We start from the raw sequence: 49,316 nt of genomic DNA on the forward strand, positions 1-49,316 counted from the left end.
TGCGAGTGCGGGCGGCAGCTTCGAGAAGAAGTGCGGCGACACCACCGGCACGAGGCCCATGCCGACGCTCACGGCGACGATGAACAGGTTGTGCGAGTTGTTCACGAAGTCGACCTTCGACAGCACCTTGATGCCGTTTGCCGCGACCATCCCGAACATCACGATGCCCGCGCCGCCGAGCACGAACGGCGGCACCGAAGCGACGACCTGCGCCATCTTCGGGAACAGGCCGAGCAGCACCAGGATCACGCCGCCCGTCGCGCAGACGAACCGGCTCTTCACGCCCGTCACGCCGATCAGGCCGACGTTCTGCGAGAACGACGTATGCGGGAACGAGTTGAAGATGCCGCCGATCAGCGTGCCGAGGCCGTCGACGCGCAGGCCGCGCACGAGGCGATCCTGGTTGACCGGACGATCGACCATGTCGCCGACCGCGAGGAACATGCCGGTCGATTCGATGAACGTGACGAACATCACCGTGACCATCGTCGCGATCGACAGCGGGTCGAAGTGCGGCAGGCCGAAGTGGAACGGCATCACGAAGCCGACCCACGGTGCGTGCGCGACGCCGTCGGTGTTCACGCGGCCGATCGCAAACGCGATCACGAAGCCGGCGACGATGCCGAGCAGCACCGAAATGTTCGCGACGAAGCCGCGGCCGTACTTGTTGATCAGCAGGATCAGCGTGAGCACGAGCAGCGACAGGCCGAGGTAGACGGGGCTGCCGTATTCGGGGTTGCCGACGCCGCCGGCCGCCCAGTTGATGCCGACTTCCATCAGCGACAGCCCGATCACCGCGATCACCGTGCCGACGACGACGGGCGGGAAGAACCGCAACAGCTTGCCGATCGTCGGCGCGAGCACGATGCCGATGATGCCGGCCGCTATCGTCGAGCCGAAGATGTCGAGAATGCCGAGGCCGGGGTTGGTGCCGATCGCGATCATCGGGCCGACTGCCGCGAACGTGCAGCCCATGATGACGGGCAGGCGGATCCCGAAGATCCACAGGCCGAGCGTCTGGATCAGCGTGGCGATGCCGCACGAAAACAGATCGGCGCTGATCAGGAACGCGATCTGGTCTTTCGGCAGCTTCAGCGCGCCGCCAACGATGAGCGGCACGGCGACGGCGCCGGCGTACATGACGAGGACGTGTTGCAGACCAAGCGTTACAAGCTTGCCGGTCGGCAGCACCTCATCGCACGGATGGACCGTGTTCGATTGCATCTGTCTCACTCCATGATCTTGTTTTCGGGGTGATACGAAGTTATGCGGAATGCACCATCGCAACAAGAGCGCTGGGTTCTATTCCGTTCTTCGCTGGTTCGATATGCCATTTCGGCATGAATCAGGGGGTCGATCATCGGGAAACACCGCTGGAGTGAGGTTCCCGGGTTTTATAGCCGTCCAAAATAGCGCGGGCCCCCGTGCCAAATATCGCCGGCTTTATGGTGTGTATCGCGACCGCGGCATAGTGGCAAAAACGACCGTCGAAAAATCGTGCCGGGTTAACCCGCGAGCGGCCGGTTTGGCCGGCAAGGTGCGGCCGGTGGTACCGCCCGCGCGCGGCCGCGTTTTCGCGTCGCCGCGGCGGCAAAAGCGCCGCCCGAATCGGGGCGCATGTCGCGATCCCGCTATCATCGGTATCCGCTTACTCGAATACACCATCCCGCCATGCGCCTGCTCGGAATCGACCTCGGCACCGGCTCCGTCAAACTCGTCACGCTAGATGCCGACGGCATCGAACGTGCGGTCGCGAGCGAACCCTATGCGTTGTCGTCGCCGCAGCCCGGCTGGGCGGAAATCGCGCCCGATGTATGGTGGCACGCGCTCGTGCGCGCCGCTGCGCGGCTGCCGGCCGGCGAGCGCGAACAGGTCGCCGCGATCGGCTTCTCCGGCCAGATGCACGGCGTCGTGCTGATCGACGCGGCCGGGCAGCCGGTGCGGCCCGCGATGCTGTGGCCCGATGCGCGCGCGGTGCGCGAAGCGGACGCGGAGAATTGGCCGGATAATGGTTCGTCCATCGCCGGTTCGCCCGTCGCCGGATTGCCCGTCGCCGGATTGCCCGTCGCCCCGAATCCCGTCGCGCCGGGAATGGCCGGGCCGCTGTTGCGCTGGCTGGCCGCACATGAACCGCACGCGCTGCAGGCCGCGCGCTGGGCCGTCCAGCCGAAGGACTGGCTGCGCGTCGCGCTCGGCGGCGAGATCGCGGCCGATCCGAGCGATGCGTGCGCGACCGCGCTCGCGACGCCGGACGGCACGTGGGACACGGCGTTGATCGACACACTGGGTTTGCCGGTCGACCGGTTCGCGCCTGTGCATGCGTCGAGCGCGCGCTGCGGCGTGCTCGATGCGAAGGCCGCGGCGGCGCTCGGGCTGCCGGCCGGCGTGCCGCTTGCGACCGGCGCGGCCGATACCGCATGCGCGGCACTCGGCAGCGGGCTCGTCGCCGCCGGCGACGCGTTGCTGACCACCGGCAGCGGCGGCCAGATCGTCGTGCTCGCGGACGTGTTGCCGCCCGCGCTGCGCGGGCTGCATCGCTATCGCACCGCGGCGGGCGGCGGCTATTACACGATGGCCGCGATGCAGAACGTCGGGCTCGCGCTCGAAGCCGTGCGCGGCTGGCTCGGCTATCCGCGGTGGGCGGACGCGTACGACGACGCGTTCGCGCAGCCGGCGTCCGAGCGACTGTGCTTCCTGCCGTACCTGACGGGCGAGCGCTCGCCATGGATGAACCCCGATGCGCGCGGCGGCTGGCTCGGCCTCGGGCTCGGCGACACGCGCGGCGCGATGATGCGCGCCGCGTTCGAAGGCGTCGCGTTCGCGTTGCGCGCGGGGCTCGATGCGATCCGCGACGCGAATCGCGCCGATCCGGTGACGGCACTGCGCCTGGCCGGCGGCGGCTCGGTCGATCCGCGCTGGCGGCAGTTGCTCGCGGATGCACTCGGCGCGTCGCTCGATGCCGTCGATTGCCCGAACGCCGCGACGCGCGGCGCCGCGCTGCTCGCGGGCGTCGCGATCGGACACTGGCGCGAGGACGCGCTACGTACGCTGGCGCCCGCTGCATCGCCGGTCGCCGCACCGCGCGACGATCGCGCGCTGGCCGCGCGCCATGCGCGTTTCATCGATCTGTATGCGCGAACGGATGCGTGGTTCACGACCGGCGTTTAAACTCGGGCACGTGTCGTTGGGCGTGCGTCAGCGGTGACGCGTCGCGGCAAGCCGGCGACCGTTTCACGCGCGCGATGCGCGGCGCGATCGGCGATCATGGTGAGCAGGGTACGGTGTCGCCGTGTCGCGGGGGCGCGCGCGGCACGGTTTGACCCGATCACGCGCGCATGTCGTCCGCGACGCTCGACGGCGGCATCCACCGGATGAAGAAGGGCGAATCGCTTCGCCCGCTCGTGCTGTATTGAACGGAAGGGAATCCCATGCTCGAACTCGTTTCTTCGCATGCTTGCCACGGTGGCGAGCAACGCTTCTATCGCCACGATTCGACGGCCATCGGCCTGCCGATGAAATTCTCCGTGTACCTGCCGCCGCAGGCCGCACACGGCCGCGTGCCGGCGCTGTTCTACCTCGCGGGGCTCACGTGCACCGACGAGACCTTCGCGATCAAGGGCGGCGCGCAGCAGTACGCGGCGCAGCACGGCGTCGCGCTCGTGATGCCCGATACGAGCCCGCGCGGCGCGAGCGTGCCGGGCGAGAACGATGCGTGGGATTTCGGCGTCGGCGCGGGTTTCTACGTCGACGCGACGCAAGCGCCGTGGTCGACGCATTACCGGATGGAGTCGTACGTGACGGAGGAATTGCGCCAGCTCGTCACGACCGAGCTGCCGATCGACGGCGCGCGGCTCGGCATCTTCGGGCACTCGATGGGCGGGCACGGCGCGCTGACGCTCGCGCTGCGCCATCCGGACCTGTACCGGTCGGTGTCGGCGTTCGCGCCGATCGCCGCGCCGACGCGCTGCCCGTGGGGCGAGAAGGCGTTCTCGGGCTACCTCGGTTCGGATCGCGACGCATGGAAGCAGCACGACGCGAGCGAACTCGTCGCGCGCGCGGATGCGCCGAAGTTCGCGGACGGCATCCTCGTCGATCAGGGCCTCGCCGATCAGTTCCTGTCGAACCAACTGCACCCCGACGTGTTCGAAGCCGCGTGCGCGAAGGCAGGCCAGCCGCTGACGCTGCGCCGGCATGAAGGCTACGACCACGGCTACTACTTCATCTCGACGTTCATCGCCGATCACATCGCGCATCATGCGCGGGTGTTGGCGCGGTGAGCGGAACACGCAACGCGTAACGCGCCGCGCGCACTGCACGCCGTGCGCGCATCAAAGCATCAAGCGTCAAGCATGAAAAAGCGCCGGCTGCCCTTCGGGCATGCCGGCGCTTTCATTTGTCGTCGTTCGACGCGATCAGCGGCGCCGCAACAGGCTCGCCCCATACACAATCGCAGACAACGCCGTGATCCAGAAGCTCGTCGGCCAGTCGGTGTGATACGCGAGCGCGATCCCGGCCCATGCTTCGAACAGCGCGAACAGCGCGGCCAGCAGCACGCCGGTCGTCAGCCGCGTCGACACGTTCTGCGCGGCGGCGGCCGGCCCGACCAGCAGCGTGAATACCAGCAGCACGCCGACGATCTGCGTGGCCGCGGCCACCGCGAGCGCGCACACCGCGAGGAACAGCATCGACACCGTGCGCAGCGACACGCCCTTGGCTTCGGCCAGTTCGGGCTGCAGCGACGCGAACAGCAATGGCCGCGCGATCAGCGCGAGCGCGACGAGACTCACCGCGCCGATGCCGGCCAGCACCGCGAGCGTGTCGTGGCTGACCGCGAGCACGTTGCCGAACAGCAGCGCGGTGACCTGCGTCGCGAACGACGTGTAGAAGTGCAGGAACAGCAGCCCGAAGCCGAGCGCGCCGGACAGGATCACGCCGATCGCGACATCGCGGCCCGCGAGCCGTTCGCCGAGCGCACCCATGCCGATGCCGGCCGCGAGCGTGAAGCCGACCATCCCCCAGATCGGCGAGATGCCGAGCAGCACCGCGCCGGTCGCGCCGGTGAAGCCGACGTGCGACAGCGCATGGCCGGCGAAGGTCTGTCCGCGCAGCACCAGGAAGTAGCCGACGATGCCCGCGAGCACCGCGACGATCCCCGACGCGGCGAACGCGTTGATCATGAAGTCGTATTCAAACATCGTGCGATTGCCCGGGATGAGCGTGTCCGTGATGGTGATGGCCGTGGCCGCCACCGCCGCCGTGCGAGTGGCCGTCGTCGTCCTCGTGTTCGTGATCGTGCTTCTCGATCTCGACGTCGCCGGACATCACGAAGATCTTGCCGTTCACGCGCATCACGTCGATCGGCGACCCGTACAGCCGCGACAGCACCGGCTTGGTGATCACCTCGTCGACGGTGCCGAGCGCCGCGACGCCGTTGCCGAGATACAGCACGCGATCGAGTGCGTTCAGCAGCGGATTCAGTTCGTGCGCGGAAAACAGCACGGTGATGCCCAACTCGCGCTGCACGTTGCGCACGAGTTCGACGACGCCGCGCTGATGATTCGGGTCGAGGCTGATCAGCGGTTCGTCGAGGAGCAGCAGCTTCGGGCTGCCGAGCAGGCACTGCGCGAGCAGCAGCCGCTGCCGCTCGCCGCCCGACAGTTCCGACAACGGCCGGCGCGCGAGCATCGGGCCGCCGACGAGATCGAGCACGCGATCGACGTCGCGCCGCGTCGCGGCGTTGGTGTGCGGCAGCCCCCAGCGGTGGCCGTCGGCGGCCATCGCGACGAAGTCGTAGCCGCGCATCCGGCGATTCGCGAGGCCGCTCCTGATCTGCGGCATATAGCCGATCGACGCGTTGCCGCGCTCGACCGGCACGCCGCCGACCGACAGCGTGCCGCCCGTGACGGGCACGAGGCCGAGCACGGCGCGCATCAGCGTCGTCTTGCCCGCGCCGTTCGGCCCGAGCACGCCGACGAATTCGCCGGGTTCGATCGAGAAGCTGACGTCGCGCAGGATCGTGCGGCCGCCCAGTTCGAGCGTGACGCGATCGAGTGCGAGTGCGTGGGGAGTGGCGTTCATTTCGTTACAGTGATCATTTCTTGCTGGCAGCCAGCGCGGCCGCGAGCGCGTCGAGCTGGCCGGCCATCCATTGCTGGAAGGTCTTGCCGGCCGGCTGCGTCTCGGTGACGCTCACGCTTGGCACGCCGCCGTCGCGCGCGACCTTCAGCAGGCGCTTGGTCATCGGCGCTTCGGCCTGGCTGTTGTAGATCAGCGCGCGCACCTGCTTCTTGCGCAGGTCGTTCTCGAACGCAGCGACGTCCTGCGCGCTCGCCTCCGTATCGTTCATCGTCGCGAGCTGGAAGCGCTGGTTGCGCATGTCGAGGCCGATCGCGTCGGACATGTAGCCGAACACCGGTTCGGTCGCCGTCACCGGCACGCCCTTGTACTGGGCGCGCAGCGCGGCGATCTTGTCGTCGATCGGCTTCAGCGATGCAACGAACTTCTGCAGGTTCGCGTCGTAGTCGGCCTTGTTCGCCGGGTCCGCACGGCCGAGCTCGGCCGCGATCGCACGCGCGGCGGCCGGCATCGTCGCCGGGTCGTACCACAGGTGCGGGTTGTCGCCGGCCTTCTTGCCGACCAGATCGGCGACGACGATCGTCGCGCGCTTGGCCTGCTTCGATGCGGACAGCAGCTTGCCCATCCACGGATCGTAGTTCGCGCCGTTGTAGATCACGACCTGCGCGTGTTGCAGCGCGCGGGCCGTCTTCGGGCTCGCTTCGAACAGGTGCGGGTCCTGGTCGGGATTGCTCAGGATGCTCGTCACCGCGACATGGCTGCCGCCGATCTGCGACGCGACGTCGCCATAGAAATTCTCGGCGGCGACGACGTTGACGGTCGCGGCGTGCGCGACACCGGTTGCGGCGATCGACAGCACGGCGGATGCGGCGGCAGCGGCCAGCAGGCGGGCAAGCGGCAGGGCGCGCCGCGGCGCGCGCTTCAGGGCATTGGACATGGAACTCCTCGTTGGAAAGGGCGGCGCCGTGCGCCGCACGTGTGCGGTGTCAGCGTTGCGCGGGCTTGCCCTTGCAGTGCGCGCACAGGCCGTTCAGCTCGACGACCTGGTGATGGACTTCGAACCCGTGCGCGGGCGCGCTCGCCGACAACTGCTTCGCGAGGTCGCTGCCGGGGATCTCGACGGTCTCGCCGCACGAATCGCAGATCAGGAACTGGCCTTCGTGCGGCACGCCGATTTCGCAGCACGCGAAGAACGCGTTCTTCGACTCGATCCGGTGGATGAAGCCGTGCTCGACGAGGAAATCCAGCGCGCGATAGACGGTCGTGGGCGGCACGCGGCCGCGCTGCGGCTCGAGTTCGGCGAGCAGGTCGTACGCGCCGATCGGGCGCTGCGCGGCCAGCACGCGTTCGTAGACCTGACGGCGCAGCGGCGTCCACGCGAGCCCGTGCTCGGCGGCGAATGCGTCGGCCCGGGACAGCCGGGCTTCGATGGGCGATGAGGTAGCCATGGCGTGAAGCAGGCAATGAAACGAAGTATCGCGATGATATAACGTATCTCCTCGTCCTGCAGCGCGAATTCCCGCCGCCCGCGCATTCCGCCCCCTTCATCGGCGCTTCAGCCGCGCCGCACCCAGCTCGCCGTCCCTTATTGGGCTTGGCGCGCCGTTTCCCACGCGGTCCGGCCATGCGGCAGCGCATCATCGAAAGCCGCCGTGTCGCCTTGACAGCGTCAATCGCGTATCCGATCATTCGATCAACAATAGAGCAATTGATCGGTCAGCGAGCGTTCGCTCACCTCGCGACCTTCGTGCAGCAGAACGAACCGGAGACAACCAGTGAGACTGGCAGACAAGGTCGCGATCCTGACGGGCGCGGCAAGCGGTATCGGCGAAGCCGTGGCGCAACGCTATCTGGACGAAGGCGCGCGCTGCGTGCTGGTGGACCTGAAGCCCGCGAGCGGGTCGCTCGCACGGCTGATCGAGGCCAACCCCGGCCGCGCGGTGGCCGTCACCGCGGACGTCACCCGCCGCGACGACATCGAGCGCATCGTCGCGACCGCCGTCGAGCGTTTCGGCGGCGTCGACATCCTGTTCAACAACGCGGCGCTGTTCGACATGCGCCCGCTCCTCGATGAATCCTGGGACGTGTTCGACCGGCTGTTCTCGGTCAACGTGAAAGGGCTGTTCTTCCTGATGCAGGCGGTCGCGCAGCGAATGGTCGAGCAGGGCCGCGGCGGCAAGATCGTCAACATGTCGTCGCAGGCCGGGCGTCGCGGCGAGGCGCTCGTTTCGCACTACTGCGCGACCAAGGCCGCGGTGATCAGCTACACGCAGTCGGCCGCGCTCGCGCTCGCGCCGCACCGGATCAACGTGAACGGCATCGCGCCGGGCGTGGTCGACACGCCGATGTGGGAGCAGGTCGATGCGTTGTTCGCGCGCTACGAGAACCGGCCGCTCGGCGAGAAGAAGCGGCTCGTCGGTGAAGCGGTGCCGCTCGGGCGGATGGGCGTGCCGGGCGACCTCACGGGCGCCGCGCTGTTCCTCGCGTCGGCCGACGCCGACTACATCACCGCCCAGACGCTGAACGTCGACGGCGGCAACTGGATGAGCTGAGATGCCGCCGCTCGCACGCTCAACCCTGGCGTCCGCGCCGCGCGCGGCCGCCGCCGCACGAGGGCACGCATGATGGCCGAGATCGTGGTCGCCGGCGAACTGCTGGCCGAATTCGTCGCCGCCGAGCGCGGCCAGGGGTTCGACACGCCGGGCCTGTTCGCGGGCCCGTTTCCGAGCGGCGCGCCGGCGATCTTCGCCGACCAGGCCGCGCGGCTCGGCGCGCGCGTCGCGTATGCGGGCTGCGTCGGCCGCGATGCGTTCGGCGACGCGATCGTCGCGCGGCTCCAGCACGACGGCGTCGACGTCGCGCGCATCCGTCGCGTCGCCCGCCCGACCGGCACCGCGTTCGTCGCGTATCGCGACGACGGCTCGCGCAGCTTCGTCTTCACGCTGTCCACCAGCGCCGCTGCGTGCGTCGACGCATCCGACGTCGACACCGCGATGTTCGATGGCTGCCGCTACTTCCACGTGATGGGCTCATCGCTGACGAGCGAATCGGCGATCGCGGCCGTGCAGCGCGGCGTGATCGAAGCGGCGCGCGCCGGCGCGAAGGTGTCGTTCGACCCGAACGTGCGGCCCGAGATGCTGAGCTTTCGCCCGATGCGCGCGGCGCTCGACGAGATGCTCGCCGCGTGCCACCTGTTCCTGCCGAGCGAAGCCGACCTGCCGTTCTTCTGCGGGCCGCAGCCGGCCGAGCGCGCGATCGCGGGGCTGCTCGCGACCCATCCGCTGCTCGAGCGCGTGGTGCTCAAGCGCGGCGCGGCCGGCAGTGTCGCGTTCGATCGTGCGAGCCGCGTCGACGCGCAGGCTTATCGTGTCGACGAACTCGATCCGACGGGCGCCGGCGACTGCTTCGGCGGCACGCTGGTGGCAAGCTTGGTCGCGGGCCTGCCGATCGATGTCGCGCTGCGCCGCGCGAACGCGGCCGGCGCGATCGCGGTCACGCGGCGCGGCCCGATGGAGGGCAACAGCAGCGCGGCCGAGATCGACCGCTTCCTGACCGAACGAGGTGTCGCATGTCCGGCATGACGACCATCGCAGAGCATCCGCGCGCCGCGCACGCGCAAACCGTGCTGCGGATGATCTTCGACGCGAACCGCGCGGATGCGCAGCGCGGCATCTATTCGATCTGCAGCGCACATCGGCTCGTGCTGGAGGCCGCGTGCGAAGCCGCGCGCGCGGACGGCTCGCCGCTCTTGATCGAGGCGACCTGCAACCAGGTGAATCATCTCGGCGGCTATACGGGCATGACGCCGGCCGACTTTCGGCGCGACGTCGCTGCGATCGCGCAGCGCTGCGGGCTTGCGCCGTCGGCGCTCGTGCTCGGCGGCGACCATCTCGGCCCGAACCCGTGGCGACACCGCCGCGCGGCCGACGCGATGCGCGAAGCGGCCGCGATGGTCGCGGCTTATGTCGAAGCCGGGTTCGAGAAGATCCACCTCGATGCGAGCATGGCGTGTGCGGACGATCCGCCGCGGCTCGACGATCGAACGATCGCCGCGCGCGCGGCCGAGCTGTGCCGTGCCGCCGAAGACGCAGCGGCGCGCGCCGGCGTCGCGCCCGTCTACGTGATCGGCACCGAGGTGCCGACGCCGGGCGGCGAAGTGGCCGGCGATGCCGACGGCGACGGCGCCGCGATCGAGCGGATCGCGGTCACGCGCGGCGACAGCATCGCCGCGACGCTCGACGCGCACCGTAGTGCATTCGCGGCGGCCGGGCTCGACGACGCATGGACTCGCGTGGTCGCGATCGTCGCGCAGCCGGGCGTCGACTTCGACGATCGCCACGTGCTCGATTACGACAGCGCGAAGGCCGCGTCGCTGGGTGCGAGCATCCTGCGCACGCCGCGCCTCGTGTTCGAAGCGCACTCGACCGACTACCAGACCGAAGCCGCGCTCGCCGCGCTCGTGCGCGACCATTTCGCGGTGCTGAAGGTCGGTCCCGCGCTGACCTTCGCGCTGCGCGAGGCGCTCTTCGCGCTCAGCTTCATCGAGGACGCGCTGATCGACGACGCCGCGCAGCGCTCGCGCCTGCGCGACGTGGTGGACGCCGCGATGCGCGCCCAGCCCGAACACTGGGCGCCGTACTACCGCGGCGACGAGACCGAGCAGCGGCTCGCGCGCCAGTTCAGCTACAGCGACCGGATCCGTTATTACTGGCTGCAGCCGGCCGTCGCGGCAGCGGTCGAGCAGCTGTTCGACAACCTCGCGCGGCAGCCGGTGCCGGAAACGCTCGTCGCGCAGTGGCTGCCGGACGTGTACGCGGCGTGCCGCGCGGGCGGTCTGGCGAAAGAGCCGCGCGCGTGGGTGCGCCACCGGATACGCGACGTGATCGCGCACTATGCGCGCGCGTGCGGGATGCAGCGGCCGGCGTGACCGGCCACCTGGGAAACGCAGCAACACGACATACGCACTACGCATTACGCATTACGCAACACCGAAGACAGTTCGAACAATCACAGGAGACATGCCATGCAACGAAAGATGCTCGATGCCGCCGTACGCTGCTTCGCCGGAGCCGCGCTCGCGACGGCCGCGTGCGCGGCGTCCGCCGGCACGCTGACGATCGCGACGCTGAACAACCCGGACATGATCGAGTTGAAGAAGCTGTCGCCGGCGTTCGAGAAGGCGAACCCGGACATCAAGCTGAACTGGGTGATTCTCGAGGAAAACGTGCTGCGCCAGCGCGCGACCACCGACATCACGACCGGTAGCGGCCAGTTCGACGTGATGGCGATCGGCACCTACGAGACGCCGCAGTGGGGCAAGCGCGGCTGGCTCGCGCCGATGACGGGCCTGCCTGCCGACTACGACCTGAACGACATCGTGAAGACCGCGCGCGACAGCCTGTCGTACAACGGACAGCTGTATGCGCTGCCGTTCTACGTCGAAAGCTCGATGACGTTCTACCGCAAGGACCTGTTCGCGGCGAAGGGGCTCAAGATGCCCGACCAGCCGACCTACGACCAGATCGCCGAGTTCGCGGACAAGCTCACCGACAAGGCGAACGGCACCTACGGGATCTGCCTGCGCGGCAAGGCCGGGTGGGGCGAGAACATGGCGTACGTGTCGACGGTCGTGAACACGTTCGGCGGGCGCTGGTTCGACGAGAAATGGAACGCGCAGCTGACGTCGCCGGAATGGAAGAAGGCGATCAACTTCTACGTGAACCTGCTGAAGAAGAACGGCCCGCCGGGAGCGAGTTCGAACGGCTTCAACGAGAACCTGACGCTGACCGCGTCGGGCAAGTGCGCGATGTGGATCGACGCGACGGTCGCGGCCGGCATGCTCTATAACAAACAACAGTCGCAGGTCGCCGACAAGATCGGCTTCGCGGCCGCGCCGGTCGCCGCCACGCCGAAGGGCTCGCACTGGCTGTGGGCGTGGGCGCTGGCCGTACCGAAGACGTCGAAGCAGCAGGACGCCGCGCGCAAGTTCATCGCGTGGGCGACGTCGAAGCAGTACATCGACATGGTCGGCAAGGATGAAGGCTGGGCGTCGGTGCCGCCGGGCACGCGCGCGTCGACGTACCAGCGCGCCGAGTACAAGGCCGCCGCGCCGTTCTCGGACTTCGTGCTGAAGGCGATCCAGACGGCCGACCCGAACGATCCGTCGCTGAAGAAGGTGCCGTACACGGGCGTGCAGTACGTCGGGATTCCTGAATTCCAGTCGTTCGGCACGGTGGTCGGGCAGGCGATCGCGGGTGCGGTGGCCGGCCAGATGTCGGTCGACCAGGCGCTCGCCGCCGGGCAGGCCGCCGCCGACCGTGCCGTGCGGCAGGCCGGCTACAAGAAGTAACGCGGGAAGCAATGCGGCCGGCGCCGTGCGCGCCGCCGCGCACGGTGCACGTCGCCGAAGCAGCAACGCGGGCCGGCCGTTGTTCGTGCCCGCGCCTCAACCGGAGGGACTCCGATCATGCGTCATTTACGTCTTCCCCTGAGCCACGCGTCGTCGGTCGGCGACGCGTCGTCGCCGCCGGGCGCGCCGCGCCGCGCGCGCGGCGCGAGCTGGCTCGTATCGCCGTCCGTCGCGGTGCTGCTGTTGTGGATGTCGATCCCGCTCGCGATGACGATCTGGTATTCGTTGTCGCGCTACAACCTGCTGAACCCGGACGTGAAGGGCTTCGCCGGCCTCGACAACTACCGTTTCCTCGCCACCGATCCGTCGTTCCTGCCCGCGATCTGGCACACGCTCGTGCTGATCGGCGCGGTGCTCGCGATCACGGTGATCGGCGGCGTGCTGATGGCCGTGCTGTTCGACCGCCAGTTCTACGGGCAGGGCATCGCGCGGCTGCTGGCGATCGCGCCGTTCTTCGTGATGCCGACGGTCGCCGCGCTGATCTGGAAGAACATGATCCTGCATCCGGTGTACGGGCTCGTCGCGAACGCGATGCGCGCGCTCGGGATGACACCGGTCGACTGGTTCGCCGATTACCCGTTGACCGCCGTGATCATGATCGTCGCGTGGCAGTGGCTGCCGTTCGCGTTCCTGATCCTGTTTACCGCGATCCAGTCGCTCGACCAGGAGCAGAAGGAAGCCGCGCGCATCGACGGCGCGGGCCCGATCGCGATGTTCTTCTACATCACGCTGCCGCACCTGAAGCGCGCGATCGCCGTGGTCGTGATGATGGAGACGATCTTCCTGCTGTCGATCTTCGCGGAAATCTACACGACGACGGGCGGCGGCCCGGGCGACGCGACGACCAACCTGTCGTACCTGATCTACGCGCTCGGCCTGCAGCAGTTCGACGTCGGCCTCGCATCCGCGGGCGGGATCATCGCCGTCGTGGTCGCGAACGTCGTGTCGTTCTTCCTGGTGCGGATGCTCGCGCGCAACCTGAAGGGGGAATACGAGAAATGAGCGACCTGACTATCGAAGGCCGGCGCGCGCCGGCCCCGCTCGACCTCGTGCGGCGCGCGCTGCCCGGCGCGCTCGCGTGGCTGATCGCGCTGCTGCTGTTCTTCCCGATCTTCTGGATGGCGATCACCGCGTTCAAGACCGAGCAGCAGGCGTATGCGTCGACGCTGTTCTTCATGCCGACGCTCGACAGCTTCCGCGAGGTGTTCGCGCGCAGCAACTACTTCGCGTTCGCGTGGAATTCGGTGCTGATCTCGGCGGGCGTCACGGCGATCTCGCTGCTGCTCGCGGTGCCGGCCGCGTACGCGATGGCGTTTTTCCCGAACCACCGGACGCAGAAGGTGCTGCTGTGGATGCTGTCGACCAAGATGATGCCGTCGGTCGGCGTGCTGGTGCCGATCTACCTGCTGTGGAAGAACGCGGGGCTGCTCGATACCGTGTCGGGCCTCGTGATCGTGTACACGCTGATCAACCTGCCGATCGCGGTGTGGATGACCTTCACGTACTTCAACGAGATTCCGAAGGACATCCTCGAAGCCGGGCGCATCGACGGCGCGTCGACGTGGCAGGAGATCGTCTACCTGCTGATGCCGATGGCGCTGCCGGGACTCGCGTCCACCGCGCTGCTGCTCGTGATCCTGTCGTGGAACGAAGCGTTCTGGAGCATCAACCTGTCGAGCTCGAATGCGGCGCCGCTGACCGTGTTCATCGCGTCGTACTCGAGCCCCGAGGGCTTGTTCTGGGCGAAGCTGTCCGCGGCGTCGCTGCTCGCGGTCGCGCCGATCCTGATCGTCGGCTGGCTGTCGCAGAAGCAGCTGGTGCGCGGGCTCACGTTCGGGGCAGTCAAATGACGGCGGCCGGCAAAGGTGCGGCGGGAGAAGGTGCGGCACGTCACGGCGTGAACGTGCTGATCTGCGATTGCGACGGCGTGCTGATCGACAGCGAGGCCGTCGCCGCCGACGTGATCGTGCGCGAGCTCGATGCGCGCTGGCCGGGCGTCGACGCGCGGCCGGCGGTGATGCCGCTGCTCGGGCTGCGCATCGAGCGCGTGCTGGCCGGTGCTTCCGAGGCGGTTGGCCGGATGCTGACGAACGACGACGTCGACGCGATCCGTGAAGCGGTCGAGGCGGCGGCCGTCAATGCGCCGATGGTTCACGGTATCGATACGGCGCTCGCGGCGATCGAGTTGACGACCGCGTGCGCGAGCAACAGCTACCGCGCGTACGTCGAGGCGGCACTCTCGCGCACCGGCCTTGCGCGCTTCTTCGGCGACCGGCTGTTCTGCGCAGACGCCGTCGCGCGGCCGAAGCCGGCGCCCGACGTGTATCTCGCGGCCGCCCGCGCGCTCGGCGCGGTGCCTGCGCAATGCCTCGTCGTCGAGGACAGCGTGACCGGCATCACCGCGGCCGCCGCGGCCGGCATGACCGTGCTCGGCTTCGTCGGCGGCGGGCATGCGTCGGCCGCGCAGATCGACGCGCTGCGCGGGATCGGCGCGCGTCACGTCTTCGACGACATGCACGAGCTGCCCGGCTACGTCGCGCGCTGGCAGGCGACGGGCGCCGTGCTGCCGGGCTAGCGGCGACGAGCGATGGCGCGCGGCGTCGCCGCGGCGCATCACACATCAAGCATCAAGCATCACGAACGAACGGAGACAGACCATGGCAAGCGTGCTCCTGCGCAATATCGCGAAGCGCTACGACGAAACCGAAGTGCTGCGCAACGTGAACCTCGACATCGCCGACGGCGAATTCGTCGTGTTCGTCGGGCCGAGCGGATGCGGCAAATCCACGCTGATGCGGATGATCGCCGGGCTCGAGGACATCTCGAGCGGCGACCTGCTGATCGACGGCGCGAAGGTCAACGACGTGCCGAGCGCGAAGCGCGGCATCGCGATGGTGTTCCAGTCGTATGCGCTGTACCCGCACATGACGCTGTACGACAACATGGCGTTCGGCCTGAAGCTCGCGGGCGCGAAGAAGCCGGAGATCGACCAGGCGGTGAAGCAGGCCGCGAAGATCCTGCACATCGATCATCTGCTCGACCGCAAGCCGAAGCAGCTGTCGGGCGGCCAGCGGCAGCGCGTCGCGATCGGCCGCGCGATCACGCGCAAGCCGAAGGTGTTCCTGTTCGACGAGCCGTTGTCGAACCTCGACGCCGCGCTGCGCGTGAAGATGCGGCTGGAATTCGCGCGGCTGCACGACGAGCTGAAGACGACGATGATCTACGTGACGCACGACCAGGTCGAGGCGATGACGCTCGCCGACAAGATTGTCGTGCTGTCGGGCGGCGCGGTGCAGCAGGTCGGCACGCCGAACGAGCTGTATCACGCGCCGGCGAACCAGTTCGTCGCCGGCTTTATCGGCTCGCCGAAGATGAACTTCCTGAAGGGCACGGTGGAGTCGGTCGATGCGACGGGCGTGCTGGTTCGCTTCGACAGTGGTGAGACGCAACAGGTGGCGGTCGAGGCGGCCGGGCTGCAGCGCGGCGCGGCCGTGACCGTCGGCGTGCGGCCCGAGCATCTGATCGTCGGACAGGCCGCGACCGGCGTCGCCGCGCGGACGATGGCCGTCGAATCGCTCGGCGATGCCGCGTACCTGTATGCGGAGTCGGCGGTCGCGCCGGACGGGCTGATCGCACGGATTCCGCCGCTCGACACGTATCGCACCGGCGACGCGCTGCACGTGCATGCGCAGGCCGAGCATTGCCACCTGTTCGATGAAGCGGGGCAGGCGTTCCGGCGGTTGAGCGTGCACGCGAAGGCGGCGTGATGCAAGAGCGTGCGGCAGTGCGCGTGCCGTGCGTGGCGGCGCGCGTGCCGACGGGCATTCCGGCGTTGCGCGCGGCTGCGGCCGCATGAGCCGCATGAAGATGAGGGGAGGGTGAGCGTGCGGCGCCGTCAGCCCGCCTTCGCTTCCAGCGCCGCGCGCGCACAGGTCTCGTCGGTGACGAGCCCCGACAGCCAGCCGCCGCGCAGCGCGGCGATCACCGCGTCGCGCTTCTTCGGGCCGCCGGCGAACGCGATGGTCGGGCGCTTCGGCGGCGTATCGAGTGCAACGCTCGTCACGCGCGCGCTCGTCGACACGTCGACCAGCTTGCCCCGTGCATCGATCGGCACGCCGAGCAGCTCGGCCACCGCGCCGAGCGCGGTCATCTCGTCGCGCTCCTGCTCGGTGATGAAGCCGTCTTCATAGAGCGGGCAGTGCGGGCCGATGTTGCCGATCCCGACGAACGCGACGTCGGCCTGCGCCGACAGCGCATCGACGATCCGGTACAGCCGGTGATTGCACCACTGCGCGCGCTCGGCTTCGCTGTCGGCGAACAGCGGCGCGGGCAGCAGGAAATGCTTGCTGCCGGTCTTTTCGGAAATGTACTGCGCGACGTCGTAGCGGTTCGACGAGCCGTCGGCCGCGATCGCGCCGACCATCGACACGAGCCGGTGCTGCGGCCGCTCGATCTGCGCGATCTGCGCGACGGCCGCCTTCAGCGTGCGGCCGCTGCTGATCGCGATCACCATCGGCCGCGTTTCGTTCAGGTAGCGCTCCATCACCTGTGCGCCGGCGACCGCGAGCTTGCGGTCGATCGCTTCGGGTGCATCGGCATCGACCGGCACGACTTCGCACATCGTGAGCCCGTAGCGCTTCGACAACTGCGCGCCGAGGTCGAGGCAGTCGGCAAGCTGGTGATCGACGCGCACGCGGATCAGGTTCTTCTCGACCGCGAACGCGACGAGGCGCTGCGCGACCGGGCGGGACACCTGCAGCTTCTCGGCGATTTCGTTCTGCGTGTCGCCCGCGACGTAGTAGAGCCACGCGGCGCGCGTGGCGAGATCGAGTTTTTCTGAGGACTTGGACACGATAGCGGTTCGGTTTGGATCTGGGGGCCACCTCGCGGGCCGGCCGTCAGGCGGCGCAACGGCATCCACTGTAACGCATGCCGGGCGCGGCCGACGGCCTCGGCGCGTGCTGCGGCGGCGCTTACGCGAGCCGCGCGCGCGACGGTTCGTAAAGCGGGCGCACGTGGCGATACAGCGCGCGGAACGCGTCGAGGCGCTCGCGCAGTTGCGCATGACGCGCGACGTCGGGCGCATATTCGGCGCGCACCGGCGGCTTGGTCAGCACCGTGTGCGGATCGCCGCCGACGGCGAGCCAGCCGAGGCGCGCCGCGCCCAGCGCCGCGCCGGTTTCGCCGCCGCCGTGCTGGCGCGTGCGCACGTTCAGCGCATCGGCGATCAGCTGCGCCCAGAACGCGCTGCGCGCGCCGCCGCCGATCAGCGACAACCGGTCGGTCTCGACGCCGGCCGTGTGCAGCGCATCGAGGCCGTCGGCGAGGCCGAGCGTCACGCCTTCGAGCACCGCGTAGCCGAGATGCGCGCGCTCGGTCGCATGCGTCATCCCGAAGAACACGCCCTGCGCGTACGGATCGTTGTGCGGCGTACGTTCGCCGGACAGGTAGGGCAGGAACAGCGGCGCCGTCGCGAGCGCGTCCGCGTCGAGCGCTTCGATCTCGGCGAGCAGCGCCGGCTCGTCGGTGCCGGTCAGCTTGCAGACCCAGCGCAGGCAGCTCGCGGCCGACAGCACGACGCTCATCAGTTGCCAGCGGTCGGGAATCGCGTGACAGAACGCATGCACCGCCGACGCGGGGTTCGGCATGAAGCGGTCGCCGACCACGCTCAACACGCCCGACGTGCCGAGCGACACGAAGCCGTCGCCGGCGTGGATCGCGCCGATGCCGAGCGCGCTCGTCGCGTTGTCGCCGCCGCCGCCCGCGACCACCACTGCTTCCGACAGCCCCAGGTCGCGCGCGACGTCCGCGCGCAGCGTGCCGGACGGCGCATTGCCTTCGACGATCCGCGGCATCTGGTCGCGCGTCATGTCGCATGCGGCGAGCAGCGCGTCGGACCAGTCGCGGCGCGCGACGTCGAGCCACAACGTGCCGGCCGCGTCGGACGGATCGGACACCTTCGCGCCGGTGAGCCGGAAGCGCAGGTAGTCCTTCGGCATCAGCACGCAGGCGGTCGCGGCGAACACGTCGGGTTCGTGCCTGGCGACCCACAACAGTTTCGGCGCGGTGAAGCCGGGCATCGCAAGGTTGCCGGCCAGCGCGTGCAGGTCGGGCGCGCGTTCGGTGAGGAGCGCGCATTCGTCCGCGCTGCGCATGTCGTTCCACAGGATTGCGGGACGCAGCACGCGGTCGTCGCGGCCGAGCAGCACCGCGCCGTGCATCTGGCCGGACAGGCCGATTCCACGCACTTGCGCGAACGCCTCGCGGTGCCGTTCGCGCAGCGCCGCGAGCGTGCCCTGCCACCAGTCGTCCGGATGCTGTTCCGCCCAGCGCGGGTGCGGCCGCGACACGCTGAACGGCGTGCCCGCGGTGCCGACCACGGTGCCGTCCGGGGCCAGCAGCAGCACCTTCACTTCCGAGGTGCCGAGGTCGATGCCGAGATACATGAGCGATCCGTTCCGTCAGTGGGGAGCCGCTACTTTAGCCGCACGCACGCGTGCATGCCAACGCAGGTTCGCCCGGATGCGCGGTTGTGCTCGGAAGCACGGATGACGTGGCCGTGGCCGGCACCGCGCATCAGCGCTGCGCGAGCCATGCGTCGACGCGTGCGAGCCCGGCACGCAGCGCTTCGTACAGCGCCGCGTTGCCGGCGAGCGAGCCCCACAGCGTGCGGCTCGCGCACAGCGCGACGACCGGGTCGTCGGCTTCGACGATCGCGCGCGCCGCGCTTTCATCCATCACGCCGTCCTGGTACGCGTACGGCAGCAGGCCGCGCGCCCAGCGTTCGAGAAAGCGCAGGAACAGCGAGGGCAGCACCGCGGTCGCGACGGGCGCCGCGCCGCGCGCGAACGATTCGACGAGCGTCGGCGCGATGAAGCCGGGAATCTTCGAGAAACCGTCGGCCGCGACGCGCTGGTTCGTGTCGAGCACGTACGGATTGCCGAAGCGTTCGAGCACGACGTCGCGGTAGCGTTCGAGATCGAGCGGGCTGGGGTTGAGGCACGGGATTACGTCCTGCGTCACGTAGTCGTGCGCGAAACGGCGGATCGCCGCGTCGTGCGTGCCCTCGTGGATGTATGTGTGGCCCGCGAGCGTGCCGGCCCACGCGATGCAGCTGTGCGTCGCGTTGAGGATGCGGATCTTCGCTTCCTCGTACGGATGCACGTCGTCGACCAGTTCCGCGCCGGCCAGCTCCCAGCGCGGGCGGCCGGCCGCGAAGCGGTCCTCGATCACCCACTGGATGAACGATTCGCCCATCACGGGGCATGCGTCGTCGACGCCGGTGGCCACGCGCACGCGCTCGCGCACGTCGGCGGTCGGGCGCGGCGTGATGCGGTCGACCATCGCGCTCGGCGTCGCGACGTGCGCATCGAACCATGCGAGCAGGCCGCCTTCGCCGCGCCGTTCGAGGAATTCGCGCATGCCCGCGCGAAAGCGCGCGCCGTTGTTGCGCAGGTTGTCGCAGCTCTGCAGCGTGAGCGGGCCCGCGCCGCGCTTCACGCGTTCGGCGAGCAGCGCGGCGAGCGCGCCGTACAGCGTCGTGCGCGCGCCCTGCAGATCGGCGGCGAGATCGCCGTTCGCGACGTCGAGCCGGTTGTGCTCGTCGAGGTAGTAGCCGCCTTCGGTGACCGTGAACGACACGATCCGGCACGCCGGGTCGGCGCCGGCATCGATCAGCGCGGCAAGGTCGATCGACCACGGCAGCACGCGCGAGATCGCGCGGATCGTCTCGTAGGCGCGCTCGCCCTGCGGCGTGACGGTTTCGAGCGTGTATGCGCCGTGCTGCGCGGCGAGCGCGTCCATCGTCGCGCGCATGTCGTCGCGGATGTTGCCGACGGTCAGCGACCAGCGTTCGTCGGCCGGCACGGCCACATTTACGCGATGCAGATACCACGCCTGGTGCGCGCGGTGGAACGAGCCTGCGCCGATGTGCAGCAGCACGGGCGTGCGGGCGGAGGGCGATTCGGTCATCCGGTGTCTCCTGTCGCGATCGGTGCGCGGGTGGCCTCGCTGAAGCGTCCGCGATCGTCGCTGTCGAATACGATCATTTGCTCGTCATGTGAGCGAATGATCGTATTCGGGCGAACGAAAGTCAAGGCGAGGGCGCGGCATTTCGATGGTGCGCTGCGGCGGTGGGTGCGCGCGCGGCGGCGCGCCGGTCGGCCGCTCGGGACGGGAAGCGGCAGCGGAGGCGGTAGGGGCAGGGACGGGAGCGACGGCAGCGGCGGCAGACGGCAGGAAGGCAAGAACGGCAGGAACGGCAAGAACGGCAGGAACGGCAGGAACGGCTGAGGCGGCTGCGACGGGGAGGACAGCGACGAGCAGGCCCCGCGTCACCGCCCATCGCGCGTCAGCGCGACGAGCTCCTCGAGCAGCTTGCCGGCCGGCCCCGGCAGGATCCCGTGGCGGCGGCGAAACGCGGTGAGCGTGCGCACCGCGACGACCTCGCGCACCGGCAGCGTGTCGATCGTGCCGGCGCGCTGTTCGGCGCCGTACATCGGTTCGGGCATCCAGCTCAGGAAGCCCGCATGCGCGACGAGGCTCTTCAGCGTCGTGACCGAGCGCGTTTCGACCGCGATGTCGGGCAGCGCGAGCCCGTGCGCGTCGAAGGTCGCCCGCATGTGGTCGAACGGCGCGGTGCCGCGCGGCGGAATCGCCCAGCGCGCGTGCAGCGTGTCGGCGAGCGTCGGCGCGCGGCCGAGCGCGCGCAGCGGATGCTGCGGCGCCGCAACGATATGGCTGCGATCTTCCCAGCGGCATTCCGGAATCGCGACGATTTCGTCCGTGTCGGGCCCGTGCGCGGACAGCGCGAGATCGATCTCGTGCTTGTTCAGCCCTTCGGCGAGCCGGTCCCACACGCCTTCGATGATCTCGACGCGCAGGTTCGGCCAGCGGTCCAGCACGCGGCCCACCGCGACCGGCAGCACGAGGCTCGCGATGCTCCCCACCGTGCCGACCTTGATCGTGCCCTTCGCGAAGCCGCGCATCGCGTCGAGCTCCTCGCGCGCATGCTCGGCCTCGTGCTGCAGCAGCGTCGCGTGCGGCAACAGCGCTTCGCCGAACGCGGTCAGCTGCACGCCTTTCGAATGCCGCTCGAACAGCGGCGCGCCGACCTGCTCCTCGAGCCGTTTCAGGATCCGGCTCAGCGCGGGCTGGGTCACGTGCAGCGCGTCCGCCGCGCGGCCGAGGCTGCCGCACGCGACGATGGTCGTGAATGCGCGCAATTGTCGGAGATCGAAAGTCATGCCGAACCGTAATGGCTTTTCGCAGAAAATACAGTATCCGCGAATGACTCGCGCTTCGATACTGTGGAAACCGCCAAGCCACCGAGGAGACGCCCGAGCATGTCCGGCACCCCGTCCCATTCCGCCGATCCGGCCGCACCGATCACCGTCCGCGACGCCGTCATCGACCTGTTTCGCCAGTTCGGCATCGACCGCGTGTTCGGCAATCCCGGCTCGACCGAGCTGCCGATGTTCCGCGATTTCCCGGCCGATTTCCAGTACGTGCTCGGCCTGCAGGAAGCCATCGTGGTCGGCATGGCCGACGGCTATGCGCAGGCCACCGGCAATGCGGCGGTCGTCAATCTGCATTCGGCGGCCGGCGTCGGCAACGCGATGGGCAACCTGTTCACCGCGTTCAGGAACCGCACGCCGCTGATCGTCACAGCGGGCCAGCAGGCGCGCGCGATCCTGCCGTTCGATCCGTTCCTGGGTTCGACGCAGGCTGCCGAGCTGCCGAAGCCATACGTGAAATGGAGCATCGAGCCCGCGCGTGCGCAGGACGTGCCGGCCGCGATCGCGCGGGCGTACCGGATCGCGATGCAGGAGCCGCGTGGGCCCGTGTTCGTGTCGATCCCGGTCGACGACTGGGACCAGCCGGCCGAGCTGCTGCCGCGCCGCGACGTGAGCAGCGTCGTGCGGCCCGATCCCGCTGCGCTCGCGCGGCTCGGCGATGCGCTCGATGCCGCGCGGCGTCCCGCGCTGGTGGTCGGCGCGGCCGTCGATCGCGCCGGCGCGTGGGACGACGTCGTGCGGCTCGCCGAAAGGCACCGCGCGAACGTGTACGTCGCGCCGATGTCGGGGCGCTGCAGCTTTCCCGAGGATCATCCGCTGTTCGCCGGCTTCCTGCCCGCGATCCGCGAGAAGATCGTCGCGCGGCTCGACGGGCACGACCTCGTGTTCGCGTTCGGCGCGCCCGCGTTCACCTATCACATCGAGGGCTTCGGCCCGCACGTGCCGCCGGGCGCCACGCTCGTGCAGCTCGTCGACGATCCGGGCATCGCCGCATGGACGCCGTCGGGCGACGCGGTCGTCGGCAACCTGCGGCTCGCGGCGCGCGACCTGCTGGCCCGGCCCGCGCCGCCCGAGCGGCCGATGCCCGCGCCGCGGCCCGCGCGCCCGCGCGCCGAAGCGCCGGCGGGCGGCGAGCGGATGTCGGTGGCGTTTGCATTGCAGACGCTCGCCGACGTGCGCGACGCGCACGACATCGTCGTCGAGGAAGCGCCGAGCGCGCGACCGGTGATGCAGACGTACCTGCCGTTCACGCGCAGCGGCACGTTCTACACGATGGACAGCGGCGGGCTCGGCTACGGGATGCCGGCTGCGGTCGGCGTCGCGCTCGCGCGGCCGGGGAGGCGGGTAATCGCGCTGATCGGCGACGGCTCGAGCCTCTATTCGATTCAGGCGTTGTGGAGCGCCGCGCAGCTGAAGCTGCCGATCGCGTTCGTGATCCTGAACAATCGTCGCTACGCGGCGCTGCAGGAGTTCGCGCCCGTGTTCGGCTTCGGTCCCGACGATCCGGTGCAGGGCACCGATCTGCCCGACCTGGATTTCGTCGCGCTCGCGCAAGGGATGGGGTGCCGCGGCATTCGCGTCGCCGATGCCGCGCGCCTGCACGCGACGTTGACCGATGTGCTGACCGATGCACTGCGGGCCGATACGCCCGTCGTCGTCGATGTCGAGGTTGCTTGACGCGCATGGCGCGTCGTTCCGGAGAATCCATGCAAACCGTATCGATGCTGATCGGCGGCGAACGCCGCCATTCGTCCAGCGGCGCGACCTTCGTGCGCCGCAACCCGCTCGACGGCGAAGTCGCGTCGGCCGCGCCGGCGTGCACCGTCGACGATGCGCGCGCGGCGGCTGATGCGGCCGCACGCGCGTTTCCCGAATGGGCCGCGCTCGGCCCCGGCGCGCGCCGCGCGCTGCTGCTGAAGGCCGCCGCCGCGCTCGAGGCGAAGCACGAGCAGTTCGTCGCCGCGATGGCGGCCGAGACGGGCGCGTCCGCGCTGTGGGCCGGCTTCAACGTGCACCTTGCCGCGAGCGGGCTCGTCGAGGCCGCGTCGCTGACCACGCAGGTCGGCGGCGAGCTGATCCCGTCCGACGTGCCCGGTTCGCTCGCGATGGGCGTGCGGCAGCCGGCCGGCGTCGTGCTCGGCATCGCGCCGTGGAACGCGCCGGTGATCCTTGCCACGCGCGCGCTCGCGCTGCCGCTCGCCTGCGGGAACACGGTCGTGCTGAAGGGCTCCGAGCTGTGCCCCGTCACGCACGGGCTGATCGTCGAGGCGCTGCAGGAGGCCGGGCTGCCGCCGGGCGTCGTCAACTTCGTGACGAACGCGCCGGAGGATGCGGGCGCCGTCGTCGATGCATTGATCGCGCATCCGGCCGTGCGGCGTGTGAATTTCACCGGCTCGACGCGCGTCGGGCGAATCGTTGCCGAAGCGTGCGCGCGCCATCTGAAACCGTCGGTGCTGGAGCTCGGCGGCAAGGCGCCGTTCGTCGTGCTCGACGACGCGGATCTCGACGCGGCGGTCGCGGCGGCTGCCTTCGGCGCGTTCGCGAATTCCGGGCAGATCTGCATGTCGACCGAGCGGATCGTCGTCGACGCGTCGATCGCCGACGCGTTCGTCGCGAACCTCGCTGCCAAGGCCGCGTCGCTGCCGCTCGGCGATCCGCGCGAGGGCCCCGTCGTGCTCGGCTCGCTGATCGACATGAAGGCCGTCGAGCGCTGCAACGCGCTGGTCGACGATGCGCTCGCGCACGGCGCGACGCTCGTGTGCGGCGGGAAGTCGGACAGCACGCTGTTCCCCGCGACGCTGCTCGATCATGTGACACCGGCGATGCGCATCTACGCGGAAGAATCGTTCGGGCCGGTGAAGCCGATCGTGCGCGTCGACGGCGAAGAGGCTGCGATCCGCTGCGCGAACGACAACGCGTTCGGGCTCGCATCGGCCGTGTTCAGCCGCGATGTCGCACGCGCGATGCGCGTGGCCGCGCGCATCGAGTCGGGTATCTGCCACGTGAACGGCCCAACCGTGCACGACGAAGCGCAGATGCCGTTCGGCGGCGTGAAGGACAGCGGCTTCGGTCATTTCGGCGGCAAGGCCGGCATCGCCGCGTTCACGGACCTGCGCTGGATCACCGTGCAGACCGCGCCGCGCCACTATCCGTTCTGAGAGGCTGCCCACGATGAGGATTGCGATTCTCGGTGCCGGTGCGATGGGCTCGCTGTTCGGCGCGCTGCTCGCCGAGCACGGCGAAGCCGTCACGCTGATCGACGTGAACGACGCGCATCTCGATGCGATCCGCCGCGACGGGTTGCGGATCGACGACGATCGCGGTGAACGCCGCATCCGCGCGTTGCAGGCGGTCCGGCCGGAAGCGGCAAGCGCGACGGCGCCCGACACACCGTTCGACCTGCTGATCGTTTTCACGAAGTCGCTGCATACCCGTACCGCGCTCCACGGCGTGCGCGCGTTGCTGACGCCGCGCACGTTCGTGCTCACGCTGCAGAACGGGCTCGGCAACGTCGAGACGCTGAACGCGTTCGTGCCGCTCGAACGGATCCTGGTCGGCGTCACGACCTGGCCGGCCGATTTCGCCGGGCCGGGGCACGTGCGTTCGCACGGTGCCGGCACGATCCGCATGATGACGGCCGACGGCGCCGCGCGCCCGATCGCGGCGACCGTTGCCGATGCACTGTCGCGTGCCGGTCTCGCGTGTTCGCTCGATGCGGACGTGTGGGCCGCGATCTGGGAGAAGGTCGCGTTCAACGCGGCGCTCAACCCGCTGTGCGCGGCGACGGGCTGCACGGTCGACCAGCTCGCGCGCGTTCCGGACGGGCCGCGGCTTGCGCTCGCGATCGCGGCGGAGACGGCCGCCGTCGCGCGTGCGAAAGGCGTCGCCGTGGACGGCGAACGCATCGCGCGCAATGTCGAGCATGCGATTTGCGCGCACCACGGCCATCGGCCGTCGATGCTGCAGGACGTGCTCGCGGGACGCCGCACCGAGATCGACGCGATCAACGGCCAGGTCGTCGCGGCCGCGCGTGCGACCGGCGTCGCGGTGCCGCATACCGACACGCTGCTCGCGCTGGTGAGGCTGATCGACGCACGGCGCGACTGAGGATCAGGCTGGCGGCGGGCTTGCGCCGCACGACGGGAAGCGCGCCTCACATCGGCGCGCGCCCGGCCGACACGGATTGGATCGCACACTGGGGCCGGCGTGCACGCGTCGGCGCCGTCAGTGCAGCACGAGATCCGGGCACGCGCCAGCGACAGCCCGGGCAACTGGAGACGTCATGAAACTCAGCAACCGCCGTTGTCTTGCCGCGCGCCGTTCGCGCACGTTGTCACCGATGCCGCCTATGCAGTCGATGCCGCCGATGTGCGGCGCATGGGAGGTTGCATGAGCACGCGCGACGGAGTGCAGCCGCCGTCGGTCGACATCGGTGCGACGCTCGACGACGGGCCATTCACGACGATGCAGCGTTGCGTGGTGCTGCTCGCCGCGCTCGCGATCGTGCTCGACGGCTTCGACGGCCAGTTGATCGGCTTCGCGATTCCGGTGCTGATCCGCGAATGGGGAATCACGCGCGGCGCGTTCGCGCCGGCGGTCGCCGCCGGGCTGGTCGGGATGGGCATCGGCAGCGCATGCGCGGGGCTCGTCGCCGATCGCTTCGGCCGTCGTCACGCGGTGATCGGCAGCGTATTCCTGTTCGGCGTCGCGACCTGTGCGATCGGCTTCGCGCCGGACGTTGCGACGATCGCGTTGCTGCGCTTCTGCGCGGGGCTCGGGATCGGCGGCGCGCTGCCGACCGCCACGACGATGACCGCCGAATACACGCCTGCGCGCCGCCGCACGATGATGGTGACGGCGACGATCGTCTGCGTGCCGCTCGGCGGGATGCTGGCCGGGCTGTTCGCGCACGAGGTGCTGCCAAGCTACGGCTGGCGCGGGCTGTTCTTCGCGGGCGGCGCGCTGCCGCTCGTGCTCGGCTTCGTGCTGGTGCGTGCGCTGCCCGAATCGCCGCGCTATCTGGCGCGCCGTCCCGCGCGCTGGCCGGAACTCGGCGCGCTGCTGGCGCGCATGCAGCGGCCGGTCGAACCAGGTACCGCGTTCACCGATCTGCGCGATGCACGCGCGCCCGGCGCACGTGGCGGCTTCGGCGCGTTGTTTTCCGGCGGCCAGGCGCGCGACACGATCGCACTGTGGTGCGCGTTCTTCATGTGCCTGCTCGCCGTGTATGCGGCGTTCAGCTGGCTGCCGACGATGCTGGCCGCGAGCGGGCTGAGCGTATCGGTCGCCGGCTCCGGGCTCACCGCGTACAACCTCGGCGGCGTGATCGGCGCGCTGTTGTGCGCATGGGCGATCGCCCATGCGGGCTCGCGCTGGCCGCTCGCGCTGTGCAGCATCGGCGGCGCGGCGAGCGCGGTGTGGCTGATGGGTATCGATGCGGGGCGCCACACCGGCTGGCTGATCGTCGGGCTCGGCCTGCACGGGTTGTTCGTCAACGCGGTGCAGTCGACGATGTATGCGCTCTGCGCGTACATCTATCCGACGGCCGTGCGCGCGACCGGCACGGCGAGCGCGCTCGCGTTCGGCCGGCTCGGCGCGATCTTGAGCGCGTTCGCGGGCGCGATCGTGATTACCGCGGGCGGCGCGACCGCGTACCTGACGATGCTCGCCGCGGCGATGGCCGTGGTGTGCGTCGCGCTGATCGCGATGCGGCGGCACATTCCGCGGCTCACGCGTGAACGCGCGGCGCCGCGCGAAGGCGAGGAGCTGGCCCGCACGTCGTCGTGACGGGCGGGCGCATCGCGTGCGCGGACGAGATGCGTTACAGCGTCGTGCGCACGTGCCAGAGCTCGGGGAACAGCACGACGTCGAGCATCTTGCGCAGATACGGCGCGCCGCTCGTGCCGCCCGTGCCTTGCTTGAAGCCGATGATGCGCTCGACGGTCGTCACGTGACGGAACCGCCACTGACGGAACGCATCCTCGAGATCGACGAGTTCCTCGGCCATCTCGTACAGCTCCCAGTGCTGCTGCGGATGACGATAGACCTCGAGCCACGCGGCCTCGACCGTTTCGTCGTGACGCATCGGCTGGGTCCAGTCGCGCTCGAGCCGCTCGGGCGCGATCGGGAAACCGCGGCGCGCGAGCAGGCGCACGACTTCGTCGTAGAACGACGGCGCCTCGAGCGTCGCGCGCACCTGTTCGAGGATGTCGGGCCGGTGCGCATGCGGCTGCAGCATCTGCACGTTCTTGTTGCCGAGCAGGAATTCGAGCTGCCGATACTGGTACGACTGGAAGCCGGACGACTGGCCGAGATACGGCCGCATCGCCGAATACTCGGACGGCGTCATCGTCGACAGCACGTTCCACGCCTGCACGAGCTGCTCGAGGATGCGCGACACGCGCGCGAGCATCTTGAACGCGGGCGGCAGCGCGTCGGCGCGCACCGCGTCGAGCGCGCCGCGCAGCTCGAACAGCGCGAGCTTCATCCACAGCTCGCTCGTCTGATGCTGGATGATGAACAGCATCTCGTTGTGATCGGGCGACAGCGGGTGCTGCGCATCGAGGATCGAATTCAGCGACAGGTAGTCGCCGTAGCTCATCGACTTCGAGAAATCGAGCTGCGCATCGTGCCAGCCGGCTTGAGCGTCGGCCTCACCCGGCACGTGCGGCGCTTCATGCGCCGGTTGGGCCGCGCGTGCGCCCGAGAACGGGCAGCCCGCCGGCGCAACGTCGCCGGGTGGCTGCATATGACCAGAATTCACGACAATCTCCAGGTTTGAATGACGGGGGCGCGGCGCGCACTCCGCACGTCACTGCGGCGCGCGCCGGGCGAAGCCGATCAGGTCACCGCGCTGCGCTCGGCGAACTCGGGGGCCTTCCACGCGTCGGTGGCGAGGATGTCGCGCAGCGTCTCGACGGCATCCCACACGTCGACGAAGCGCGTATAGAGCGGCGTGAAGCCGAAGCGCAGCACGTGCGGCTCGCGGTAGTCGCCGATCACGCCGCGCGCGATCAGCGCCTGCATTACCTCGTAGCCGTGCGGATGCTCGAAGCTCGCCTGCGAGCCGCGCTGGTGATGCGCGCGCGGCGTGACGAGCTTCAGCGACAGGCCCGCGCAGCGTTCCTCGACGAGCGCGATGAACGCGTCGGTCAGTGCGAGCGACTTGCGGCGGATCGTCTGCATGTCGGTCTGCAGGAACACGTCGAGCCCGCATTCGACCATCGACATCGACACGATCGGCTGCGTGCCGCACAGGAAGCGCGCGATGCCCGGATCGGGCGCGAAGCCCGGCTGCATCGCGAACGGTGCGCGATGGCCCCACCAGCCCGACAGCGGCTGCGAGAAATGCGCGAGGTGACGCTGCGGCACCCACACGAACGCCGGCGAACCGGGGCCGCCGTTCAGGTACTTGTACGTGCAGCCGACCGCGCCGTCCGCACGCGCGCCGTTCAGGTCGACCGGCACCGCGCCGGCCGAGTGCGCGAGATCCCACAGCATCAGCGCGCCCGCGTCGTGCACGAGCTGCGTGACGGCCGGCATGTCGTGCATGTAGCCGGTGCGGTAGTTCACGTGCGTGATCATCGCGACGGCCGTGTCCGCGCCCAGCGCGTCGGGCAGGTCGGCCGGATCGTCGATCAGGCGCAGCTCGTAGCCGCCGCCGAGCTGCTCGATCAGCCCCTGCGCGATATACAGGTCGGTCGGGAAGTTCGAGCGCTCCGACACGATCACGCGGCGCTCCGGCGCGCGTTCGGCCTGATGGCGCAGCATCGCCGACAGCAGCTTGAACAGGTTGATCGAGATGGTATCGGTGACGACCGTCTCGCCCGGCGCGCCGCCAATCAGCGTCGCGAGCTTGTCGCCGAGGCGGCGCGGCAGCGCGAACCAGCCGGCGGTGTTCCAGCTGCGGATCAGGCCTTCGCCCCATTCGGCGCCGATCACCTGCTGCGCGCGGGCGGCCGATGCGCGCGGCTGCGCGCCGAGCGAGTTGCCGTCGAGGTAGATCACGCCGTCGGGCAGCGCGAACTGGTCGCGCAGCGCGCCGAGCGAGTCGTCGCGGTCGAGGGCGAGCGCGTCTTCACGGGTCTTGATCATGATGTGGGTTCGTAGGTCGGGGTAATCAGAAAGCACGGGAAGCACGCGCGGGCAGCGCGCGCAGCACCGCGCGCACGGGGCTCGCGTCGAGCGTCGCGAATTTCAGCGGCAGCGCGATCAGCTCGTAGTCGCCGGCCGGCACGTCGTCGAGCACGATCCCTTCGAGGATCGCCATCCGGTGCGCACGCACGCGGTGGTGCGCATCCATGGTCTTCGATTCCTGCGGGTCGAGCGACGGCGTGTCGATGCCGATCAGCGTCACGCCGTGCGCGGCGAGCAGGTCGACGGTCTCGGGCGCGACCGCGCAGAAGCCGCTGTCCCATTGCTCGACCGCGGCGCGCGCATAGGTGCGCAGCAGCACGCGCGGCGGCACGCCGTCGAGCGCGGCCTCGATGTCGGCCGGCCGCACGACCGGCGACGCGCCGATGCAGTGAATCACGCGGCACGGGCCGAGATAGGTATCGAGCGGCACCGCGCCGATCGGCGCGCCGTCGGCGTCGTAGTGCAGCGGCGCGTCGCAGTGCGCACCGGTGTGCGGCGACAGCGTCAGGCGGGCGACGTTGACCGGCGAGCCGGCCTCCATCCGCCACACGCGTTCGACGGAAACCGGCGTATCGCCCGGCCACACGGGGGTGGCGGGGCTGACCGGCGGCGAGATGTCCCAGAGTGTGTCCATGGCATGACGAAGCGGTGAATCGATGCTTCGAATGATAGGTGGACCCTCGCAGAAAGTGCTTGCGAAATAAACATGGACAATCCGCCGGATTGGCAGATAATTCGAATCAGAGGGAAAACGGGGACCAAAAATGCACGCGATCACGCTCGACGCCACCGACTGCCGGATTCTGGCCGTACTGCAGGAGGAGGGCAGAATCAGCAATCTCGACCTGGCCGAACGCATCTCGCTTTCGCCGTCAGCCTGCCTGCGCCGGATGCGCCTGCTCGAGGAGCAGGGCGTGATCGAGCACTATCGCGCGTGCCTGAGCCGCGAGAAGCTCGGTTTCGAGCTCGAGGCGTTCGTACAGGTGTCGATGCGCAACGAAGAGAATCAATGGCACGAGCGCTTCGCGGAAGCGCTGCGCGAATGGCCGGAGGTGGTCGGCGCGTTCGTCGTGACCGGCGAAAGCCACTATCTGCTGCGCGTGCTCGCGCACAACCTCAAGCACTATTCGGATTTCGTGCTGAACCGGCTCTACAAGGCGCCGGGCGTGATGGACATCCGCTCGAACATCGTGCTGCAGACGCTGAAGGACGAAGCGGGCGCGCCGGTCGGCCTGGCGCGCACCGGGGCGATCAAAGCGGTGTGAGGCCGTGGAAGACGCCGCCGTGGAACACGAGCGGCGGTGCGTCGTCGGTGGCGGCACGCACGCCGCAGCGTTCCACTTCGCCGACGAAGATCACGTGGTCGCCTTCGTCGTAGCGGCTGCGATTGTGGCATTCGAACCACGCGAGCGCCCCGTCGAGCACCGGCATGCCCGAATTGCCGGCCGCGTGCGCGATCCCTTCGAAGCGATCGCCCTTGTACGTCGAGAAGCGCTTGCACAGGTCGAGCTGCGACGCGGCGAGCACGTTCACCACGTAATGGCTGTTGCCGCGAAACACCGGCGTCGACGCCGATCGGTGCGCGAGGCTCCACAGCACCAGCGGCGGGTCGAGCGACACCGAGTTGAACGAGCTGGCGGTGATGCCGATCAGCTGCCCGGACGGCGCGCGCGTCGTGATCACGGTGACGCCCGTCGCGAACTGGCCGAGTGCCTGGCGAAAGGCGGCCGAATCGAAATCCGGCGGGTTGGCTTGTTTCATCAGGCTGCCATCCGGAACGAAACGGACGGACGCGGCGCGCGGCAAAGGCGAGGGGCGCGGCGGACGAAAGGCGACGAGGCCGGGGCGGTCGGTTGGGAAGGGGTGCGCATGGGCCGATTTTAGCGGAATCGCGACCGGCGGGGCCGTGCCGAACGCCGGGATGCACCGTACTTCGCGCGCGGGCCGCTACTGCGCCGCCGCCAGCCCGAGCGCCACCGCGCCCGTCACGATCAGGCTCGATGCCCAGACCGCGTCGAGGTTGAACCAGCTCCGCGCGACGAATTTCAATCCGAGATAGCGATACACGAGCCACGCGAGCACGCCGCCCGCGCTGATCATCGCGGCCGCATGCACGGCCGCGACGACGAGCGCCATCCCCAGATGCGCGTCGACGAGCGTGGCCGCCGCGCGATGGCCGGCGTCCTGGTCCAATCCGCAGAGCCCGAGATAGATCGGCACCAGCATCAGCCCGGCGCCGTGCGCGAGTGCGACCGCGAACGACCACAGCCCGAGCCGTGCGGGGGGAATCCGCGCGAGCGCACGCGGGTGGCGCCGCCGGATCAGCAGCACCGCGCCGAAGCCGATCACGAGCGCGCTCGCGCCGATCCGGATCGCCGTCTGCCACGCGAGCAGCGCGGCGAGCAGCCCGAACGGCAGCATCACCGTGAATACCGCCAGCGCATGCCCAAGCGCCAGATAGCCGAGCGCCGCGACGAGCGCGCCGCCGCGGCGCGTCATCAGCGCGTTCGACACCGCGAGCGGCCAGCCCATCGCCGGGTTGAGCCCGTGATAGACGCCGCTCGCGAGCACCGCCGCCCACAGCGCGAGCGGCGCGGGGAGGCCGGCGTTCAACGCTTGACCGACGGATAGCAGAACGAGTCGGTCGAGCAGTCGCCACCCTCGAGCCGGATCTGGTGCGCGCGATAGCCGTCGGGGAACTCGACCCAGTAGTCGTCGGCGAGCGTCAGCCCGCCGTCGGGCCCCGCGTGCGCGAGGACCTGCGCGGCCGGCACGCCGTCCGGATAGAACTGGTCGTCCCAGGTCGAGTACAGCGAGTTGGTCCAGTACACGCGGCGCCCGTCGCGGCTGATCTCGACCATCTGCGGGCCGCCCGCGAACGCGCGGCCGTTCGAGTGCGGCGCGCGGCGCACGATTCCGCCGATGCGCACCGACCCCGCGAGCACCGGATGATGCGGGTCCGACACGTCGTACTGGCGCATTTCGCCGGTGCCCCAGCACGACACGTACAGGAAGCGATCGTCGAGCGACAGGTCGATGTCCGTCACGAGCGGCGGCACCGCGCCGAAGCCCTTCAGCAGCGGCGGCAGCTCGTCGGCCGCGGCCGGCTCGGCCGGGATCGTCGCGGTTTTCTTCACATGGAACTTGCCGCCTTCGCGCCACCAGGTCCAGATCGATCCTTCGAGATTGGTCGTGTCGACCACGACGCCGACGAACCCGTATTCGCGCACCGGATCGTGCGCGGGCCGCACTTCGAGCGCCATCTGGTGCTGCGCGCCGAGGTCGATCGTCTGCACGTTGCGCCGCGCGCGCAGGTCCCAGAAATGCAGCCGGTGGCCGTACCGGTTCGCGAGCAGGTCGTCCGGCACGATGCCGTTCTCGAACTGCGGCGGCAGCGCCCATTCGCTCGACACCATGTAGTCGCGCGGCAGGTTCCACCAGAAGTCGTAATGCTTGTCCTGCGGGCCGCGGTCGATTTCCCAGCGGCCGAGCACGTCGAAGGTCTCGCAGTCCATGATGAAGATGCCGGGCGTGCCGTCCGTGCCGTCCTCGCCCGCGCCGCCGAGCGTGCTCACGTAGATGCCCTCGGGGCCGCAGTGGACCGTATGCGGCCGCGAGTAGCCGGTCTTCGCGAGGATCTCTTCCGGCTCGATGATCTTGTGGATGCGTGCCTGCGTCGGGTGCGGCTTCGTGTCGATCACGTAGATGCGCGACGAACGCAGGCCCGGGATGATCAGGAAGCGGCGCTCGAGAAATGCGTGGCCGGTGAGCGGCGACAGCGACGACGAGCACGCATTCCAGCCGAAGTGGTGAAACTCGTCGCCGGTGTTCGGCATCGTCACCGTATGCACGATTTTTCCGTAGGTCGACGAGCCGGGTTTCACGTCGATCACGGCCAGCGCATCGGGTCTGGAAAAATCGGGGCTCAGCAACAACGTATACGCAAACTCTTCCGCCGGCGCCTGCATCGCAAGTTCCGGCGAAGCGTGAAAGGTCGGGTCGGGACGCATGTTCATCGTGGTGCCTCGGTCAGAAGTATCGGATCACGGCCGCACGGCCGTTCACTGCGGCGTGCGGGTCGAACGGGTTGCGGGACGCGTATGCGTCGGTGCGTCGGCGGCCGCGTGCGTTCGCAGGACGCGCGCGGTCGTGCATCAGATCGGGGAAGCGGGGAAACGACGTGTGCCGGGCCGCCGCGCACGCGGCGCAATGGGCGCGCTGCGCCGCGACGGTGGAATCGAAGCGCCGGTGCGTGGCGCACCGGCGGTCGGGCCCGCGATGCGGACGATTTCTGTCAAGGCGTGCATAGCGATGTTCCGGCGGATGATGTTGGCATCAGGGCGGGCATGCATCGGACGCTGCGTGCAGCCGGACGCGGTAGCGTCGCGGCGAAGCGTGCCTAAGTGTAGACGAGAAACGCGCGGCGGGGCGGGCGTGGCGTGCGCGGTCCTGCCGGATTCAGGCGCGAGTGAGATACTTGAACGCGTGCCGCGTTGCACCGGGCAACCGGTCAGCGGCGATCCGGATCGGCGGCCACCGGCGCGCGAGCGCGTGTCGGCGTGCCGGTCGCCATCATCAACGAGGTAATGAATTCATGGTGAACGAGATGCTTGAAACCGCGACGCTTGGCGGCGGGTGCTTCTGGTGCACGGAGGCCGTGTTTCTCGACGTCGACGGCGTGACGGCCGTGCAGTCGGGCTACGCGGGCGGCCATACGCGCAATCCCGGCTATCGCGACGTGTGCGACGGCGATACCGGGCATGCGGAAGTCGTGAACGTGACGTTCGATCCGGCGCGCATCGGCTATCGCGAGATCCTCGAGATCTTTTTCGCGACGCACGATCCGACCCAGCTGAACCGGCAGGGCAACGACGTCGGCACGCAATACCGTTCGGTCGTGTTCACGCATTCGGACGCGCAGCGCGACGTCGCGCTCGACGTGATCCGCGAACTGGAGCGCGAGCAGGTGTTCGGCCAGCCGATCGTCACGCAGGTCGTGCCGTTCGACGACAACAACTACTGGCCGGCCGAGGACTATCACCAGAACTATTACGCGCGCAATCCGGGGCAGGGCTACTGCTCGGTCGTGATCGGGCCGAAGCTCGCGAAATTCCGCAAGAAGTTCTCGCACCGGCTGAAGTCGCTGCGCGGCGCGTAACCCAGCACGCAATCGTCTCGTAACCGGCGCGCCAGCCGCGCTAAACGCCACGCTCGTTACGCCGCCTCGCTGCGCCACTGTGCGCACGCGGCGGCGATCTCGCGCGCGAGCGCGATGCACGACAGCGGCGCCGAGCCCTCCGCCTTGTTGTTGATCGTGATGATCACCGGCTGTCCGGCCAGCGCGTAGCGCGCGGCCAGTTCCGCGAGCGCCGAGCGTGTGGCCGGATCCTCGTCGACGAGCTTGTCGAACGGCTCGTACTTTGCTTTCGCCTGTTCGTACTTGAACCCGCCATGCAGGCTCCAGCGCACGATCAGCGGGCCCGGCGCGTCGCCGTCGAGCAGCGCGAGCGCGGCCGCCTGGCGCAGCGGGTCGGGCATCCGCGCATGCAGGCCGACGCAATAGCGCACGCCGAGCGTGGCCAGCGCGCGGATGAAGCGCGGCGTGAGCAGGCACGCGTCGCGGATCTCGATCGCATAGCGCGTGCCGTCGGTGTCCGCAGGCAGCGGCGGCAGCGCCGCGAAGAACGCCGACAGCCGGTCGATCAGCGCGGCCGGGTCGGCGAGCAGTTGATCAGGCATTGGCGAAAACTGGAACACGAGCACGCCGGCCTTCTTGCCCAGCCCGTCGAGGCACGGCTGCACGAACTCCTGCGTGGCGAGCTGCGCGTCGAGGAAGGTCGGGTTCGGGCCGGACGGCTCGCCGCGCCGGCCGCGCACGACCGCGTCGGTGACGGACGCCGGCGCCTTCACGACGAAGCGGAAGTCGTCCGGCACCTGTTGCGCATAGCGCAGGTAGTGGGCGACCGACAGCGGGCCGTAGAACGACCGGTCGAGGCTCACGCTCTTCAGCAGCGGATGCGCGCCGTACGCCTCGAGCCCTTCGCGCGACAGCTTGGTCTGCGCGAAATCGCCGTCGTAGACGATGCCGTCCCAGCCGGGGAAATACCACGACGACGTGCCGAGCCGCACATTCGGCGGCAACGCGGCCGCCGCGTCGGCGACGTCGGTGGAGATAGGAGCGGGCGGCACGCCGCGCCGGCGCAGGCCCTTCCTGGGCGGCGCGGCCGGCGGGGACGGTTCGTCCCACAGCAGGCCGGAGGCGGGGGCAGGTTCCTGGTCTGACGGAGGGCGGGGCGCTGCACGGCCCGCGCGCGCAGGCCGCGGCGCCGATCGTGCCGCGTCGTGCCGATCCGGCGTCACAGGTTCGGCGGCGCGTGCAGCGTGGTCGTCGTCCGCGGGCGCGGCTGCGCGCGTGTCGCCGGGCGCTGCGCCGAACAGGTCGAACTGCCCGTCGGCGTGCGACTCGCCCGGTTCGTCGCGCTGCTGTCGTTGCGGCGGCGGGTTGCGCCGCGTGCTGCCGTCACCCATGCATGCCCAGCGTGAAGTGCCGCCTAGCGCGGCAGCGGGTTTTCGTACATGTAGCGCCGCGACCACGGCAGCGTTTTCGCGCTGCGGCCGGCCTTGCGGCACACGATCTGGAAGATCGACACGTCGTCGTGCTCGAACGCATACGCGCAACCGGCGAGATAGACGCGCCAGATGCGGAATTTCTCGTCGTCGACGAGCGAGCGCGCCTGTTCCGCCTTCGCCTCGAAATTCTCGGTCCAGATGTCGAGCGTGCGCGCATAGTGTCGCCGCAGGCTTTCGATGTCAATCGCCTCCAGCCCGCCGCGCTGCGCCGCTTCGAGCGCGAGACTGATGTGCGGCAGCTCGCCGTCCGGGAACACGTAGCGGTCGATGAATTCGCCGCCGCCGAGCGCCGTCTCGCCGCTTTCCGCGTCGGTCGACGTGATCCCGTGGTTCATCGCGATGCCGTCGTCGGTCAGCAGGTCGCGCACGCGCGAGAAATAGAGCGGCAGGTTCTTGCGGCCGACGTGCTCGAACATCCCGACGCTCGTGATGCGGTCGAACTGGCCCTCGATCTCGCGGTAGTCCTGCAGGCGGATCTCGATCTTGTCCTCGAGGCCCGCGGCCTTCACGCGCGCGGTCGCGAGATCGAACTGGTTCTGCGACAGCGTCACGCCGAGGCACGTCGCGCCGAACTTCTGCGCGGCGCGCAGCACGAGCGCGCCCCAGCCGCAGCCGATGTCGAGCAGGCGCTGGCCGGGCTCGAGCTGGATCTTGGTCAGGATGTGGTCGATCTTCTTGATCTGCGCGGTCGCGAGGTCCTCGTCGCCGTTCTCGAAGTACGCGCACGAGTACACCATGTTCTCGTCGAGCCACAGCTGGTAGAACTCGTTCGAGACGTCGTAGTGATACTGGATCGCCTTCTTGTCGGTGTTCTTCGTGTGATTGAAGTAGCGCTTCACGCGCGCGAGCTTGTTCGCGCTGGTGACCGTGTTGCGCGCGAGCGAGTAGCTGATGTTGATGATGTCCGACAGCCGGCCCTCGATGTCGATCTTGCCCTTCACGTACGCCTCGCCGAGATTGTCGAGGCTCGGTTCGAGCAGCAGCGGCAGCGCGGACGCGCTGTTGACCTTCAGCGTGACCTGCGGCGCGCTGAAGGTGCCGAAATCGAGTTGATCGCCGTTCCACAGCACGAGGCGCGCCGGTATGTTCGCCTTCGCCCGTACTTCATCCGCCCACTGTGCCAGCTTCTTTTCCCAGAACATTTGGATTCTCCTTTTGTTCGTTGAATCGAATACAGCCAAGTATCTTGACCGGCGCCCGCGGCTTGCGACGCGGGCGCCCGGATGCAACACGAGCCATGGCCGGCACGCGCCGGCGCTGCGCCTGCAGCGCTTACGGCGACAGGCGGGAAATCGTCCAGCCCGACGCCGCCGCGGCGTCGCGCGTATAGAGCAGGCGATCGTGCAGCCGCGATGGGCGGCCCTGCCAGAACTCGATCGCGTCGGGCACGACGCGGTATCCGCCCCAGTGCGGCGGACGCGGCGGATTCTCGCCGTAGCGTTCGGCAATCGCCTTCTCGCGCGCTTCGAGCGTCGCGCGGCTGTCGATCACCGCGCTCTGCTCGGATGCCCACGCACCGATGCGCGAACCGAGCGGGCGCGACGCGAAATAGCGGTCGCTTTCCTCGGGGCTGGTTTTCTCGATCCGGCCTTCGATGCGCACCTGGCGCTCGAGCTCGATCCAGTAGAACAGCAGCGCCGCGTGCGGATGGGCGGCGAGATCGTGCCCCTTGCGGCTTTCGTAATTGGTAAAGAAGACGAACCCGCGCTCGTCGACAGCCTTGATGAGCACAATTCGGGCCGACGGCCGGCCGTCGGCGCCGACGGTGGCGAGCGTCATCGTGTTGGGCTCGGGAAGCTTGGCGGCGAGCGCCTCCTTGAACCAGCGATCGAACTGGGCGAAGGGGTCGCGGGCGGCGTCGGCTTCGTCGAGCGAAGCACGCGAATAATTGATGCGGAGATCGGCGAGAGTCGTCATGTTATGCAAACGCTTCAATCGGGGGCCAGTATAGCGAACGCGCGAGAATCGTGCGGGCACAGTGGCGCGTGGCGGCGGGGAGTTCAGGCAAAATAGAGGGCTGCTCGACTTACGTTTACCTTGCTGCCATGTCCGCCGCCGACGCTGCCCCGCTCAGTTCCTCTGATCTTACCCTGACCCCGACAATCCAGCTTGACGTGGATCGCGAGCGCCGCTTCGGCGGCATCGCGCGGTTGTACGGCGCACCCGCGGCAGCCGCGTTCGAGCGCGCGCACGTTGCCGTGATCGGCATCGGCGGCGTCGGTTCGTGGACAGCAGAGGCGCTCGCGCGCAGCGCGATCGGCACGCTCACGCTGATCGATCTCGACAACGTCGCGGAAAGCAACACCAACCGGCAGATCCACGCGCTCGACGGCAACTACGGCAAGCCGAAGGTCGACGCGATGGCCGAGCGCATCGCGCTGATCGATCCCGCGTGCCGCGTGAACCGTGTCGAGGATTTCGCGGAACCCGACAACTTCGACGCGTTGCTCGGCGGCGGCTTCGACTACGTGATCGACGCGATCGACAGCGTGCGCACGAAGGTCGCGCTGATTGCATGGTGCGTTGCGAAAGGCCAGCCGCTCGTCACGGTCGGCGGCGCGGGCGGCCAGCTCGACCCAACGCGCATCCGCATCGACGATCTCGCGCTGACGATCCAGGATCCGCTGCTGTCGAAGGTGCGCGCGCAGTTGCGCAAGCAGCACGGCTTTCCGCGCGGGCCGAAGGCGCGCTTCAAGGTCAGCGCCGTGTATTCCGACGAGCCGCTGATCTATCCGGAAGCGGCCGCGTGCGACATCGAGGACGGGGCGGAGCCGTCGGCGGCCGCGCATGTCGCGGGGCTCAACTGCGCAGGGTTCGGTTCGAGCGTGTGCGTGACCGCGAGCTTCGGGTTCGCGGCCGCCGCGCATGCGCTGCGCGCGATCGCAGCGCAAGCCGCCGGCTGATCGGCGCAGCGTCCTATCCGAAGAGCAATGGTGCGGCGCGGCAGGAGCGCCGCGCGCGATGGCGTAGATGGGCCGGGCGGTTGCAGCCCGGCCGGCCGCTGGATCAGTTGAGCGCCATGCTCAGCTTGCGTCGCCAGGCGGCGACGAGCTCAGGGCGATCGCCCGCCAGCTCGAACACGGAAATCATCGTGCGGCGGCCCAGATCGTCGCCATACGCGCGGTCGCGCAACACGATTTCCAGCAACTGCTCGAGCGCACCTTCGTACGCACGTCGCGCGATCAGGCTCTGCGCGAGGTCGAAGCGTGCTTCGAGATCGCCAGGGTTCGCCGCGATGCGCGCTTCGAGCGCGTCGGTCGGCGGCAGGTCGGCCGTCGCGTCGAGCGCATCGAAACGGGTCTTGATCGCGTGGTAGCGCGGATCGCCGCTCTGCACCGTCTGCGGCGACAGGCGTTCGGTCTCGGCGCGCGCGACCTCGACCTGGTTGTTCGCGAGCAGCAGTTCAATCAGGTCGAGCCGTGCATCGTCGAAGCCGGGGTTCAGCGCGAGCGCCGCTTCGAGGTGGGTGATCGCGTCCTCGTAACGCGACTCGGCGATCGCGTATTGTGCGGCGCGACGCTCGGCCTCGTCGGGCGCCGGCAGCAGCCGGTCGAGGAACGCGCGCAACTGGCCTTCCGGCAGCACGCCGATGAACTGGTCGACCGGGCGTCCGTCGGCGAATGCGATCACGTGCGGGATGCTGCGCGTCTGGAAGTGCGCGGCAAGCTCCTGGTTCTCGTCGACGTTCACCTTCACGAGCTTCCAGCGGCCTTCGTAGTCGGCTTCGAGCTTCTCGAGCAGCGGGCCGAGCGTCTTGCAGGGGCCGCACCACGGCGCCCAGAAGTCGACCAGCACGGGCGTGTCGAGCGACGCCTCGATGACGTCTTTCTCGAAAGTGGCAAGCGTGGTGTCCATGTCGTTCTCTTCCGTTCGAATGTCGTCAGGATGGGGGCGGCGCGCGCGTTTTTCAACGCGGCTTCGATTCGGGCAGCGGAATCCACTCGGTTTCGCCCGGCACCTTGCCCATTTCCTGGTTCGTCCACGCGAGCTTCGCGCGCTCGATCGCGTCGCGGCTGCTGGCGACGAAATTCCATTCGATGAAGCGTTCGCCGTCGATCTTGTCGCCGCCCAGCAGCATCGCGCGCGCGCCGTTGCCGCTGGCGAGCGTGACGCTCGCGCCCGGCGCGAGCACGGCCATCTGCTCGGGCGGCACCGGCGTGCCGTCGATCGTCAGGTCGCCGTCGACCACGTAGACCGCGCGCTCCTCGTGCGACGCGTCGAGTGCCAGCGTGCCGCCGGCCGCGAATTCGGCGGCGACGTACAACGTGCGCGAGAACGTCGTGACCGGCGAGCGCAGCCCGAACGCGTCGCCGGCGATCACCGTCAGCGCGACGCCGTTTTCATCGCGCTTGGGCAGCGTGTCGGCCGCATGGTGCTCGAACGACGGCTCCGTGGTCTCGTGGGCGACCGGCAGCGCGACCCAGGTCTGGATCCCGTGCACCGTGTGGCCGTTCTCGCGCTGCGCGTCGGGCGTGCGCTCCGAGTGGACGATGCCGCGGCCGGCCGTCATCCAGTTCACGTCGCCCGGCACGATTTCCTGCAGCGAGCCGAGGCTGTCGCGGTGCAGGATCGCGCCGTCGAACAGGTAGGTGACGGTCGCGAGCCCGATGTGCGGGTGCGGGCGCACGTCGAGCCCGGTGCCGGCCGGCAGCGCCGCGGGCCCCATGTGATCGAAGAAAATGAACGGACCGACGAGGCGCGCGGCAAGCGCGGGCAGCGTGCGGCGCACCTGCAGGTTGCCGATGTCGCGGATGTGCGGCTTCAGCAGGGCTTTGATCGGAGCGGTCATGGCGGGCCTCGTGGGGAACGGCTGGAATGCCGGTCATTGTACTGGCGGGGGGAGCGACGCGCGTGCGGCATGCACGGGCGCCACGCGGCGGCGGCGGCGGCGCGAGCGGGTACGCGCGATGCTCATCCTGGCGCCGCTTCGTCGCCGCGCGCGGCGGATTCCACGCGCACCGTGCGGGTATCGGGCCGTGCGCCGAAAGCCGGTAGAGAAAGCCGGTAGACTGACCGGCTTCAGAACAACCATTCGACAATCGAGGAGACGCCGATGATGGCCCCGAAGGACCTGCTGCTCGCGCTGATCGTGATCCTGGCGTGGGGCGCGAACTTCGTCGTGATCAAGGTCGGCCTGCACGGGATGCCGCCGATGCTGCTCGGCGCGCTGCGCTTCACGCTCGCCGCCGTGCCCGCGGTGTTCTTCGTGCGCCGGCCGCGGATTCCGTGGCGCATGCTGCTCCTGTACGGTGCGACGATCCAGCTCGGCCAGTTCGTGCTGCTGTTCACCGGCATGTACGTCGGCATGCCGGCCGGCCTCGCGTCGCTCGTGCTGCAGTCGCAGGCGTTCTTCACGCTCGTGTTCGCGATGCTGTTCCTCGGCGAGCGATTGCACGTGCGGAACTTGATCGGCCTCGCGATCGCCGCGGCCGGGCTCGTCGTGATCGCGGTGCAGGGCGGCGGCGCGATGACGCTCGTCGGCTTCCTGCTGACCCTCTGCTCGGCCGCGATGTGGGCGTTCGGCAACATCGTCACGAAGAAGGTCGGCAACGCCAATCTCGTGTCGCTCGTCGTATGGGCGAGCCTCGTGCCGCCGGTGCCGTTCTTCCTGCTGTCGCTGTGGTTCGAGGGGCCGCAGCGGATCGGGGCCGCGCTCGCCGGGCTGAACGGCGCGTCGATCTTCGCGGTCGTGTATCTCGCATTCGTCGCGACGTTGCTCGGTTACGGCTTGTGGAGCCGCCTGATGTCGCGCTATCCGGCCGCGCAGGTCGCGCAGTTCTCGCTGCTGGTGCCGATCGTCGGGCTCGCGTCGTCGGCGCTGCTGCTCGACGAGCAGCTGACGCGCGCGCAGCTGATCGGCGCCGCGCTCGTGATGGGCGGGCTTGCGGTGAACGTGTTCGGCGGGAAGCTGATGCGCCGCTTCGCGGCGTCGTGACGCGCCGGCACGCAGTGCGTGCCGGCGGCGGGAGAGCGGGGCTTGCGCGCGGCCGTCAGGCCATCCGGTTCTTCGCGAGCGGCGGATTCGCGGCGAAGTAACGCTTGATGCCGCGGAAGATCGCGTCGGCCATCTCGTCGCGATAGCTGTCGTCGTTGAGCCTGCGCTCTTCGTCCGGGTTGCTGATGAATGCGGTCTCGACCAGGATCGACGGAATGTCGGGCGCCTTCAGCACCGCGAACCCGGCCTGCTCGACCGAGCCCTTGTGCAGCTTGTTGATGCCGCCGACTTCCTTCAGCACGTAGTTGCCGTAGCGCAGCGAGTCGCGGATCTGCGCGGTCGTCGACATGTCGAACAGCGCGCGGCTTACGGCCGCGTCCGCGGTCTTGATGTTGATGCCGCCGATCAGGTCGGACGAGTTTTCCTTGTTCGCCATCCAGCGCGCGGCGGCGCTCGTCGCGCCGTGGTCGGACAGCGCGAACACCGACGAGCCGCGCGCGGACGGCGTCGTGAACGCATCCGCGTGGATCGACACGAAGAGATCCGCGCCGACGCGGCGCGCCTTCTGCACGCGCACGTTCAGCGGTACGAAGAAGTCGGCGTCGCGCGTCATCATCGCGCGCATGTTCGGCGCGCCGTCGATCTTCGCGCGCAGCTTCTTCGCGATGTCGAGCGCGATGTGCTTTTCATACGTGCCGCCGCCGCCGATCGCGCCCGGATCCTCGCCGCCGTGGCCCGGATCGATCGCCACCGTCAACAGGCGCACGGTGCCGCCCTTGCCGGATTTCGGTGCGGTGAACTTGTATGTCTCGCCGTCGTCGTCGCTGTCGTCGCGGCGCGCGATGACGGGCGGCGGCTTGACGGCGGGCTTTGCCGGCGTCGAAGGCGTCGCTGCCGGCGGCGTGCGCGGCGTGGCCGGCGTGTTCTGTGCGAAGCGCTGGAAGAACGCGTCGCTGTTGTCGTTCGCCAGGGGCGGCGGGGGCGTGCCCGGGCCGTTCAGCGCGGTCGGCGGCTGCATCTGCTGCGCGCGCGCGGTGTCGTTGAGCGCCTGTTCCTTGCGTTCCGTCTGCGCGATCAGGTCGGTCAGCGGATCGGGTGCGACGGCCGGATACAGGTCGAACACGAGCCGGTACTTGTAGGTGCCGACGGGCGGCAGCGTGAACACCTGCGGCTTCACCGAGCCCTTCAGGTCGAACACCATTCGCACGACATGCGGCTGATACTGGCCGACGCGCACCGACTGGATCTGCGGATCGTTCGGCGCGATCTTCGATACGAGGTCGCGCAGCGCCTGGTCGAGCTCGAGGCCGTTCAGGTCGACGACGAGCCGGTCGGGACCCTGCAGCAGCTGTTGGCTATTCTGCAGCGGCTGGTCGGATTCGATCGTGACGCGCGTGTAATCGCGCGCGGGCCACACGCGCACGCCGAGCACCGACGACGCATGCGCGAGCCGCGGCGCGACGAGCCCGAGCACCAGCGTCGACGCGCCCGCGCGCAGGATCTGGCGGCGGCGCCAGTTGTGCGTCGCGGTGGCCGCCGATTCGATCGAGCGGAATGGTTTGATCAACATCTTTCGAGACATGCCTTTCCTGAAGCGCTGAACGCACGGACGGTGAGGGCGCGGCCGTCGCCTTTCACGTCGAGCGAGAAAACCAGATCGGGCACGCCGAGCAGGGTACCTGCCTGCTGCGGCCATTCGACGAGGCAGATCGCGCTGGAATTGAAATACTCGCGAAAGCCTGCGTCGGACCATTCGGCCGGATCGTTGAATCGATACAGATCGAAGTGATAGACCTCAAGTTCCCCGTCGTCGCGCGCGAATGCGTATGGTTCGACGAGCGTGTAGGTCGGGCTGCGTACGCGCCCCGCGTGGCCGAGGCCGCGCAGGATCGCGCGCACGAGGGTCGTCTTGCCCGCGCCGAGATCGCCGATCAGCTGGATCTGCAGTCCGTCGAATGCGTGCGCGCGGGCGAGTTCGCCGCGAGCCGCGTCGAGCGCGTGCGCGAAGCGGGTGCCGAAGGCCTCGGTCGCCGCTTCGTCGGCGAGTGCGATCACGCGCTCCGCGAGCGGGGCAGGCAGCGTGTCGGCATGAGGCGTATGGGACGTGGCTGACATTCTCGTAAAATAGTGCGATGAACCGCTTACCGGAACTCGCCGCATCCGACAGGCCTTCGGCTCATGCCGAAGGCGCGGCGCCGTGCGCGCTCGATGATGCGACGTTGACTGCGCTTGCCGCTCGCATCAGGGCGTGGGGGCGCGAATTGGGTTTCGGGGCGATCGGCATCAGCGATACCGATCTCTCGGATGCCGAAGCAGGCCTCGCCGCCTGGCTGGAAGCCGGGTACCACGGCGAAATGGATTATATGGCGAAACACGGAATGAAACGCGCGCGGCCGGCCGAACTTGTGGCCGGTACGCGACGCGTGATTTCCGCACGGCTCGCCTATCTGCCGGCCGAAACGCTCGCCGCCGACGCGCCCGATGCATCGTCCGGTGCGCTCGCGCCGCACGACTGGCGCACGCGCGAGCGCGCGCGCCTCGACGATCCGCAGGCGGCCGTCGTGTCGATCTACGCCCGCGGCCGCGACTATCACAAGGTGCTGCGCAACCGGCTGCAGACGCTCGCGGAGCGCATCGAGCGCGAGATCGGCGCGTTCGGCTACCGCGTGTTCACCGATTCGGCGCCGGTGCTCGAGGTCGAACTCGCGCAGAAGGCCGGCGTCGGCTGGCGCGGCAAGCACACGTTGCTGCTGCAGCGCGATGCGGGCTCGCTGTTCTTTCTCGGCGAGATCTACGTCGACGTGCCGCTGCCCACCGACGCGCACACGTCGCCCGATGCCGCACCCGAGACGCCCGGCGCGCACTGCGGCAGCTGCACGCGCTGCATCGATGCGTGTCCGACCGGCGCGATCGTCGAGCCGTATCGCGTCGATGCGCGCCGCTGCATCTCGTACCTGACGATCGAACTGAAAGGCAGCATTCCGGAGCCGCTGCGGCCGATGATCGGCAACCGCGTGTACGGCTGCGACGACTGCCAGCTCGTGTGTCCGTGGAACAAGTTCGCGCAGGCCGCGCCGGTCGCCGATTTCGACGTGCGGCACGGGCTCGATCGCGCGACGCTCGTCGAGCTGTTCGGCTGGGACGCCGACACGTTCGACACGCGGATGCAGGGCAGCGCGATCCGGCGCATCGGTCACGAAAGCTGGCTGCGCAATCTCGCCGTCGGGCTCGGCAATGCGTTGCGCGCGCCGGCCGATCGCCTCACGCCGCAGGCGCGCGACGCGATCGTCGCCGCGTTGCGCGCGCGGGCCGACGATCCGTCGCCGATCGTGCGCGAGCATGTCGAATGGGCGCTGCGTGCCGCATGAAGGCGGCGTAAAGTGTCGTCGGCGCGTGAGCGCGCCGCGCGTTTCACCGGTCAGGAGAAGTCCATGTTCAACGCAGTCATCGACGCACCGTTCGGCAAGGTCGGCATCCGCACCGACGGCGCGGTGGTGCGCGAGATCGTCTATCTGCCCGAGTCGGTCAGGTCCGTCGATCCGGATTCGCCGCTCGCGAAGCGCGCGGTCGAGCAGATCGAACGTTATTTCGAGCGGGCCTCGGCGCGCTTCGACCTGCCGCTCGCCAACGTCGGCAGCGCATTCCAGCATCGCGTGTGGAGCGTGATCAGCGACATTCCGCCGGGCACGGTGCTGACCTACGGACAGGTCGCGAAGCGGATCGGCAGCGCGCCGCGCGCGGTCGGCCAGGCGTGCGGCGCGAACTACTTCCCGCTCGTGATTCCGTGCCATCGCGTCGTCGCGGCGGGCGGCCTCGGCGGCTTCGCGAACCACGACGACGGCGGCTATTTCCAGAAAGTGAAGCGCTGGCTGCTGGCGCACGAGGGCGTGCCGTACCGATGAGCGAACCACTGCTTTCCTCCGACTCCGACGCCACGTCCGACGCCGCCGACGCCCGCGACGACGCGGCCGCGGCTTCGCCCGCGCTGCTCGCGAGCCGTGCGTCGATCGACGTGTTCTGCGATGCGCTGTGGCTCGAGCACGGGCTCGCGCGCAACACGCTCGATGCGTACCGGCGCGATCTGGTGCTGTTTTCGCAATGGCTGGCCGCGACGCATGACACGCCGCTCAACGCGGCCGACGAAGCGATGGTGACCGGCTACATCGCCGCGCGCAGCGACGGCAAGGCGACGTCGTCGAACCGGCGGCTGTCGGTGTTCCGTCGCTATTACGGCTGGGCCGTGCGCGAGCATCACGCGAGCGCGGATCCGACGCTGCGCATCACGTCGGCGAAGCAGGGCGCGCGGTTTCCGTCGACGCTGTCCGAGGCGCAGGTCGAAGCGCTGCTCGGCGCGCCCGACATCGCGACGCCGCTTGGCTTGCGCGATCGCACGATGCTCGAGCTGATGTACGCGAGCGGGCTGCGCGTGAGCGAGCTCGTCACGCTGAAGACGGTCGAGGTCGGGCTCAACGAAGGCGTCGTGCGCGTGATGGGCAAGGGGTCGAAGGAGCGCCTCGTGCCGTTCGGCGAAGTCGCGCACGGCTGGATCGAGCGCTATCTGCGCGACGCGCGGCCGGCGCTGCTCGGCGCGCGCGCGGCGGACGCGCTGTTCGTGACCGCACGCGGCGACGGGATGACGCGCCAGCAGTTCTGGAACATCATCAAACGCCACGCGCAGCAGGCCGACGTGCGCGCGCACTTGTCGCCGCATACGTTGCGGCACGCGTTCGCGACGCACCTGCTGAACCACGGCGCCGACCTGCGCGTCGTGCAGCTGCTGCTCGGCCACAGCGACATCTCGACCACGCAGATCTACACGCACGTCGCGCGCGAGCGGCTGAAGACGCTGCACGCGGAGCACCATCCGCGCGGTTAGGGTGATGCGGCGCGGGCGCGGGCGCGGGCGCGGGCGCCGGCGTCGGCGCCGGCCTGCGTGCGCGAAGGCGGAGGCGGGCGGCGCAGCGCGTTCCGTGCGTTCCGTGCGTTATGTTCGTTACGCGAGCTCGCGCAGCTTGTGCTTCAGCACCTTGCCCGTCGACGCGGCGGGCAGCGCATCGAGCACGCGGATGCGCGCCGGGCGCTTGTAAGGCGCGAGCCGTTGCGCGCACCACGCGTGCAGCGCGGCCTCGGTTGCCGTCGCGCCGGGCACCAGCTCGACGAACGCGAGCACTTCCTCGTTGCCCTCGACCGGCCGGCCCACGACGGCCGCCTGCACGACGTCCGGGTGCGCGTTCAGTACCTGTTCCACCTCCACCGGATACACGTTGAAACCCGAGCGGATGATCAGCTCCTTGCTGCGCCCCGCGATCGTCACCGACCCGTCGGCTTCCCGGCGCGCGAGATCGCCGGTGCTGAGCCAGCCGTCCGGCGACACGGCCGCGCGCGTCGCGTCCGAGTTGCGGTAGTAGCCAAGCATCACGTTCGGCCCGCGCACGCGGATTTCGCCGACTTCGCCGGGCGGCACGTCGGTGCCGTCCGGCGCGACGATCCGCATCTCCACGCCGGGGATCGGCACGCCGACCGAGCAATCGGTGCGCGGCGCGTCGATCGGCGTTTGCGTGATCGTCGGGCTGCTCTCCGTCATCCCGTAGCCGTTGTGCAGCGGCACGCCGTACACGCGCTCGACGCGCGCCTTCAGGTCGGCGTCGAGCGGCGAGCCGCCCGAATACGCGAAGCGCAGCCGCGGCGCATGCCACGCGTGCGCGTGCGTCTGCAGGTGCTCGAGCAGCTTCGCGTGCATCGCCGGCACGCCCTGGAAGATCGTCACGCCTTCGTCGGCGAGCGCGACGCGCACGGCCTCCGGCGAGAAGCGCGGCGCGAGCCGCAGCGTCGCGCCCGCGTACAGGCTGCCGAGGCACACCGACGCGAGCCCGTACACGTGCGACACCGGCAGCACCGTATAGACGACATCGTCCGGCGACACGCCGCGCAACGCGCTCGACGTTGCCGCGATGAACAACAGGTTGCGATGCGACAGCATCACGCCTTTGGGCGTGCCGGTCGTGCCGGTCGTATAGATCAGCGCCGCGCATTGCGCTGCGCCGTCAGCCGCGACCGGTTCGCCGGGCGCGCTTGCGTCAACGCGGTGCGACCACGCGCCGATGTCGACCGGCAGCGTGCTGGCGGGCGTCGCGTCGTAGCGCACGGCGTGCGCGCGTGCGTCGGGCGACGCTTCCGTCGCGAACGCGATCAGCTTCGGCCGCGCGTGCGCGGCGATCGCATCGAGTTCGCTCGCCGACAGCCGCGCGTTCGACACGAGCGCCCACGCGTCGACGCGGGCAACCGCGAACAGCAGCACGATCTGCGCGACGCTGTTTTCCGCGACGATCATCACGCGATCGCCGCCGCGCACGCCGAGCTCCGCAAGCCGTGCGGCGGCCGCGACGACGGCCTGCGCCAGCTCGCCGTACGACAGGCGGCGCGCGTCCTCGATCAGCGCCGGGTGTGCGGGCGCTTGCGCGGCCCAGCGGGCGGGCACGTCGGCGATGCGACCGGGCAGCGCGGCGAGCAGCGCCGCGACGTCGAGCGGCGCGGATGAGCGGACAGGCGAGGTCATGGCGTCTCCAGAAGAAGGGCCGGGCGGCGGCGCGGCGAGTTTTGCGAACGATCGTGCCATGACGACGGGCGCGCCACAATCAGCCAATCGGGCAATAGCACTTCGCGATGTACGCAATGATGATGGAGCAGGGCGTCGCGACGACGGGCGCGACAACCGGCGCCCGCCCGCCGGGCAAAAAGGGCCGCGAGTATACCGCCGGTGCGCGGCAGGCTGCCGCGAACCCGGCACGGTGCACGACAGCACGACGGCACGACAGCACGACAGCACGACAGCACG

45 protein-coding genes (1 of these 45 only partly in view) are annotated in these 49,316 nt (G+C 69.3%); 21 read left to right on the top strand and 24 right to left on the bottom strand.

What is annotated here, in order from left to right:
- Positions 1–1,224, bottom strand: the 5' portion of a protein-coding gene (locus C7H84_RS14800; protein WP_162999284.1) for a nucleobase:cation symporter-2 family protein. The gene continues 153 nt to the left of window position 1, outside the view; the window shows 1,224 of its 1,377 coding nt (coding positions 1–1,224); the start codon lies at positions 1,222–1,224; its stop codon lies off the left edge, out of view.
- Positions 1,225–1,671: 447 nt separating this feature from the next.
- On the opposite strand from C7H84_RS14800, the gene C7H84_RS14805 reads away from it, so the two are divergent.
- Both C7H84_RS14805 and fghA read left to right on the top strand, forming a co-directional pair.
- Positions 1,672–3,168, top strand: coding sequence for an FGGY family carbohydrate kinase (locus C7H84_RS14805; protein WP_121859485.1), 1,497 nt, complete (start codon positions 1,672–1,674; stop codon positions 3,166–3,168).
- A gap of 260 nt (positions 3,169–3,428) precedes the next feature.
- Positions 3,429–4,277 carry an S-formylglutathione hydrolase gene (gene fghA / locus C7H84_RS14810; RefSeq protein ID WP_121859486.1) on the top strand — a complete coding sequence of 283 codons (849 nt, stop codon included), beginning with the start codon at positions 3,429–3,431 and terminating at the stop codon, positions 4,275–4,277.
- A 135-nt stretch (positions 4,278–4,412) separates the two neighbouring features.
- Here the strand turns inward: fghA and C7H84_RS14815 are convergent, their stop codons facing one another.
- Genes C7H84_RS14815 through C7H84_RS14830 form a run of 4 tightly spaced genes read right to left on the bottom strand, consistent with a single transcriptional unit; the run spans position 4,413 to position 7,523 of the window.
- Positions 4,413–5,195 (bottom strand): metal ABC transporter permease, encoded by a 783-nt coding sequence (locus C7H84_RS14815; protein WP_121859671.1) that lies wholly within the window; start codon positions 5,193–5,195, stop codon positions 4,413–4,415.
- Entirely contained in the window at positions 5,188–6,078 is an 891-nt protein-coding gene (locus tag C7H84_RS14820) for an ABC transporter ATP-binding protein (RefSeq protein WP_121859487.1), read from the bottom strand. The genes C7H84_RS14815 and C7H84_RS14820 overlap by 8 nt, the downstream gene beginning before the upstream one ends.
- A 13-nt stretch (positions 6,079–6,091) precedes the next feature.
- Positions 6,092–7,012: a zinc ABC transporter substrate-binding protein gene (locus C7H84_RS14825; RefSeq protein WP_121859488.1), complete on the bottom strand. Its 921-nt coding sequence runs from the start codon at positions 7,010–7,012 to the stop codon at positions 6,092–6,094.
- 49 nt (positions 7,013–7,061) lie between these two features.
- Positions 7,062–7,523 (bottom strand): Fur family transcriptional regulator, encoded by a 462-nt coding sequence (locus C7H84_RS14830; protein ID WP_121859489.1) that lies wholly within the window; start codon positions 7,521–7,523, stop codon positions 7,062–7,064.
- A gap of 327 nt (positions 7,524–7,850) precedes the next feature.
- Here C7H84_RS14830 and C7H84_RS14835 point away from each other — a divergent pair, with 327 nt between their 5' ends.
- From C7H84_RS14835 to ugpC, 8 genes are all read left to right on the top strand, one after another.
- Entirely contained in the window at positions 7,851–8,627 is a 777-nt protein-coding gene (locus C7H84_RS14835; RefSeq protein WP_121859490.1) for an L-iditol 2-dehydrogenase, read from the top strand.
- A gap of 72 nt (positions 8,628–8,699) precedes the next feature.
- Positions 8,700–9,656 (top strand): sugar kinase, encoded by a 957-nt coding sequence (locus C7H84_RS14840; protein WP_121859672.1) that lies wholly within the window; start codon positions 8,700–8,702, stop codon positions 9,654–9,656.
- Positions 9,644–11,002 carry a D-tagatose-bisphosphate aldolase, class II, non-catalytic subunit gene (locus tag C7H84_RS14845; RefSeq protein WP_121859491.1) on the top strand — a complete coding sequence of 453 codons (1,359 nt, stop codon included), beginning with the start codon at positions 9,644–9,646 and terminating at the stop codon, positions 11,000–11,002. The genes C7H84_RS14840 and C7H84_RS14845 overlap by 13 nt, the downstream gene beginning before the upstream one ends.
- Before the next feature lie 96 nt (positions 11,003–11,098).
- A complete protein-coding gene (locus tag C7H84_RS14850; protein ID WP_121859492.1) occupies positions 11,099–12,424 on the top strand; it encodes a sugar ABC transporter substrate-binding protein in 1,326 nt (441 codons plus the stop codon).
- A gap of 117 nt (positions 12,425–12,541) precedes the next feature.
- Positions 12,542–13,486: a sugar ABC transporter permease gene (locus tag C7H84_RS14855; protein WP_121859493.1), complete on the top strand. Its 945-nt coding sequence runs from the start codon at positions 12,542–12,544 to the stop codon at positions 13,484–13,486.
- Positions 13,483–14,334 carry a carbohydrate ABC transporter permease gene (locus C7H84_RS14860; RefSeq protein ID WP_121859494.1) on the top strand — a complete coding sequence of 284 codons (852 nt, stop codon included), beginning with the start codon at positions 13,483–13,485 and terminating at the stop codon, positions 14,332–14,334. The genes C7H84_RS14855 and C7H84_RS14860 overlap by 4 nt, the downstream gene beginning before the upstream one ends.
- Positions 14,331–15,059 (top strand): HAD family phosphatase, encoded by a 729-nt coding sequence (locus C7H84_RS14865; protein ID WP_121859495.1) that lies wholly within the window; start codon positions 14,331–14,333, stop codon positions 15,057–15,059. The genes C7H84_RS14860 and C7H84_RS14865 overlap by 4 nt, the downstream gene beginning before the upstream one ends.
- 82 nt (positions 15,060–15,141) lie before the next feature.
- On the top strand, positions 15,142–16,251 hold the full coding sequence (ugpC, locus tag C7H84_RS14870; protein WP_121859496.1) for a sn-glycerol-3-phosphate ABC transporter ATP-binding protein UgpC: 1,110 nt from the start codon (positions 15,142–15,144) through the stop codon (positions 16,249–16,251).
- Positions 16,252–16,379: 128 nt separating this feature from the next.
- Here the strand turns inward: ugpC and C7H84_RS14875 are convergent, their stop codons facing one another.
- The 4 genes from C7H84_RS14875 to C7H84_RS14895 all read right to left on the bottom strand — a co-directional run bounded on the left by C7H84_RS14875 (position 16,380) and on the right by C7H84_RS14895 (position 21,729).
- Entirely contained in the window at positions 16,380–17,336 is a 957-nt protein-coding gene (locus C7H84_RS14875; protein ID WP_121859497.1) for a sugar-binding transcriptional regulator, read from the bottom strand.
- A gap of 121 nt (positions 17,337–17,457) precedes the next feature.
- A complete protein-coding gene (gene xylB / locus C7H84_RS14880; RefSeq protein ID WP_121859498.1) occupies positions 17,458–18,930 on the bottom strand; it encodes a xylulokinase in 1,473 nt (490 codons plus the stop codon).
- A gap of 130 nt (positions 18,931–19,060) precedes the next feature.
- Positions 19,061–20,455, bottom strand: coding sequence for a D-arabinitol 4-dehydrogenase (gene dalD / locus C7H84_RS14885; protein ID WP_121859499.1), 1,395 nt, complete (start codon positions 20,453–20,455; stop codon positions 19,061–19,063).
- Between the two features lie 362 nt (positions 20,456–20,817).
- Positions 20,818–21,729: a LysR family transcriptional regulator gene (locus C7H84_RS14895; protein ID WP_121859501.1), complete on the bottom strand. Its 912-nt coding sequence runs from the start codon at positions 21,727–21,729 to the stop codon at positions 20,818–20,820.
- A 99-nt stretch (positions 21,730–21,828) separates the two neighbouring features.
- Here C7H84_RS14895 and mdlC point away from each other — a divergent pair, with 99 nt between their 5' ends.
- The 4 genes from mdlC (at position 21,829) to C7H84_RS14915 (ending at position 27,567) form a co-directional block, all read left to right on the top strand.
- Complete coding sequence (gene mdlC, locus C7H84_RS14900) at positions 21,829–23,457, top strand: benzoylformate decarboxylase (RefSeq protein WP_121859502.1); 1,629 nt, start codon at positions 21,829–21,831, stop codon at positions 23,455–23,457.
- A 29-nt stretch (positions 23,458–23,486) separates the two neighbouring features.
- Entirely contained in the window at positions 23,487–24,938 is a 1,452-nt protein-coding gene (locus C7H84_RS14905) for an aldehyde dehydrogenase (RefSeq protein WP_121859503.1), read from the top strand.
- Positions 24,939–24,951: 13 nt separating this feature from the next.
- Entirely contained in the window at positions 24,952–25,887 is a 936-nt protein-coding gene (locus C7H84_RS14910; RefSeq protein ID WP_121859504.1) for a 2-dehydropantoate 2-reductase, read from the top strand.
- A gap of 282 nt (positions 25,888–26,169) precedes the next feature.
- A complete protein-coding gene (locus C7H84_RS14915) occupies positions 26,170–27,567 on the top strand; it encodes an MFS transporter (protein ID WP_121859505.1) in 1,398 nt (465 codons plus the stop codon).
- A gap of 34 nt (positions 27,568–27,601) precedes the next feature.
- Here C7H84_RS14915 and kynA read toward each other — a convergent pair whose 3' ends face one another.
- The 3 genes from kynA to kynB form a co-directional block, all read right to left on the bottom strand.
- A complete protein-coding gene (gene kynA, locus C7H84_RS14920) occupies positions 27,602–28,528 on the bottom strand; it encodes a tryptophan 2,3-dioxygenase (protein ID WP_121859506.1) in 927 nt (308 codons plus the stop codon).
- Between the two features lie 92 nt (positions 28,529–28,620).
- Entirely contained in the window at positions 28,621–29,871 is a 1,251-nt protein-coding gene (kynU, locus tag C7H84_RS14925) for a kynureninase (RefSeq protein WP_121859673.1), read from the bottom strand.
- 28 nt (positions 29,872–29,899) lie between these two features.
- Positions 29,900–30,550 (bottom strand): arylformamidase, encoded by a 651-nt coding sequence (kynB, locus tag C7H84_RS14930; RefSeq protein ID WP_121859507.1) that lies wholly within the window; start codon positions 30,548–30,550, stop codon positions 29,900–29,902.
- Positions 30,551–30,680: 130 nt separating this feature from the next.
- On the opposite strand from kynB, the gene C7H84_RS14935 reads away from it, so the two are divergent.
- Positions 30,681–31,181 carry an Lrp/AsnC family transcriptional regulator gene (locus C7H84_RS14935; protein ID WP_006477992.1) on the top strand — a complete coding sequence of 167 codons (501 nt, stop codon included), beginning with the start codon at positions 30,681–30,683 and terminating at the stop codon, positions 31,179–31,181.
- Here C7H84_RS14935 and C7H84_RS14940 read toward each other — a convergent pair.
- The 3 genes from C7H84_RS14940 to C7H84_RS14950 all read right to left on the bottom strand — a co-directional run bounded on the left by C7H84_RS14940 (position 31,168) and on the right by C7H84_RS14950 (position 33,932).
- Positions 31,168–31,677, bottom strand: a complete 510-nt coding sequence (locus C7H84_RS14940) for a flavin reductase family protein (RefSeq protein ID WP_121859508.1) — start codon at positions 31,675–31,677, stop codon at positions 31,168–31,170. The genes C7H84_RS14935 and C7H84_RS14940 overlap by 14 nt on opposite strands.
- A 186-nt stretch (positions 31,678–31,863) precedes the next feature.
- Positions 31,864–32,529: a hypothetical protein gene (locus tag C7H84_RS14945; protein WP_121859509.1), complete on the bottom strand. Its 666-nt coding sequence runs from the start codon at positions 32,527–32,529 to the stop codon at positions 31,864–31,866.
- On the bottom strand, positions 32,526–33,932 hold the full coding sequence (locus C7H84_RS14950) for a selenium-binding protein SBP56-related protein (RefSeq protein ID WP_121859510.1): 1,407 nt from the start codon (positions 33,930–33,932) through the stop codon (positions 32,526–32,528). Before C7H84_RS14950 ends, C7H84_RS14945 begins: the two co-directional genes overlap by 4 nt.
- 578 nt (positions 33,933–34,510) lie before the next feature.
- On the opposite strand from C7H84_RS14950, the gene msrA reads away from it, so the two are divergent.
- Positions 34,511–35,074: a peptide-methionine (S)-S-oxide reductase MsrA gene (gene msrA, locus C7H84_RS14955; RefSeq protein ID WP_121859511.1), complete on the top strand. Its 564-nt coding sequence runs from the start codon at positions 34,511–34,513 to the stop codon at positions 35,072–35,074.
- A 56-nt stretch (positions 35,075–35,130) separates the two neighbouring features.
- Here msrA and C7H84_RS14960 read toward each other — a convergent pair whose 3' ends face one another.
- The 3 genes from C7H84_RS14960 to pdxH all read right to left on the bottom strand — a co-directional run bounded on the left by C7H84_RS14960 (position 35,131) and on the right by pdxH (position 38,463).
- Positions 35,131–36,444, bottom strand: a complete 1,314-nt coding sequence (locus C7H84_RS14960) for a DUF72 domain-containing protein (protein ID WP_121859512.1) — start codon at positions 36,442–36,444, stop codon at positions 35,131–35,133.
- A 23-nt stretch (positions 36,445–36,467) separates the two neighbouring features.
- Positions 36,468–37,688, bottom strand: coding sequence for a cyclopropane-fatty-acyl-phospholipid synthase family protein (locus C7H84_RS14965; protein ID WP_121859513.1), 1,221 nt, complete (start codon positions 37,686–37,688; stop codon positions 36,468–36,470).
- A 130-nt stretch (positions 37,689–37,818) separates the two neighbouring features.
- Positions 37,819–38,463 carry a pyridoxamine 5'-phosphate oxidase gene (gene pdxH / locus C7H84_RS14970; RefSeq protein ID WP_121859514.1) on the bottom strand — a complete coding sequence of 215 codons (645 nt, stop codon included), beginning with the start codon at positions 38,461–38,463 and terminating at the stop codon, positions 37,819–37,821.
- A 128-nt stretch (positions 38,464–38,591) separates the two neighbouring features.
- On the opposite strand from pdxH, the gene tcdA reads away from it, so the two are divergent.
- Positions 38,592–39,449, top strand: a complete 858-nt coding sequence (gene tcdA / locus C7H84_RS14975) for a tRNA cyclic N6-threonylcarbamoyladenosine(37) synthase TcdA (RefSeq protein WP_121859515.1) — start codon at positions 38,592–38,594, stop codon at positions 39,447–39,449.
- A gap of 103 nt (positions 39,450–39,552) precedes the next feature.
- Here the strand turns inward: tcdA and trxA are convergent, their stop codons facing one another.
- Together trxA and C7H84_RS14985 are read right to left on the bottom strand one after the other, a co-directional pair.
- Entirely contained in the window at positions 39,553–40,401 is an 849-nt protein-coding gene (trxA, locus tag C7H84_RS14980; protein WP_121859516.1) for a thioredoxin, read from the bottom strand.
- 52 nt (positions 40,402–40,453) lie between these two features.
- Positions 40,454–41,335 carry a pirin family protein gene (locus C7H84_RS14985; protein WP_121859517.1) on the bottom strand — a complete coding sequence of 294 codons (882 nt, stop codon included), beginning with the start codon at positions 41,333–41,335 and terminating at the stop codon, positions 40,454–40,456.
- 267 nt (positions 41,336–41,602) lie between these two features.
- Between C7H84_RS14985 and C7H84_RS14990 the strand changes: the two genes are divergently transcribed.
- Positions 41,603–42,481, top strand: a complete 879-nt coding sequence (locus tag C7H84_RS14990; protein WP_205611429.1) for an EamA family transporter — start codon at positions 41,603–41,605, stop codon at positions 42,479–42,481.
- A gap of 55 nt (positions 42,482–42,536) precedes the next feature.
- Here C7H84_RS14990 and C7H84_RS14995 read toward each other — a convergent pair whose 3' ends face one another.
- Together C7H84_RS14995 and tsaE are read right to left on the bottom strand one after the other, a co-directional pair.
- The gene (locus tag C7H84_RS14995; protein WP_121859519.1) at positions 42,537–44,063 is read right to left on the bottom strand and encodes an N-acetylmuramoyl-L-alanine amidase; all 1,527 of its coding nucleotides are present in this window, start codon (positions 44,061–44,063) and stop codon (positions 42,537–42,539) included.
- Positions 44,045–44,596, bottom strand: a complete 552-nt coding sequence (gene tsaE / locus C7H84_RS15000) for a tRNA (adenosine(37)-N6)-threonylcarbamoyltransferase complex ATPase subunit type 1 TsaE (protein ID WP_121859520.1) — start codon at positions 44,594–44,596, stop codon at positions 44,045–44,047. Before tsaE ends, C7H84_RS14995 begins: the two co-directional genes overlap by 19 nt.
- Before the next feature lie 17 nt (positions 44,597–44,613).
- Here tsaE and queG point away from each other — a divergent pair, with 17 nt between their 5' ends.
- The 3 genes from queG (at position 44,614) to xerD (ending at position 47,357) form a co-directional block, all read left to right on the top strand.
- Positions 44,614–45,849 (top strand): tRNA epoxyqueuosine(34) reductase QueG, encoded by a 1,236-nt coding sequence (gene queG, locus C7H84_RS15005; protein WP_121859521.1) that lies wholly within the window; start codon positions 44,614–44,616, stop codon positions 45,847–45,849.
- A gap of 63 nt (positions 45,850–45,912) precedes the next feature.
- Entirely contained in the window at positions 45,913–46,383 is a 471-nt protein-coding gene (locus C7H84_RS15010) for a methylated-DNA--[protein]-cysteine S-methyltransferase (RefSeq protein ID WP_121859674.1), read from the top strand.
- Entirely contained in the window at positions 46,380–47,357 is a 978-nt protein-coding gene (xerD, locus tag C7H84_RS15015) for a site-specific tyrosine recombinase XerD (RefSeq protein ID WP_162999285.1), read from the top strand. Before C7H84_RS15010 ends, xerD begins: the two co-directional genes overlap by 4 nt.
- A 117-nt stretch (positions 47,358–47,474) precedes the next feature.
- Here the strand turns inward: xerD and C7H84_RS15020 are convergent, their stop codons facing one another.
- Both C7H84_RS15020 and C7H84_RS36935 read right to left on the bottom strand, forming a co-directional pair.
- Positions 47,475–49,037 carry an AMP-binding protein gene (locus C7H84_RS15020; protein WP_121859522.1) on the bottom strand — a complete coding sequence of 521 codons (1,563 nt, stop codon included), beginning with the start codon at positions 49,035–49,037 and terminating at the stop codon, positions 47,475–47,477.
- Positions 49,038–49,116: 79 nt separating this feature from the next.
- A partial coding sequence (locus C7H84_RS36935; RefSeq protein WP_205611426.1) for a hypothetical protein occupies positions 49,117–49,316 on the bottom strand: 200 nt, incomplete at its 5' end.

Origin of the sequence: Burkholderia sp. Nafp2/4-1b, from assembly GCF_003635165.1 — a bacterium.
In the GTDB taxonomy this organism is placed as follows: Bacteria; Pseudomonadota; Gammaproteobacteria; order Burkholderiales; family Burkholderiaceae; genus Burkholderia.

What these genes read in the sequence shown, in the direction of transcription:
- C7H84_RS14805 (WP_121859485.1), top strand. Translation starts at nt 1,672, where the DNA reads ATGCGCCTGCTCGGAATCGACCTCGGCACCGGCTCCGTCAAACTCGTC.
- fghA (WP_121859486.1), top strand. Translation starts at nt 3,429, where the DNA reads ATGCTCGAACTCGTTTCTTCGCATGCTTGCCACGGTGGCGAGCAACGC.
- C7H84_RS14815 (WP_121859671.1), bottom strand. Translation starts at nt 5,195, where the DNA reads ATGTTTGAATACGACTTCATGATCAACGCGTTCGCCGCGTCGGGGATC.
- C7H84_RS14820 (WP_121859487.1), bottom strand. Translation starts at nt 6,078, where the DNA reads ATGAACGCCACTCCCCACGCACTCGCACTCGATCGCGTCACGCTCGAA.
- C7H84_RS14825 (WP_121859488.1), bottom strand. Translation starts at nt 7,012, where the DNA reads ATGTCCAATGCCCTGAAGCGCGCGCCGCGGCGCGCCCTGCCGCTTGCC.
- C7H84_RS14830 (WP_121859489.1), bottom strand. Translation starts at nt 7,523, where the DNA reads ATGGCTACCTCATCGCCCATCGAAGCCCGGCTGTCCCGGGCCGACGCA.
- C7H84_RS14840 (WP_121859672.1), top strand. Translation starts at nt 8,700, where the DNA reads ATGGCCGAGATCGTGGTCGCCGGCGAACTGCTGGCCGAATTCGTCGCC.
- C7H84_RS14845 (WP_121859491.1), top strand. Translation starts at nt 9,644, where the DNA reads ATGTCCGGCATGACGACCATCGCAGAGCATCCGCGCGCCGCGCACGCG.
- C7H84_RS14850 (WP_121859492.1), top strand. Translation starts at nt 11,099, where the DNA reads ATGCAACGAAAGATGCTCGATGCCGCCGTACGCTGCTTCGCCGGAGCC.
- C7H84_RS14855 (WP_121859493.1), top strand. Translation starts at nt 12,542, where the DNA reads ATGCGTCATTTACGTCTTCCCCTGAGCCACGCGTCGTCGGTCGGCGAC.
- C7H84_RS14860 (WP_121859494.1), top strand. Translation starts at nt 13,483, where the DNA reads ATGAGCGACCTGACTATCGAAGGCCGGCGCGCGCCGGCCCCGCTCGAC.
- C7H84_RS14865 (WP_121859495.1), top strand. Translation starts at nt 14,331, where the DNA reads ATGACGGCGGCCGGCAAAGGTGCGGCGGGAGAAGGTGCGGCACGTCAC.
- ugpC (WP_121859496.1), top strand. Translation starts at nt 15,142, where the DNA reads ATGGCAAGCGTGCTCCTGCGCAATATCGCGAAGCGCTACGACGAAACC.
- xylB (WP_121859498.1), bottom strand. Translation starts at nt 18,930, where the DNA reads ATGTATCTCGGCATCGACCTCGGCACCTCGGAAGTGAAGGTGCTGCTG.
- dalD (WP_121859499.1), bottom strand. Translation starts at nt 20,455, where the DNA reads ATGACCGAATCGCCCTCCGCCCGCACGCCCGTGCTGCTGCACATCGGC.
- C7H84_RS14895 (WP_121859501.1), bottom strand. Translation starts at nt 21,729, where the DNA reads ATGACTTTCGATCTCCGACAATTGCGCGCATTCACGACCATCGTCGCG.
- mdlC (WP_121859502.1), top strand. Translation starts at nt 21,829, where the DNA reads ATGTCCGGCACCCCGTCCCATTCCGCCGATCCGGCCGCACCGATCACC.
- C7H84_RS14905 (WP_121859503.1), top strand. Translation starts at nt 23,487, where the DNA reads ATGCAAACCGTATCGATGCTGATCGGCGGCGAACGCCGCCATTCGTCC.
- C7H84_RS14910 (WP_121859504.1), top strand. Translation starts at nt 24,952, where the DNA reads ATGAGGATTGCGATTCTCGGTGCCGGTGCGATGGGCTCGCTGTTCGGC.
- C7H84_RS14915 (WP_121859505.1), top strand. Translation starts at nt 26,170, where the DNA reads ATGAGCACGCGCGACGGAGTGCAGCCGCCGTCGGTCGACATCGGTGCG.
- kynA (WP_121859506.1), bottom strand. Translation starts at nt 28,528, where the DNA reads ATGCAGCCACCCGGCGACGTTGCGCCGGCGGGCTGCCCGTTCTCGGGC.
- kynB (WP_121859507.1), bottom strand. Translation starts at nt 30,550, where the DNA reads ATGGACACACTCTGGGACATCTCGCCGCCGGTCAGCCCCGCCACCCCC.
- C7H84_RS14935 (WP_006477992.1), top strand. Translation starts at nt 30,681, where the DNA reads ATGCACGCGATCACGCTCGACGCCACCGACTGCCGGATTCTGGCCGTA.
- C7H84_RS14940 (WP_121859508.1), bottom strand. Translation starts at nt 31,677, where the DNA reads ATGAAACAAGCCAACCCGCCGGATTTCGATTCGGCCGCCTTTCGCCAG.
- C7H84_RS14950 (WP_121859510.1), bottom strand. Translation starts at nt 33,932, where the DNA reads ATGAACATGCGTCCCGACCCGACCTTTCACGCTTCGCCGGAACTTGCG.
- msrA (WP_121859511.1), top strand. Translation starts at nt 34,511, where the DNA reads ATGGTGAACGAGATGCTTGAAACCGCGACGCTTGGCGGCGGGTGCTTC.
- C7H84_RS14960 (WP_121859512.1), bottom strand. Translation starts at nt 36,444, where the DNA reads ATGGGTGACGGCAGCACGCGGCGCAACCCGCCGCCGCAACGACAGCAG.
- C7H84_RS14965 (WP_121859513.1), bottom strand. Translation starts at nt 37,688, where the DNA reads ATGTTCTGGGAAAAGAAGCTGGCACAGTGGGCGGATGAAGTACGGGCG.
- pdxH (WP_121859514.1), bottom strand. Translation starts at nt 38,463, where the DNA reads ATGACGACTCTCGCCGATCTCCGCATCAATTATTCGCGTGCTTCGCTC.
- tcdA (WP_121859515.1), top strand. Translation starts at nt 38,592, where the DNA reads ATGTCCGCCGCCGACGCTGCCCCGCTCAGTTCCTCTGATCTTACCCTG.
- trxA (WP_121859516.1), bottom strand. Translation starts at nt 40,401, where the DNA reads ATGGACACCACGCTTGCCACTTTCGAGAAAGACGTCATCGAGGCGTCG.
- C7H84_RS14985 (WP_121859517.1), bottom strand. Translation starts at nt 41,335, where the DNA reads ATGACCGCTCCGATCAAAGCCCTGCTGAAGCCGCACATCCGCGACATC.
- C7H84_RS14990 (WP_205611429.1), top strand. Translation starts at nt 41,603, where the DNA reads ATGGCCCCGAAGGACCTGCTGCTCGCGCTGATCGTGATCCTGGCGTGG.
- C7H84_RS14995 (WP_121859519.1), bottom strand. Translation starts at nt 44,063, where the DNA reads ATGTCTCGAAAGATGTTGATCAAACCATTCCGCTCGATCGAATCGGCG.
- tsaE (WP_121859520.1), bottom strand. Translation starts at nt 44,596, where the DNA reads ATGTCAGCCACGTCCCATACGCCTCATGCCGACACGCTGCCTGCCCCG.
- queG (WP_121859521.1), top strand. Translation starts at nt 44,614, where the DNA reads ATGAACCGCTTACCGGAACTCGCCGCATCCGACAGGCCTTCGGCTCAT.
- C7H84_RS15010 (WP_121859674.1), top strand. Translation starts at nt 45,913, where the DNA reads ATGTTCAACGCAGTCATCGACGCACCGTTCGGCAAGGTCGGCATCCGC.
- xerD (WP_162999285.1), top strand. Translation starts at nt 46,380, where the DNA reads ATGAGCGAACCACTGCTTTCCTCCGACTCCGACGCCACGTCCGACGCC.
- C7H84_RS15020 (WP_121859522.1), bottom strand. Translation starts at nt 49,037, where the DNA reads ATGACCTCGCCTGTCCGCTCATCCGCGCCGCTCGACGTCGCGGCGCTG.